Source organism: Companilactobacillus mishanensis, from assembly GCF_003946505.1.
In the GTDB taxonomy this organism is placed as follows: domain Bacteria; phylum Bacillota; class Bacilli; order Lactobacillales; family Lactobacillaceae; genus Companilactobacillus; species Companilactobacillus mishanensis.
In genome coordinates, this window is sequence record NZ_RHON01000006.1 from 1 (window position 1) to 57,671 (window position 57,671).

At 37.3% G+C, this 57,671-nt stretch carries 52 protein-coding genes and 1 pseudogene; 28 read left to right on the forward strand and 25 right to left on the reverse strand.

Annotated features, from left to right (window positions below; all coding sequences use genetic code 11):
• Positions 1–202 precede the first annotated feature (202 nt).
• The gene (locus EKM63_RS07800; protein ID WP_125705390.1) at positions 203–1,633 is read left to right on the forward strand and encodes a DHA2 family efflux MFS transporter permease subunit; all 1,431 of its coding nucleotides are present in this window, start codon (positions 203–205) and stop codon (positions 1,631–1,633) included.
• 42 nt (positions 1,634–1,675) lie between these two features.
• Here the strand turns inward: EKM63_RS07800 and EKM63_RS07805 are convergent, their stop codons facing one another.
• The gene (locus tag EKM63_RS07805) at positions 1,676–2,851 is read right to left on the reverse strand and encodes an MFS transporter (RefSeq protein ID WP_225418278.1); all 1,176 of its coding nucleotides are present in this window, start codon (positions 2,849–2,851) and stop codon (positions 1,676–1,678) included.
• A gap of 227 nt (positions 2,852–3,078) precedes the next feature.
• Between EKM63_RS07805 and EKM63_RS07810 the strand changes: the two genes are divergently transcribed.
• From EKM63_RS07810 to EKM63_RS11550, 5 genes are all read left to right on the forward strand, one after another.
• The gene (locus EKM63_RS07810) at positions 3,079–4,605 is read left to right on the forward strand and encodes a Y-family DNA polymerase (protein ID WP_125705392.1); all 1,527 of its coding nucleotides are present in this window, start codon (positions 3,079–3,081) and stop codon (positions 4,603–4,605) included.
• On the forward strand, positions 4,605–5,036 hold the full coding sequence (locus EKM63_RS07815) for a hypothetical protein (protein ID WP_125705394.1): 432 nt from the start codon (positions 4,605–4,607) through the stop codon (positions 5,034–5,036). Before EKM63_RS07810 ends, EKM63_RS07815 begins: the two co-directional genes overlap by 1 nt.
• Positions 5,037–5,388: 352 nt before the next feature.
• Positions 5,389–5,826 carry a MaoC family dehydratase gene (locus tag EKM63_RS07820; RefSeq protein ID WP_125705396.1) on the forward strand — a complete coding sequence of 146 codons (438 nt, stop codon included), beginning with the start codon at positions 5,389–5,391 and terminating at the stop codon, positions 5,824–5,826.
• A 149-nt stretch (positions 5,827–5,975) separates the two neighbouring features.
• Positions 5,976–7,208 carry an MFS transporter gene (locus EKM63_RS07825; protein WP_125705398.1) on the forward strand — a complete coding sequence of 411 codons (1,233 nt, stop codon included), beginning with the start codon at positions 5,976–5,978 and terminating at the stop codon, positions 7,206–7,208.
• A 127-nt stretch (positions 7,209–7,335) separates the two neighbouring features.
• The gene (locus tag EKM63_RS11550; RefSeq protein ID WP_263852860.1) at positions 7,336–7,470 is read left to right on the forward strand and encodes a hypothetical protein; all 135 of its coding nucleotides are present in this window, start codon (positions 7,336–7,338) and stop codon (positions 7,468–7,470) included.
• Positions 7,471–7,539: 69 nt separating this feature from the next.
• On the opposite strand, the gene EKM63_RS07830 is transcribed toward EKM63_RS11550, so the two are convergent.
• The 5 genes from EKM63_RS07830 to EKM63_RS07850 all read right to left on the reverse strand — a co-directional run bounded on the left by EKM63_RS07830 (position 7,540) and on the right by EKM63_RS07850 (position 13,004).
• Complete coding sequence (locus EKM63_RS07830; protein ID WP_125705400.1) at positions 7,540–8,079, reverse strand: GNAT family N-acetyltransferase; 540 nt, start codon at positions 8,077–8,079, stop codon at positions 7,540–7,542.
• Positions 8,080–8,672: 593 nt separating this feature from the next.
• A complete protein-coding gene (locus tag EKM63_RS07835; RefSeq protein ID WP_125705402.1) occupies positions 8,673–9,059 on the reverse strand; it encodes a YxeA family protein in 387 nt (128 codons plus the stop codon).
• Positions 9,060–9,321: 262 nt separating this feature from the next.
• The gene (locus tag EKM63_RS07840) at positions 9,322–10,446 is read right to left on the reverse strand and encodes a 5-methyltetrahydropteroyltriglutamate--homocysteine S-methyltransferase (RefSeq protein ID WP_125705404.1); all 1,125 of its coding nucleotides are present in this window, start codon (positions 10,444–10,446) and stop codon (positions 9,322–9,324) included.
• Positions 10,447–10,854: 408 nt separating this feature from the next.
• Positions 10,855–11,862 (reverse strand): D-2-hydroxyacid dehydrogenase, encoded by a 1,008-nt coding sequence (locus EKM63_RS07845; protein WP_125705406.1) that lies wholly within the window; start codon positions 11,860–11,862, stop codon positions 10,855–10,857.
• A 164-nt stretch (positions 11,863–12,026) separates the two neighbouring features.
• Entirely contained in the window at positions 12,027–13,004 is a 978-nt protein-coding gene (locus EKM63_RS07850; RefSeq protein ID WP_125705407.1) for a ketopantoate reductase family protein, read from the reverse strand.
• Between the two features lie 520 nt (positions 13,005–13,524).
• On the opposite strand from EKM63_RS07850, the gene EKM63_RS07855 reads away from it, so the two are divergent.
• Positions 13,525–14,556 carry a branched-chain amino acid aminotransferase gene (locus EKM63_RS07855; RefSeq protein ID WP_125705409.1) on the forward strand — a complete coding sequence of 344 codons (1,032 nt, stop codon included), beginning with the start codon at positions 13,525–13,527 and terminating at the stop codon, positions 14,554–14,556.
• A gap of 19 nt (positions 14,557–14,575) precedes the next feature.
• Positions 14,576–15,496 (forward strand): L-lactate dehydrogenase, encoded by a 921-nt coding sequence (locus tag EKM63_RS07860; RefSeq protein ID WP_125705411.1) that lies wholly within the window; start codon positions 14,576–14,578, stop codon positions 15,494–15,496.
• 348 nt (positions 15,497–15,844) lie between these two features.
• Here the strand turns inward: EKM63_RS07860 and EKM63_RS07865 are convergent.
• From EKM63_RS07865 to EKM63_RS07875, 3 genes and pseudogenes are all read right to left on the reverse strand, one after another.
• Positions 15,845–16,402: pseudogene (locus EKM63_RS07865) on the reverse strand (hypothetical protein).
• A gap of 405 nt (positions 16,403–16,807) precedes the next feature.
• On the reverse strand, positions 16,808–17,812 hold the full coding sequence (locus EKM63_RS07870; protein ID WP_125705413.1) for a D-2-hydroxyacid dehydrogenase: 1,005 nt from the start codon (positions 17,810–17,812) through the stop codon (positions 16,808–16,810).
• A gap of 21 nt (positions 17,813–17,833) precedes the next feature.
• Positions 17,834–18,757, reverse strand: a complete 924-nt coding sequence (locus EKM63_RS07875) for a DMT family transporter (RefSeq protein WP_125705416.1) — start codon at positions 18,755–18,757, stop codon at positions 17,834–17,836.
• 314 nt (positions 18,758–19,071) lie between these two features.
• Between EKM63_RS07875 and ald the strand changes: the two genes are divergently transcribed.
• The 6 genes from ald (at position 19,072) to EKM63_RS07905 (ending at position 26,495) form a co-directional block, all read left to right on the forward strand.
• Positions 19,072–20,193: an alanine dehydrogenase gene (ald, locus tag EKM63_RS07880; RefSeq protein WP_125705418.1), complete on the forward strand. Its 1,122-nt coding sequence runs from the start codon at positions 19,072–19,074 to the stop codon at positions 20,191–20,193.
• Entirely contained in the window at positions 20,190–21,569 is a 1,380-nt protein-coding gene (locus tag EKM63_RS07885) for an APC family permease (protein ID WP_125705420.1), read from the forward strand. The genes ald and EKM63_RS07885 overlap by 4 nt, the downstream gene beginning before the upstream one ends.
• Positions 21,570–21,671: 102 nt before the next feature.
• Positions 21,672–21,944 (forward strand): hypothetical protein, encoded by a 273-nt coding sequence (locus EKM63_RS07890; RefSeq protein ID WP_125705422.1) that lies wholly within the window; start codon positions 21,672–21,674, stop codon positions 21,942–21,944.
• A 699-nt stretch (positions 21,945–22,643) separates the two neighbouring features.
• The gene (locus EKM63_RS07895; RefSeq protein ID WP_125705424.1) at positions 22,644–23,579 is read left to right on the forward strand and encodes a nitronate monooxygenase; all 936 of its coding nucleotides are present in this window, start codon (positions 22,644–22,646) and stop codon (positions 23,577–23,579) included.
• A gap of 107 nt (positions 23,580–23,686) precedes the next feature.
• The gene (locus EKM63_RS07900) at positions 23,687–25,462 is read left to right on the forward strand and encodes an FAD-dependent oxidoreductase (protein ID WP_125705426.1); all 1,776 of its coding nucleotides are present in this window, start codon (positions 23,687–23,689) and stop codon (positions 25,460–25,462) included.
• Positions 25,463–25,541: 79 nt separating this feature from the next.
• On the forward strand, positions 25,542–26,495 hold the full coding sequence (locus tag EKM63_RS07905; protein ID WP_125705428.1) for an FAD:protein FMN transferase: 954 nt from the start codon (positions 25,542–25,544) through the stop codon (positions 26,493–26,495).
• A gap of 40 nt (positions 26,496–26,535) precedes the next feature.
• On the opposite strand, the gene EKM63_RS07910 is transcribed toward EKM63_RS07905, so the two are convergent.
• Positions 26,536–27,972, reverse strand: a complete 1,437-nt coding sequence (locus EKM63_RS07910; protein WP_125705430.1) for a C69 family dipeptidase — start codon at positions 27,970–27,972, stop codon at positions 26,536–26,538.
• A gap of 126 nt (positions 27,973–28,098) precedes the next feature.
• Here EKM63_RS07910 and EKM63_RS07915 point away from each other — a divergent pair, with 126 nt between their 5' ends.
• Positions 28,099–29,397 (forward strand): nucleobase:cation symporter-2 family protein, encoded by a 1,299-nt coding sequence (locus EKM63_RS07915; RefSeq protein WP_125705432.1) that lies wholly within the window; start codon positions 28,099–28,101, stop codon positions 29,395–29,397.
• A gap of 715 nt (positions 29,398–30,112) precedes the next feature.
• On the opposite strand, the gene EKM63_RS07920 is transcribed toward EKM63_RS07915, so the two are convergent.
• Positions 30,113–30,997 carry an aldo/keto reductase gene (locus EKM63_RS07920; protein ID WP_125705433.1) on the reverse strand — a complete coding sequence of 295 codons (885 nt, stop codon included), beginning with the start codon at positions 30,995–30,997 and terminating at the stop codon, positions 30,113–30,115.
• A gap of 138 nt (positions 30,998–31,135) precedes the next feature.
• On the opposite strand from EKM63_RS07920, the gene EKM63_RS07925 reads away from it, so the two are divergent.
• Positions 31,136–33,028 carry a fructose-1,6-bisphosphatase gene (locus tag EKM63_RS07925; RefSeq protein WP_125705435.1) on the forward strand — a complete coding sequence of 631 codons (1,893 nt, stop codon included), beginning with the start codon at positions 31,136–31,138 and terminating at the stop codon, positions 33,026–33,028.
• 27 nt (positions 33,029–33,055) lie between these two features.
• Here the strand turns inward: EKM63_RS07925 and EKM63_RS07930 are convergent, their stop codons facing one another.
• Positions 33,056–33,424 (reverse strand): hypothetical protein, encoded by a 369-nt coding sequence (locus tag EKM63_RS07930; RefSeq protein WP_125705437.1) that lies wholly within the window; start codon positions 33,422–33,424, stop codon positions 33,056–33,058.
• Between the two features lie 216 nt (positions 33,425–33,640).
• On the opposite strand from EKM63_RS07930, the gene EKM63_RS07935 reads away from it, so the two are divergent.
• Together EKM63_RS07935 and EKM63_RS07940 are read left to right on the forward strand one after the other, a co-directional pair.
• Entirely contained in the window at positions 33,641–34,141 is a 501-nt protein-coding gene (locus EKM63_RS07935) for a GtrA family protein (protein WP_125705439.1), read from the forward strand.
• A gap of 130 nt (positions 34,142–34,271) precedes the next feature.
• Positions 34,272–34,781: a GtrA family protein gene (locus EKM63_RS07940; RefSeq protein ID WP_125705441.1), complete on the forward strand. Its 510-nt coding sequence runs from the start codon at positions 34,272–34,274 to the stop codon at positions 34,779–34,781.
• Positions 34,782–35,315: 534 nt separating this feature from the next.
• Here EKM63_RS07940 and EKM63_RS07945 read toward each other — a convergent pair.
• Positions 35,316–36,602, reverse strand: coding sequence for a uracil-xanthine permease family protein (locus tag EKM63_RS07945; RefSeq protein ID WP_125705443.1), 1,287 nt, complete (start codon positions 36,600–36,602; stop codon positions 35,316–35,318).
• 206 nt (positions 36,603–36,808) lie between these two features.
• Between EKM63_RS07945 and EKM63_RS07950 the strand changes: the two genes are divergently transcribed.
• From EKM63_RS07950 to EKM63_RS07960, 3 genes are all read left to right on the forward strand, one after another.
• A complete protein-coding gene (locus EKM63_RS07950) occupies positions 36,809–37,417 on the forward strand; it encodes a histidine phosphatase family protein (protein WP_125705445.1) in 609 nt (202 codons plus the stop codon).
• A gap of 71 nt (positions 37,418–37,488) precedes the next feature.
• Positions 37,489–38,205 carry a demethylmenaquinone methyltransferase gene (locus EKM63_RS07955; protein ID WP_125705447.1) on the forward strand — a complete coding sequence of 239 codons (717 nt, stop codon included), beginning with the start codon at positions 37,489–37,491 and terminating at the stop codon, positions 38,203–38,205.
• A gap of 472 nt (positions 38,206–38,677) precedes the next feature.
• Positions 38,678–39,079 carry a hypothetical protein gene (locus tag EKM63_RS07960; RefSeq protein ID WP_125705449.1) on the forward strand — a complete coding sequence of 134 codons (402 nt, stop codon included), beginning with the start codon at positions 38,678–38,680 and terminating at the stop codon, positions 39,077–39,079.
• Between the two features lie 730 nt (positions 39,080–39,809).
• Here EKM63_RS07960 and EKM63_RS07965 read toward each other — a convergent pair.
• The 5 genes from EKM63_RS07965 to EKM63_RS07985 all read right to left on the reverse strand — a co-directional run bounded on the left by EKM63_RS07965 (position 39,810) and on the right by EKM63_RS07985 (position 43,780).
• Positions 39,810–40,247 carry an Hsp20/alpha crystallin family protein gene (locus tag EKM63_RS07965; RefSeq protein ID WP_125705451.1) on the reverse strand — a complete coding sequence of 146 codons (438 nt, stop codon included), beginning with the start codon at positions 40,245–40,247 and terminating at the stop codon, positions 39,810–39,812.
• A gap of 101 nt (positions 40,248–40,348) precedes the next feature.
• A complete protein-coding gene (locus tag EKM63_RS07970; RefSeq protein ID WP_225418280.1) occupies positions 40,349–40,966 on the reverse strand; it encodes an ABC transporter permease in 618 nt (205 codons plus the stop codon).
• 53 nt (positions 40,967–41,019) lie between these two features.
• Positions 41,020–41,943: an osmoprotectant ABC transporter substrate-binding protein gene (locus EKM63_RS07975; protein WP_125705455.1), complete on the reverse strand. Its 924-nt coding sequence runs from the start codon at positions 41,941–41,943 to the stop codon at positions 41,020–41,022.
• 2 nt (positions 41,944–41,945) lie between these two features.
• Positions 41,946–42,581, reverse strand: coding sequence for an ABC transporter permease (locus tag EKM63_RS07980; RefSeq protein WP_125705457.1), 636 nt, complete (start codon positions 42,579–42,581; stop codon positions 41,946–41,948).
• Positions 42,578–43,780, reverse strand: coding sequence for a betaine/proline/choline family ABC transporter ATP-binding protein (locus EKM63_RS07985; RefSeq protein ID WP_125705458.1), 1,203 nt, complete (start codon positions 43,778–43,780; stop codon positions 42,578–42,580). The genes EKM63_RS07980 and EKM63_RS07985 overlap by 4 nt, the downstream gene beginning before the upstream one ends.
• Positions 43,781–43,859: 79 nt before the next feature.
• Here EKM63_RS07985 and EKM63_RS07990 point away from each other — a divergent pair, with 79 nt between their 5' ends.
• From EKM63_RS07990 to EKM63_RS08000, 3 genes are all read left to right on the forward strand, one after another.
• Positions 43,860–44,225, forward strand: coding sequence for a DUF488 domain-containing protein (locus EKM63_RS07990; RefSeq protein WP_125705460.1), 366 nt, complete (start codon positions 43,860–43,862; stop codon positions 44,223–44,225).
• 106 nt (positions 44,226–44,331) lie between these two features.
• Entirely contained in the window at positions 44,332–45,183 is an 852-nt protein-coding gene (locus EKM63_RS07995) for a helix-turn-helix transcriptional regulator (RefSeq protein ID WP_125705462.1), read from the forward strand.
• A 43-nt stretch (positions 45,184–45,226) separates the two neighbouring features.
• Positions 45,227–46,441 (forward strand): DUF2075 domain-containing protein, encoded by a 1,215-nt coding sequence (locus EKM63_RS08000; protein WP_125705464.1) that lies wholly within the window; start codon positions 45,227–45,229, stop codon positions 46,439–46,441.
• A gap of 43 nt (positions 46,442–46,484) precedes the next feature.
• Here the strand turns inward: EKM63_RS08000 and EKM63_RS08005 are convergent, their stop codons facing one another.
• The 5 genes from EKM63_RS08005 to EKM63_RS08020 all read right to left on the reverse strand — a co-directional run bounded on the left by EKM63_RS08005 (position 46,485) and on the right by EKM63_RS08020 (position 51,350).
• Positions 46,485–47,069 carry an Ltp family lipoprotein gene (locus tag EKM63_RS08005; protein WP_125705466.1) on the reverse strand — a complete coding sequence of 195 codons (585 nt, stop codon included), beginning with the start codon at positions 47,067–47,069 and terminating at the stop codon, positions 46,485–46,487.
• A gap of 159 nt (positions 47,070–47,228) precedes the next feature.
• The gene (locus EKM63_RS11325) at positions 47,229–47,387 is read right to left on the reverse strand and encodes a hypothetical protein (protein WP_153494340.1); all 159 of its coding nucleotides are present in this window, start codon (positions 47,385–47,387) and stop codon (positions 47,229–47,231) included.
• A gap of 100 nt (positions 47,388–47,487) precedes the next feature.
• Positions 47,488–48,261, reverse strand: a complete 774-nt coding sequence (locus EKM63_RS08010) for a TerC family protein (protein ID WP_125705468.1) — start codon at positions 48,259–48,261, stop codon at positions 47,488–47,490.
• 336 nt (positions 48,262–48,597) lie between these two features.
• Entirely contained in the window at positions 48,598–49,767 is a 1,170-nt protein-coding gene (locus tag EKM63_RS08015; protein ID WP_125705470.1) for an iron-containing alcohol dehydrogenase, read from the reverse strand.
• 218 nt (positions 49,768–49,985) lie between these two features.
• Positions 49,986–51,350, reverse strand: coding sequence for an Nramp family divalent metal transporter (locus EKM63_RS08020; RefSeq protein WP_125705472.1), 1,365 nt, complete (start codon positions 51,348–51,350; stop codon positions 49,986–49,988).
• 232 nt (positions 51,351–51,582) lie between these two features.
• On the opposite strand from EKM63_RS08020, the gene EKM63_RS08025 reads away from it, so the two are divergent.
• Positions 51,583–52,050, forward strand: coding sequence for a hypothetical protein (locus EKM63_RS08025; RefSeq protein ID WP_125705475.1), 468 nt, complete (start codon positions 51,583–51,585; stop codon positions 52,048–52,050).
• A 156-nt stretch (positions 52,051–52,206) separates the two neighbouring features.
• Positions 52,207–52,806: a hypothetical protein gene (locus EKM63_RS08030; RefSeq protein ID WP_125705477.1), complete on the forward strand. Its 600-nt coding sequence runs from the start codon at positions 52,207–52,209 to the stop codon at positions 52,804–52,806.
• A gap of 58 nt (positions 52,807–52,864) precedes the next feature.
• Here the strand turns inward: EKM63_RS08030 and EKM63_RS08035 are convergent, their stop codons facing one another.
• On the reverse strand, positions 52,865–54,484 hold the full coding sequence (locus EKM63_RS08035) for an ABC transporter permease (protein WP_125705480.1): 1,620 nt from the start codon (positions 54,482–54,484) through the stop codon (positions 52,865–52,867).
• Positions 54,477–55,406, reverse strand: a complete 930-nt coding sequence (locus EKM63_RS08040) for an ABC transporter ATP-binding protein (RefSeq protein WP_125705482.1) — start codon at positions 55,404–55,406, stop codon at positions 54,477–54,479. The genes EKM63_RS08035 and EKM63_RS08040 overlap by 8 nt, the downstream gene beginning before the upstream one ends.
• A gap of 196 nt (positions 55,407–55,602) precedes the next feature.
• Between EKM63_RS08040 and EKM63_RS08045 the strand changes: the two genes are divergently transcribed.
• Together EKM63_RS08045 and EKM63_RS08050 are read left to right on the forward strand one after the other, a co-directional pair.
• Complete coding sequence (locus EKM63_RS08045) at positions 55,603–56,205, forward strand: TetR/AcrR family transcriptional regulator (protein ID WP_125705484.1); 603 nt, start codon at positions 55,603–55,605, stop codon at positions 56,203–56,205.
• A gap of 84 nt (positions 56,206–56,289) precedes the next feature.
• Positions 56,290–57,477, forward strand: a complete 1,188-nt coding sequence (locus EKM63_RS08050; RefSeq protein WP_125705486.1) for an NADH-dependent flavin oxidoreductase — start codon at positions 56,290–56,292, stop codon at positions 57,475–57,477.
• Positions 57,478–57,671: the final 194 nt, after the last annotated feature.

The following is a 57,671-nucleotide window of genomic DNA, read 5'->3' on the forward strand; positions in this document are numbered from 1 at the left end:
TTATTTAAGTGTGCCCAAAATCGTTCATATTTTGAATAGAAAAAAAGACATGGGCCTTGACCTAAGACCACATGTCTAAAAAATCTGTTTCCTTCCGGAACCGGAATCTATCTCTGAAAACGTTTAAATAAAAATAATCCTTACGAGAAAACCAAAACTCTGGTATATTAATCTACCGTTGCCACAAAAACGGAGGTATTTTATGAGCACTACCACAAAAAATGAAATAAATACAAAATTAGAACACCCATTTCTAGCTATGATGGGTGTTTTGATTGGTGGATTTGTCGGAATGTTAAGTGAAACATCACTGAACATTGCATTGCCATCAATCATGAAGGCTTTTTCAATTGAAACTGGTACAGTTCAATGGTTAGTTACTGGATATATGTTAGTTATCGCCATCGTCTTGCCACTTTCGAGTTTATTAACGAAACACTTTTCAACTAGGGGATTGGTTAGATCTGCGTTAATAATTTTCATCATTGGATCAATTGTAGCTGCATTAGCACCTGATTTTCCTGTCCTACTTGCTGGTCGTATGATTCAAGGTATCGGAACCGGAATCGTCCTGCCACTAATGTTCTCAATTGCTATGAGAATTTTCCCACCTAACAAACTTGGTGCAGCACTTGGTGTTGCAGCATTGGTAATCATGTTTGCACCTGCCATTGGACCTACACTTGCTGGAATTATTCTAGGCGTACTTTCATGGAGATGGATTTTCTGGTCATTCATTATTTTCCTATTGATTGCTTTGGCTTTTATGGAAAAGAATCTTACAAACGTATTCGAAGTTACTAAACCAAAAGTTGACTGGTTGGCAATCTGTTTATCAACTGTCAGCTTCGGATTGATTGTTTTCGGAATTAGTTTCTTAAGCAAAAATATGACTTTAGCACTAATTGCTTTAGTTGTTGGACTGGTTGTCCTTGTAATTTATATCAGACAACAATTGCACGCTGAGACTCCAACACTTGATTTCAAAGTTTTGAAGACATCAAGATTCGTTACAGGTTCACTACTTGTTATGATCGACTTTGGTATCACACTTTCAGCAATGTACTTGTTACCTATGTACATTCAAAATGGTTTAGGCGTTGCAGTTGCCTTAACTGGTGTAGTTCTACTACCTGGTGGTTTGGTTAACGCCTTGGTATCATTCTTAGCCGGACGTGCCTACGATAAAATGGGTGCAAAAATCTTAACTAGATTAGGATTTATATTTTCTGCCGTGGGTGCATTAATGTTTATTTTCAGTGGCGTACATAGCTCACTTGGATACATTATTGCTGCCCATATCATTATCATGATTGGTGTTCCAATGGCTATGGCTCCATCACAAACTTATGGATTGAACTCACTTGATGCGTTCCAATCTGCTGATGGTTCAGCTATCATCAATACTTTCCAACAAGTTATCGGTGCTGTTGCAACTGGTATCGCTACAATGTTGTTGAGTACTGGTCAAAGCAATTACTTTGCAGATGGTGGTCATTCAGCTGCCCAAGCCTTTACACAAGGTGCACATTACGGTTTCATCTTCACGTTTGTTCTTGCAATTCTTGGCTTTATCTTGGCCTTCAGAGTTAAAGATGTTAAAGAAACAAGTACAGAGGTTCCAGAAAAGTAAAAAAATAACGCATTGTAGAAAGATAATTCTACAGTGCGTTTTTTATTTGAAATCATTTCTGGTTGCTTTACGAAGTTTAAGAGAAATTAACAGTGCAATCACAGCGTAAATAGCTGATACGTAACCAACATAATTAAGGTTGAAAAATCTGACGGTAGTTGATGCTGAAAATGATCCTAGTGAAATACCAACGTTAGAGAAAATTGAAATCAACGAGGTGGCGAGTGCCAATGACTGCGGATAATTTTTGGCTGCTTCATCCATAAATCCCAGTTGTATCGTAGTCCCGTAGATAATCGTCAGGGTACACAAGATGGCCAAAACTAGAATTCCGGTATATTTGTTTTGCAACGCGACACCGAGTGACAGACATGCGATTATCAGTAAGGAAAATACGATTGGCAGTTTCTTGAACCCATTATTTTTTGCAATCATACCGGCAATTTGGTTACCGATAATACTCATCACACCTAACATGAAAAGTAGCCAATTTAGGGTACTGATGTTATAACCGAGTACTGATGTAATGATAGTTCTGATATAGGTGTAAAAGGTGTATTGAACGCCCATGACAGCAATGGTAATGCCAATACCCATAAGTACTTTATGATCTTTTAACAGTTGCAACTGCTCGATAACACTACCGGTTGCTTCTGGTTTTTCACTTGGGATCAACCAGACTAGTAAACCAAATACTATAACTGTAAGTCCAGATACCATCCAAAAACTGGCGTGCCAACTTAGCCAAGCAGCGATTGCTGAACCGATTGGGACACCAACGACAGAAGCAATGCTGAATCCCGCTCCGACCCAAGCCATGACCATTGGCCGCTTATCGAAAGGAGTTACGATACTGGCGAACAAATTTATCATGGTAATAATTGTTCCGGCGACCAATGCTGTCATGATTCGAGCAGCAAACAGCCAGCCAAGTGATGGTGCCAAAGCTGTCAGTGTATTGCTGGCAAAAAATATTCCCATCAATAAAAGTAAGAGGGTCCTTCGATTCCAATGGCTTGTTAAGGTGGTCAGAATCGGCGTGCTTATTGCATATACCAAAGCAAAAGCGGTGACTAGAATTCCAATTGAAGAAAGTGATGCATGATAACTTTTTGCGATATCTGACAAGATACCGACAACCATGAATTCGTTGCATCCAAGCATGAAAGCCACCAGTATAAATGTTAAAGTTCGCAGACGTGAATGTTTTGCATTCAAAAATAATCCCTCTAATTTTCAAAAATTTGTGTGATTGCTATATTTAAAATATAGCAGAGTGTTGAGTAAATTAGTGTAAAAATATCGTTAAGTTTAGGACAAATTGGGACTCAATATATAGAGTAAAATGATATACTAGTTTTAACGAACATAAGTTCTGAGTATTCTATAAAAGGTGCAATCTGGCACCTTTTTTGATGTCATATAAAAAAGGAGGTCTGTTCGAAATGGATGATACGCAACGTACATATATGGCGATAGATTTGAAGTCTTTTTATGCTTCAGTCGAATGTATTGCTCACGATTTGGATCCGTTGAATGCTAATCTTGTCGTTGCTGATAATTCTCGGACAGACAAGACTATTTGCCTGGCAGTTTCTCCAGCCTTGAAACAATTTGGTGTACCCGGGCGTCCAAGACTTTTTCAAGTTGAACAAATTGTTGGAAAACTGAATCGTGCACGTGCAAATCAAGTTGCAGGGCGCCGTTTAACAAAATATTCATCGATAAATCGACAGCATTTACTGAATTCCCCATCATTAAAAATTGGCTACAAAGTGGTTAAACCTAGAATGAATTTTTACATGCACAAGAGTGCTGAAATTTATGGGATCTATTTGAGATTTATCGAAGCAAAGAATATCCACGTATATTCAATTGATGAAGTCTTGATGGACGTGACTGACTATTTGAATAGTCATGACGAATCTCCGCATACTTTGGCAAAAACTATTATTCAGCAGATCCAGTCAGAAACTGGCATTACTGACACAGCCGGAATCGGTACTAATTTATATTTGGCAAAAGTTGCGATGGATATTGTTGCCAAACACATTCCGGCCGACTCCGATGGTGTTCGTATTGCTCAAATGGATGAACATCAATACCGCAAATTATTATGGGCACATCAACCTTTGACGGATTTTTGGCGAGTTGGACGCGGCTATGCGAAACGATTAGAACGACTTAACTTGAATACTATGGGTGATATTGCCCGATGTTCATTAGGTAGCTTATCCGATGAAAACAACGAAGAAATTTTATACAAAGAATTTGGGAAGAATGCTGAATTATTGATCGATCATGCTTGGGGACACGAATCTGCTACCCTCGAGGATATAAAGAAATATCGTTCCGATGACCATGGATTGTATTCCAGTCAGGTATTGATGAAGCCTACTTCCTATGATGATGGTTTAAAAATTGTTCGAGGGATGAGTGATAATCTAGCGCTTGAATTAGTTCAGAAAAAAGTTACAACTGACCGTGTCGGACTAATTATTGACTATGATATTAAAAGTTTGGATGTAAACAGCAATTATTCTGGAACGATAATTACCGATTATTACGGACGTCAGGCTCCAAAGCCTGCCCATACAGCAACTAGTTTAAGTGGATCAAGCTCATCATCGCGAGAATTAAAAGAAGCATTCATTGAGATGTTTCACCAAATAGTAGATAAAAAAATGTTGATCAGGAGAGTAACCGTTACTGCCAATCATTTGATTGATGAAGTTGAGGCTGAACAGAAAACTAATTTTAAGCAGATCAGTTTATTTAGTGATCCGGAAAAAGAAATAGTTCAAGATAAGAAAACAAAGATTAAACGGAAACAAGATAGAAAAATCCAGGAAACAATTTTGGACTTACAAAAGAGATTTGGAAATCGAAATGTTATTTTGAAGGCTTCAGATTTAGAAGAAGGGTCAACTACCAGGGAACGTAATAATCAGATTGGAGGACATCACGCATAATGGATGAGAAGAAGCTGATCGAGAAGAAGATATTCAATGATACAACATCTTACGACGACATTATGGATTTGCCATATAGGCAATCAAAACGACATTTGCCAATGAATCAACGTGATCGAGCCTTTCAGTTTGCTCCTTTTGGTGCGTTAGAGGGTTTCAATGATTTGATCAAAGAAAAAACTGAAATGTATAAACGACGCAAGTATGCTGATGGGGAATTGGAAGCTAAGGTTGCCACTCAGATCAAGTATTTGCAGACACATCTGGATTTGAAAGTTGATGTTACTTTTTTTAATGATGAATCAGGATTCTATGAGCACGTTAAAGATACATTGACACGTGTCGAATATGAAAAGGGAAGAGCAATATTTGGCGAAACTTCAGTCGTTATTGCTGGTATTAGAGAAATCAGATTGATAAAAAGTAATTAAACTACTAGATAAATATTAACCATTTGAAAGTTTTGACTCATAAAAGTCGAAACTTTTTTGGGTATTAATGATCAGATGATTGTTAACTTTGTCACACAGCTATTACGGATTTGCCAAGTCTATAACTAAAATTCATAGGTTTAATTAAAAACTAGTATTGGTAAACGCTTTCTTACATGACTATATTAAAGGAGAAGGTAGCCGCGGATACAACGATATACAGAAATATAAATACATGTGATTATATTAATTTGCAAAAATATAATTATGAAAGCCTTTGCAAAATTTATAATTCATAATATACTATGTATATCAATTTTTATAAAAAAATTGAAATTTGGGGTGTAAGGAAATGGCTGTAGAATACGCAAATGTTAAAGAATCTGAAATTAAAGTAGGAATGACTGACAGTATCAGCAAAAAAGTTACTGAAGCAGACGTTAACGGCTTTGCCGAAACAACTGGCGATCATAATCCAGCTCATACAGATGAGGAATATGCTAGTCATACTCAATTTAAGACTAGAATTGCTCATGGAATGTTAGGTGCTAGCTTGATTTCAGCTGTATTAGGTATGAAATTACCTGGACCTGGAACAATTTATTTAGGACAAGATCTTAAATTCACTCATCCAATTCATTTTAACGATGTTATAACAGCAAAAGTTACAGTTAAGGAGATAATTCCCAAGAAGAAATTCAACTTGGTGATCCTTGACACTACCGTTACTAACCAAGCAGGGGACGTTGCTATCGAGGGGACAGCAACAGTTATCCCACCAAAGGACTAAGTTTTAAACAGTTAAATATTTAAAAGTACGAATGCAACAAATGAGTCCGTATTCAAAATTACTAAAGAAGAGGTCTACTAATCTAAATTTCTCCCGGGGTATTTTTGGGTGCGGATTTTTTTTGAATTATAGATAGGGAGGCAACAACAATGGAAGAAAGAACCGACGCACTAGAATTAAAAGTAAGTAATAACAGTAAAGTTAAAGGTTTATTGATGCTCGCTGTCATGTGGTGTGCATATGTTACGTTTGCCATGAACTGGGTCGGAGGCTCCGACCTGGGTGCTCAAATTGTCCAAACATTCTTTGGTGGTCCCGTCGCTCCAGTTATACAACAGGTAGTTAACTATACAATCACTGCAGCTAGAGTGGTAGCTAACTTATTTGCGGCTTATATTCTGATCAAGTCAGGACCAAAACGTGCGATTACAATTGCAATGGTGTTATTGATGTTTTCTGTAGTCGCTGTTTGGATGCCTAATTATTGGGCATTCACAATTTCTAGAATGGTTATGGCGCTTGGGGGCTCAATGGTTATCGTTTATATGAACCCAGTCGTAGCAAACTATGTAGCACCTGACAAAAAAATGATTGCGAATGCTCTTAATACTGTTTCGTATAACGTCGGTGCCTTTGTTGTCTCAATACTATTCGTATTCTTTGCTCAACAATTAGCAGCTAATTGGAAAATCACATTAACAATTATGGCTTCATTGACAGTTGTATTCTTTATTTTGTGGTTAATAGTTTCAGAAGATTTTGATACAACCAAGAATCTCGAATCCTCAGAAGAACAAGTTAAGTATGGTTATAAAGAAGCTTTGAGAGATTCATTCGTTTGGAAATATTCCATCGCTTTTGGTGGATTCTTATTCTTATACGTGCTTGCAGTTACAAGCTTTCCATCAGTGATTTCGACATATGCACCTAAGATCGACGGTAGTTTATTAAATCTATTAGTTACTGGATTTGCAATCGTAGGTACAGGTGTAGGTATGAAATTAGGACTTACTGATATGAAACGGAAGAAAATTTTACTTTCAACAGGAACATTGATGATTGCTATGTTTGCATTAGCATTGATCTTTGCAAATATCAGCACATTTGCCACATATGCATTCGCAGCAATTTCAGGATTCTTCATGTTCATTCAATATCCAGTTTATATGAACTTACCACATGAAATGCCAAATATGTCTGCACAAAAATTGACAGTTATCTTTGGATTATTCTGGGCAATCGCTTATACTGTAAATACACTATTCACCTTTATTTGGAGTATGTTGTTAGGAAGCAGCGGTTGGTTAGCAGCATCGATTTTCTACATCGTAGGATCATGCTTATACCTTGTAATGGCCGCAATGCTACCAGAAACAAAATAAATTATATTGATTATTTTCGTCTTTCTTTAGACATACTAAAAAACTAGTTGAATAATTTGGCTAATCCATTTATAATGGTATGGTTGATATTAAGAATATGAAAATAGAAAGGGAGGAGGGATTTTAGATGTCACAAAACACACATAAAGGTTACACAGGTCACCGCCGTCCCGTTAACAATAAAAATACAGAATCACGTCTTAAAGACACACAAAAAGTTGTTGAATTCTTAAAGAGTCGCGACGAAAAAGCTGCTAAATAATAGCAGACAATAAAAAACGATTGATCCTTCCGTAGTGGAAGATCAATCGTTTTTTTATTGGATTTGAAATTAGTCTTTCAAATCACTTTTTAAGACTGAGTAAATAGCTTCATCGCAGATACCTTGGTTATTACGGCCACGTTGTCTCAAAGTGCCTTCATAGACCATACCGCTATGTTTCATGACAGCACCAGAAGCCTCGTTTCTAGTGTCGTGATGACATTCAACACGGTTATATCTTTTTTCTGTCAAAAGAAAATGAATGACAGCCTGAAGAGCTTCAGACATATAACCTTCGCCCCACCAGTCATGACCAAGAACATAGCCAAGCTCGATAGTTTTAATTTCAGGATAAATATTTACAGCAGAAATTTCACCGATCAATTCATCGTCATCAGACTTAAAGATACCCCAATTGTTGATACCGCATTTACCGTTGGACTTAACAATATCAGCAACCCGTTTAAGAGTAGCATCTTCAGAAGGGTGAGTCTTCCAAGATAAATATTTAGTGGCACGATCGTCACCAGCCCAGTTCTTGTACATCATCTTGTAGTCGCTAAGAACGAAGTTTCTCAGATAAAGCCGATCTGTTTTAATTTCAGTCATTGTAAGCGCCTCCAAATCTCTATAATATACTACAGCAAATATGAACAGTTTTATAGTCTTTTTAGAAAATAAATTATTTAATTATTTGAAAGTTTACTAAACACCATTCATGCATAAATAAAATTTAAACCACAATTGGTCTAGAACATGAAAATACGGTCGAAGACACGTATTTTTTAGGATCTAAATCGAATTTGAATAATAAAGAATACAAAAAAAACCATCCCAGAAAAAGGTACCGGAATAGATTCATAAATTACAACTTATTAATAAACATATGCACCCAGTAAAAAAGCGAGCCATACGAAACACCATAAAATCACAGATAATACCAGCATTAACGCAAAGGCTAACACTAACACCAACAAAACTAGATACATCATAAATAAGAGTGGATAAGACATACCATAAATTTGAAGTAAGATGAAAACTAGCCCGAAGGGAAGGAACTGCAGGGCCGAGCTGCGGAATTAATCTTGAGACGGCAAAGGCCGTCACTAGATTAAAGCTGTATCCAAAGACCGCACTTTGGCTTTGGATCAGCTCGCAGCGACCACGTCCAGCAGTTCCTGACCGAAGGGCGGCATACACCACTACTCAGCAATCAATTTATTGTAAGCCGCAGAAGGGATGTTTCGTTTGAACGCCTCGTCGTATGTATACACATAAGCCCCTTTAGTATCCAATTTCAAAAAATGACCTTGTTTAAGCTTGCCCATACCAGTGAATTTTACCTGATGAGGATTGCCATCCTTGTCGTAGCTAGTCAAATCGTAATCATAATTGCCGTAACCATCTTCATCATGACCCTTACTGTTGTCAATTTTGACATAACGAGATTCACGTTTCACCAAGATGTTATATGCACCAAGTGCTTGAGAGAATTGATCCGTCCTATCTTTAGTATAGGCACAGGCACCCAAGTATGCACCCCCGACGATCAATACTGATAATAATAAAAACTTTAGTAGACTTTTCATTTGTTTGTTACCTCCTGAAAAATATACTAAAGTTTTTTTATAAATTTATACATTTGTTGTGCTTACATTTGTCTTACGGAATTGTAAGTTGTTATTTTTCGTTGTCGTCGTGGATACCCCAGTCGAACTTCAAAGTATAATCAACAATTCCATTAAAAATATTTGCAATTAGGTTCCACATAATAACGCCTCCGAACATAGATTTTATATATTTACCCTCATCTATATTGTAAGCCTTTTCACATGTGAAGTTAATCACTTTTTACCAAATTTCGTCGATAATTGATTTAACTAATTTTAGCTTTGCCCATTGTTGTTCATCAGTTAATTCATTTCCTTCTTCAGTAGAAGCAAATCCGCATTGTGTTGATAGCCAGAGTCTATCTAAAGGTAAGTATTGACTGGCTTCTTTGATACGATCGATGATAACTTGTCTATCTTCTAGTTCAGGAGATTTTGTAGTTACCAATCCCAGAACAACGCGCTTGTCGCCAGATACTTTGGCAAGTGGTTCGAATCCACCAGCACGATCAGAATCATATTCTAGGAAGTAAGTGTCAACATTTTCTTGTGCGAATAGGTAGTCAGCTACAGTGTCATAGCCACCTGAGAAAATGTAATCGGAACGGAAGTTACCACGACAGACATGAGTATTGATGGTCAAATCGTCTGGTAAGTCTTCAATTGCACCGTTATTCAAGTCCAACAATACTTGAGGTGTATCGAGTGAGTCGTATTTATTTTGATCAGTTGATCTTGCAACATAATCTTTATCTAAGAAGAATCCCCATGAACAGTCGTCAAGTTGAATAGTTCTGGCACCTTCGTTATATAAAGCAATAATTGCGTCATGATAAGCTTTTTGAATATCAGCAATCAAGTCAGCTTCGTTTGGATAAAATTCTTTAGTTTTAGCCTCGTTTTCGCCACGGACTAATTCAGCATAAAGTTGACCGGGTGCTGGGATTGTTTGCTTTGGAAGTACTCCACCAATTTCATCAGTTAGTGATTTAAGAAAAGCAAAATGTTTCAAGAATGGGTGGTTAGGATTGAAACTGATTTTTCCAGATACGATTGCTGAATCATCACGACTTTCAGTTTTGTGGAAGTTATAGCCTCCACCTAGATGGTTATGTTCGATACCATTGAATCCCCAGAAGAAATCAAGATGCCAGTAAGCACGGCGGAATTCACCGTCAGTTACATAATCGAGACCAGCTGCTTTTTCTTTAGAAACTAATTCACGAATATCTTTATCTTCTACTGCTGTTAGTGCAGCTTGATCGATTTTTCCTGCTTCAAAATCTACACGAGCTTGTTTGAGATCAGTTGGTCTTAAGAAACTTCCTACATGTTGAAATCCAATTTTTTGTTTTGTAATAGTCATATTAAAATTCCTCCTGAGATTTATAAAACTTATTTAACTCAATTATTCGTAAAAAAAAAATCGTCCCTACAATGCAGAACTAGTCTGCTTGTAGGGACGATTTGACGTGTTACCACCCTAATTCGTATCTTGCTTGTACAAAATACCTCAACGACACAAAATTATGTCCGGGATGATATCGCATCCTTGCGTGCTTTCGGCTTTCACCTAGGCAAGACTCAGAGCTCATGTTCGAATCATTTTTCGTTCCGTCCTCTCACTGTCTGACGGTCGCTTATAACTACTGACTGATTCTACTCTTCTCTTCAACGTCTAATTAAGTTAAATAAGTTTTAATTGATTGTTGAATAACATAAGACTTTCAAAAATACTTGTCAACTCTGAATTGAAAAATATTTTCAATAATTATTATTCTACAGAAATATCAACAGGATATTTTGGTGCTTTTCCTTCGAGCATTCTTTGGTTGTCATTTAGAGAATCGAAAATCATATTGTGAACGGCAGTCGTGGTATAGAAGGCTGTATGAGGTGTGATTATGACGTTGTCACGGTTGATCAATGCTTGGAATTGAGGATCTTTTACATCTTCAATTTTATCAAATTTCTTTTGGAAAACATCATTTTCACTTTCCAAAACATCAAGAGCAGCACCGCCAACTTTGCCAGAATCCAGAGCTTTGATCAAGGCATCGGTGTCGACTAAGCCACCACGTGCACAGTTAATGAAAATAACTCCATCTTTCATTTTAGCGAAGGCGTCGGCATCAATCATATGTATATCTTTTTTTGCCAAAGGAGTATGAATTGTAATGATATCTGATTGTTCCAACAATTCATCCAGAGTATCAACGTAGATTCCAAGATTTTCGAGTGCTGGATTTGGTGCAATATCATAAGCAATAACTTTCGCACCGAAAGCTGCCATAATGCGTGCTACGACTGATCCAATGTGGCCGGTACCAATGATTCCGACAGTCTTACCGTGGATTTCTTCTCCAATTGTAGGGAACCATCTGAAGTCAGCGTTGGCGAATTTCTTATCAAATTCAGGTACACGACGAAGTAAACGCAAAATCAAGCTTGTTGTGTGTTCGGCAATAGCATTTGGAGAATAAACGGGGACATATGTTAATGAGAAGTCAAAGTCACGTAGATCTTGGAAATCAAAACCGTCAAGTCCAACATTTCGAACAGAAATTTTACTGATGCCAAAATCGTGAAGTTTTTCTAGAGCTGCACGAGAATAAGGTTGTGTTTGGACCATTACGACACCATCTGAACCTTCAGCTAATTCAGCTGTTTCTTCGGTAAAAATCTCATGTGTATAATCGATTTCTACGTCTGGATGGGCAGCATCCCATTGTCGTAAGTATTCCTTTTCGTCTTCACGAATTCCGTATAAATAAATTTTCATATCGATTCCTCTTTCAATTGTTATTAAAATACCATTAGATATATTAGCTTTTTTTAATAATTTACTTGGTATAAGTTTAACGCATTTTTGACAATTTGTAAGGAAAAATTCGGTACGCAAAAAGAGCATACTGCAGAATTACAGCATGCTCTAAATTTGCAAGTTTATTCATTAACAGTTTCCAAAAGAGTCTTTGGATCAAAGTCACGTGAGAATTCTGCTAGATGAACTAGGTTTCTCAAGAAATCATGTGTTGTTGCTTCATAGTGATATTTCAATCCGAGATCGTAGATGTAGCCGTTGATGTAGTCGACTTCAGTATTACGGCCCTTGGACATATCTTGATACATCGATGGGTAGTGTAGTGGATTTGAAACTGCACTAACTGTTTTTACGGTCTGCCACTCTTCTTCACGAGTGTTGAGCAAGGTAATATTGGCACGTTCGCAGACGTCAAATGCTTCGTTGATCAACTGTCGACCTAATTTCTCAGCTACTGGTGATTGGATAAATTCACCCATTTGGATTTCGAACATTGTACATAGCGTGTTAACAACGGAGTTGAAGATAACTTTTGCCATCAATGTTCCCAAGAAATTAGTTGTCAAACTTGGGTTAAGATTAGCTTTCTGAAAGTCTTTGACAATTTGATTGGTCGTATCATCAGGCTTTTCTGTCTGATTAGCCATGTGCATACTTCCAGCACCTGGGGCACCGATAAAATCTACATCTCCAGGACCGTTCAAAACTGTACCGATTAATGCTGTTGCACCAATAACCTTAGACTTATCAAAGTATTGATCAAGCTTTTCGATATGTCCCATACCATTCATTGGACTGAGTGCATATTGGTGATCTTTGAATGCATGTGAAGTGCGTTCCAGAGCTTTAGCCAGTTGCATTTGTTTAGTAAAGACAATCCAAACATCAGGATCGCCAGTATATTCTTCAGGGGTATAAATGTTGACGGGCACTAGATGTTTGTTCTGGTGATCGCGGGAAACATAAACACCGTTTTGCTCGCGGATCTTACTAATTTGTGGTTCCCAAATTTCGACGAAATCAACATCGAAACCTGCTTCTTGTAAAAGAATTCCATATCGCAGGCCCATAGCACCTGCACCTAGTACTGTATATTTCATAAATACCGCCTCCAAGATTTGTTGAAAGCATTATTGAGCATTAATTATTAAATGTCAACGGTAAATAATTAGAAAAATTAATGAATTTATGACGGAATATTTGGACTATATATAGAACGAAAGTTTTCGAATAAACAACAAAAAATATTTCGACAACACTGAATTATAGCGGTTTCCAGTTAGAAAATAATACTGGCTAATAATTAAATTTATTATTTTCTATAAAAAAACGTTGACAACTAATAGCCTGAGTTTTACGATAAATGCAACTTAGTTCTAATATTTCTCTAATTTAACTAAAATTTGACAGGAGGTAACGATCATGCTCAACATTCAAATTATTATTATTGTCGTCATTATTTTGTTGATCAACTTGGGCTTTTCAATTACCTCTCCAGAACGATGTTATTTGACACGAGAAGGTGACTAGTAAAGTGGCCAAGTTGATTTATTTCAACATGGCCGCTTTTTTTGTTTTTTAGAATGAGTGAAATTATATAGTGTAAGAGGAGATAATCACATGGCAAAAGCAGATGCATCAAAATTAGATTGGAATAATCTTGGATTTGAATATATGGACTTACCTTATCGTTTCACAGCCCATTGGAAGGATGGTAAATGGCAAGACGCTGGACTAACAGAAGACGCAACACTTCATATTAGTGAAGCTTCTCCAGTATTGCATTACGGCCAAGCAGCTTTCGAAGGTATGAAAGCTTACCGTACACCAGACAATCACATTCAATTGTTCAGACCTGACAGAAACGCTGCCAGACTCAGAAATTCTTGTGAAAGACTATTGATGCCAGTATTCCCAGAAGACAAATTTGTGGATGCTGTCAAACAAGTAGTTAAAGCAAACTCAGACTTTGTTCCACCATATGGAAACGGAGCAACAATGTATCTCAGACCATTGATTATCGGTACTGGTGGCGTAATCGGCGTTCACGCAGCACCTGAATATATTTTCACTATTTTCGCAATGCCAGTTGGCAATTACTTCAAGGGTGGTCTAACACCAGTCAACTTTACAACATCACAATATGACCGTGCTGCTCATAAAGGTACTGGCCAAGCTAAAGTTGGTGGTAACTATGCTGCCAGTTTACTTCCTGGAGAAAATGCTCACGAAAACGGATATGCTGACTGTGTTTACCTCGACCCAGTTGAACACCGTTATATAGAAGAAGTTGGTTCAGCTAACTTCTTTGGTATCACAAAAGACAACGTCTTCAAGACACCAAAATCACCTTCAATTTTACCAAGTATCACAAAATACTCTCTATTATATTTGGCTGAACATAACCTTGACCTTGGAGTATCTGAAGAAAAAATCGATGTTCACGATCTTGACCAATTTTCTGAAGCAGGTGCCTGTGGTACAGCTGCTGTAATTTCACCAATTGGTGGTTTGGAACATGATGGGGACCTTCATGTATTCTACAGTGAAAAAGAAGTTGGACCTGTAACTAAGAAATTGTATGACACATTAACTGGCATCCAATTCGGTACAGTCGAAGCTCCTGAAGGTTGGGTACAACAAGTAGAATAATTTAAATGGGGTAATAATAATGAGAAAATTTGGAATCATCGGAGTAGGTCACGTTGGTGTAACAGTTGCATATACATTAGTAACAAAGGGAATCGCGGATGAATTAGTTTTGATCGATTCAAACGAGAAAAAAGCAGTCGCTGAACAACTGGATTTGGAAGATTGCCAAGCTAGACTTGATACAACGACCAAAATCAAAGTTCAGGATTACTCGGAATTAGCAAATGCAGATGTTTTATTCGTAACGGCTGGAAATATTGGATCTTTGCAACACAATGATGGAAATCGTTGGGCAGAATTCGAATATACCAGAGATATCGTTAAAGATATTGCACCAAAGATTGCTGCTTCTGGATTCAAGGGAGTTTTGGTCGATACAATGAATCCTTGCGATGCAATTGCACATTACCTACAAAGAGAGGCCGGTTTTACAACTGCTCAATGTATGGCTACAGGAACATTTTTGGATACAGCACGTATGCAAAGGGTTGTTGCTGAGCAATTCGATACTAACTATAAAAATGTCACGGGTTACGTAATGGGTGAGCATGGATCATCACAATTCGTAGCCTGGTCAACAGTTAAAGTAAATGGTCATCCACTAATGGAATATGCCAAAGCTAACGGAAAGAAATTTGATTACGATGCTTTGGAAGAAGAAATTAGAATGGGGGGCTGGGCAGTATTTTCTGGTAAAGGTTATACTAGTTTTGGTATTGCAACCTGCGCCATTAAGTTAGCCCAAGCTGTTATCTCGGATGCACAGCTTGAATGTCCTGTTTCTTCATACAATGAGAAGTACGATACTTATTTGGGCCAACCTTCAGTTGTTGGGAAAAACGGTATCGAGTATGTTAACGAGATTGAATTGACAGATGAAGAAGAAGCTAAGCTGAAGAATTCAGCCGATACTATTAAAGAGAAGTTTGCTACTATGTAAGCTGTTTGGTTCACTGCCGATTTCGGAAGAAAAACGATCCGCTTTAAGGAACATATGTCGCCTTTGGCGCATGCGCAACCATTTCAAGTGTTGGCTACGCCAACGAACAATCAAGGAAGCGGGGTGGGCATCGCTTTGAGCTCATTGCCGAAACCGCAATAATCTCAAAGTCGGGCCTTAGCCTAAGTGTACTTCGTACACTAACGCTAATTTCACCACTTGGCCCAAATCGTTTTTCTTCCTACATCTAGATTAGCTAAATGAATTTTTAATACTATAATAGCCTTCAAAATTGGTTTTCAATGACAATTTTGAAGGCTATTTTTTTGATTTAAAATGGATTGTTTTTTAAGCTTTAACGATTTTACCTACTGCAATTGGCAGGGTTACGTGGGCATCGTATTCTCCGACTGCACCACCGACTGTTGAAGGTAATTCTAGTGAATCTGGAACTCCGTGGATATAAATTACTCGTTTGTCCAAATTCAAATTTGTATCTCCAAAGGCTTCTTTGAATTTAGCTTGTAATGCATCTAGTGGAACTACTTTTTTATATTCAAAATGTCCATTTGCATCTGATACCGGATACTCATCATTGGGGATGTTCATTTCTTCAGGTGAATCGTTGAAAGGAACCATTGTTGTTCCGGATACTGGTTCAGTTTCAGGAAGATCAACGTATCAATCACCGTTAGCATCTTGTGCAGATGTCGAAATTTGAGCCTCTTTACCATCGGTAAAACCGTGGAAATGTTCCCAATGCTGTGTGTTTTCAGGAGTGTCATTCATTTCGATGTTGATGATCAAATCATTACCACTTACTTCAAAAGAAGCAGTACCGTGCGGTTTCTTACCAATCTTGTCTTCATTTAGTGGAACAATATCAGCTTTGTACTTTTCAACCATAAAATCCGTCCTCCATTAACTAAATTTGTGAAGCAATCTCAGCATAAGCGGATTTATGATAATAATCAATAAATTGAAATATGAAATAAAATTTCGAAAATAAAAAAAGTCCAAAACCAACAAATCTTGGCTTTGAACTTTTGAATTATATAAGTGAACAGCGTACATATACTCCCCAATTACGGATACTTTCAATATCTCCGATGTATTTACGCTGCTATCTAGATGTAGGAATAAAAACGATTTGGGCTAAGTAGTGAGATTCTTCTTGGCGTGCGAAGCACGGTTAGAAGAAGACTCAGCTTTGAAATGATTGCGTATTTTGCAATTAGTTCAAAGTGACGTCCACTACGTCACAGCCCGCAAAATCGTTTTAATTCCGGAATCGACAAGGAATCGGAACCCCTACTTCTTGCTATAAACCAAAGTATCCGGAATCTTTCCTTCAATCAAATCCTTGTTGGAATTAAATGAAATCTCAATCATATTACGAATGGCCGTCTCAGTATAAAATGCATTGTGAGGAGTCATGATAACGTTAATACGTTCAGCTAAATTCTTAATTTTAGGATCTGGCAAGTTATCAATGCTTCCCCATTTTTGTCCGAAAACATTGTTTTCGTGATCTAAAACATCAAGCCCAGCCCCAGCAATTTTGCCACTGTCTAAACCGGCTATCAATGCATCAGTGCTGATCAATTCACCACGCGCACAATTGATGATATAGACTCCATCTTTCATTTGAGAAATAGCTTTTTCATCTATCATATAAGCGTTATCTGAAGTTAACGGCACATGCAATGTGATCACGTCGGCTTCTTTGTATAGTTCTTCAAGTGAATCTACGTATAACCCTTGTTTCTCGATATCTTCATTATGGAAAACATCATAGGCTATGACTTTTGAACCCATACCTTGCAACATTTGAATTGCAACTCGGCCAATGTGTCCTGTTCCAATGACACCAACAGTTTGTTCACGATATTCTTTTCCTACTGTTGGGGCCCAGGTAAAGTCTCCATTATCGAATTTGACGTCGACTTCGGGAATGCGTCTCAACAGTCTGCCGATCATCAGTACAACATGTTCTGCAATTGCGTTTGGTGAATATACAGGAACATTTGTCAATTTCATGTCAAAATCTGCTAGATCGTCAAAGTTAAAATTATCATAACCGACATTTCTAATCGAGATATTCTTGATGCCTTCGTCATTTAATATTTGTAATGATTCACGATCGTATGGAGTTGTTTGTAAAGTAACAATTCCGTCTGAACCAGCAGCCAATTTGGCTGTAGCAGGAGTCAAAGTTTGATCAGTATGGTCAACTTCGACATCAGGATTTGCTTTCTTCCAGTTTCTCAATGATGGCTCTTCGTCGTCACGAATTCCGTAAGCAAATATTTTCATATAAAAGTATTAGCTCCTTTATCATTTAGTATTCGCATCATACCTATTTAATAGGTAAACAGCTACCACGACAATAATACCACCAATTATTTCAACTAGGTTTACCGCATATGCTAAGAATAATACGCTCAAAATGAGTGTGGTGAATGGTTGCACAGCATCCGTGATACTGATAGTAGCAGCAGTTGTATATTTTGTACTCAAAACCATAAGTAAGAAGGCGATAACGTTACTTAATAGAATAACTGCAGCGATTCCCATAAGTCCTTTTCCAGAAACATGGGGTGGATTTACCCAAAATGGTCTGAAGAAAGTTGAGAATATACCAGCAAACAACATTCCCCAACCGGTAACGAGAATACCACTGTGTTTAGAAATAAGTTGTTGTGGAATAACAATATAAAGTGCAGCCGTGATACCTGTTCCAATACCCCAAATGACAGCTGACATTGGGATAGCTAAGTGACCGAAGTCACCTCTTGTAATTAGTAAAACAACACCGATCAATGCTAATGAGAAAGAAATAACATCAATTCTCAAAACCTTTTTATGGAAGAAAAGAACTGAGGCTAGCATGATGAATAGTGGCGACAAGTATTGCAGAATGGTTGCTGTAGAAGAGTTCCCCAGCTTTATTGCATAAAAGAAAGTGTACATATTAGCCCACAATCCAAAAATAGAAAATGCCAATAAGATAAGTGTGTCTTTCCAAGATTTAAAAATTGAAAAGAACTCTTTCTTAGGTACTACGAATAAGGCGACGGCTAGTAGAATGATACCAGCAATCAAAGTTCTAATACCAACAAACCACATTGCAGGGATGGCAGCATCCTTGGCAACAATTTGTTGAACTGCTCCAGAAACACCCCAAGTAATAGAGGCAGTTAGTGCCAAGAAGAAACCTTTGTTCAAAGTCTTCTTGGTCATTTTTTTACTTTCGTCCATGAGAACCCTCCGATTAACAAAAAATCATTATTCCTATTATACAGTTTTGTTACTTTAAAGGGTGGAATTTTGTAAAAAAATGAATTGGTATACTTTAATTTAAAATTTTATAAAATAATATTTATACTTTGTGAAACTTATAAAATATTGTCATTGTTAGTGTACCAACAGTTATTTATAAAAATATTGATATAAAAGGAATAATAGTGAAAAATATAATAATAGAATTATTTTTCTTATTGTGAAACATACAAAATCTTGCTATACTGAACCTGCAACAAAGAAAGCGATTACAATCTTAAGGAGGCTCCATCATGAAAATCGGTATACCTAAGGAAATCAAGAACCACGAAGAACGTGTCGGGATTACACCAGCTGGCGTTGCTAATTTGGTTGGTGCAGGACATCGTGTGATTGTTGAGACCAATGCAGGTGTTGGCTCAGGTTATAGTGATTCACAATATCAAGACATGGGCGCAGTTCTAGGCACAGCTGAAGATGCTTGGGCATGTGACATGGTCATAAAAGTTAAAGAACCCCTTGAACTGGAATATAAATATTTCCGTGAAGATTTAATCATTTACACATATCTACATTTAGCTGCTGACAAGAAATTGACGGATGCATTGCTAAAAGCCAAGACAACATCAATTGGTTATGAAACAATGGTAGGACCTCGTGGTGGGTTGCCTCTATTAGTTCCAATGAGTGAAATCGCAGGCCGTATGTCAGTACAAGTTGGTGCACATTTCTTGGAAGAGATTAATGGCGGAAAAGGGCTATTACTTGCAGGTGTGCCAGGCGTTAAACGAGGTGAAGTTACAGTTATTGGTGCCGGAACTGTAGGATTCAATGCAGCGAAAATTGCTATTGGATTAGGTGCTAACGTAACTATTCTTGATATTAATGCACAAAGATTAGCAGAAGTAGAAAACTTGTTTGATGGTAAGATCAATACTTTGATCTCAAATCCACATAACATTGCTACTTGCGTTAAGAAATCAGACTTGGTTATCGGTGCCGTGTTGATCCCAGGTGCTGCTGCTCCAAAACTTGTTACTGAAGAAATGATTGCAAGTATGGAACCAGGATCAGTTGTAGTTGATATTCCGATCGATCAAGGTGGAATTTTCGAAACTAGTGTTAAAGCAACAACTCATGATGATCCAGTTTACTTGTCACATGATGTTATTCATTACACAGTTGCAAATATCCCTGGTGCTGTTCCAAAGACAGCTACAGAAGCACTTTCAAGTGCAACAATTCCTTATGCAACACAAATTGCTAATAAGGGATTAACTGAAGCTGCAAAAAATAATACCATTCTAACAGGTATCAATACTCATGCTGGCGAATTAACAGAAAAAGCTGTTGCCGAAAGCCTTAATATGAAATATTCACCATTTGCTGTAGGTAACGACCCAGTTTACTCATGAACAACCGGATAGATATTGATTTACTTTTAGCTAATGCAAATAAAGAAAACCGTAAAAAAACCTTAGGGTTATTCGACCTTTCCATATTAGGAATAGGGGCTATCATTGGTACCGGAATTCTAGTTTTAACAGGTATCGTTGCTGCTACTGATGCTGGTCCCGGCGTTATCCATTCATTCTTGATCGCTGCCGTCGCCAGTGGCTTGATTGGATTGTGTTATGCCGAATTGACCACAAGTATTCCTAATTCTGGAAGTGCCTATGTCTACGCGTGGGCATCGGTCGGACAGACGGTTGGATTCTTTGCTGGCTGGACCCTTCTGGGTGTGTATATTACAACGACCGCTACCGTCGCCAATGGTTGGTCGGGGTACGTCAGATCGTTTATGCATGAGTTTGGGGTGGATATTCCGACAGCTTGGCTAACTTCGCCATTTAATGGAGGAATAATCAATTTACCCGCAGTTATCATGATTCTTTTAGTTACATTTATTTTGACAAGAGGTACGAGTGAAAGTAAGAAGCTCAACAACTTCTTAGTACTAGTCAAAATAGCCATTATTGTATTATTCGTGGTAGTTGGGTTCGCTGATATTGACAAAACAAACTACTCACCATTTCTGCCATATGGTGTCAAAGGAGTATTTGCCGGAGCATCAACAGTGTTCTTTGCCTTTCTGGGATTTGATGCTTTAGCGACCTCAGCTGAAGAAGTAAAAGATGTTCAAAAAACATTACCACGTGCGATCATAATTTCGTTACTGGTTGCGACTGCACTTTATATTGTCGTTAGTTTAGTCATGACAGGTGTTATGAAATATGATCAACTAAATGTTCCCGAAGCAATGTCGTTCGTATTACTTTCGAAAGGTCATAATGTTGTAGCTCAAATTATTTCCGCCGGAGCCATATTGGGTATCATCGCCGTTGTATTAGCGTTCATTTACGCTTCTGCCAATATTACGATGTCGATGAGTCGTGGTGGATTTCTCCCTAAAAAATTAGCTACAATAAATGACAAAACTGGTAGCCCCAACAAGGCACTTTGGCTTATTGGAATTATCGCAGCAGTCTGTGCCGGACTTCTGGATATAAAAAATCTAGCTATTTTCGCAAATGTTGGGTCACTGTTGGTCTTCTTCTTAATTTCGTTGATGGTTATCTTACTCAGAAGACAACGTCCGGATTTAAATCGACCATTTAAAGTTCCATTTGGATATGTGATTCCAATTCTTTCAATGATAGTTTGTGCGTTCCTCCTATTTAACCTCCCATTAAATGCTTGGCTGAATTATGCAGGCTGGTTAGTTATCGGTCTCGTAATGTACCTTGCATATTCTGTTCGCCATATTGATAGTGAGCAGAAAGAATCGTAGTTTAATATGATTTATGAGTCGAGAGCGAATCTCGACTCTTTTTTTTTTCGACCAAATTTCAGATAGAATTGAAACATCGTTAATAGGAAGCGGGATTTCTAAATGCTAGTTTTGTGGTTGATAATTATTGGCTTTATTCTATATATGCTCGAGTTGTTCGTTTTTTCGAATACTAAAAATTTTTGGATCGGTGGCATATTCCCACTGATTGTCACAATATCGATTGTTGGTCTACTTTTAACTAATCCGGTTGGTTGGAAAGATGTCATAATGGCAATCGTTGCGGTTGCAGTCACTTTAGCCTTTTGGGCTGAAGGACATGAACGTTATAAGAGACGAGTCTATAGAGAATCACATAATCTGAACACTAAATAGGAAAGGGGAGTAGCTGAGGCTGTTCCTTTTTTATTTGTATAAACAAGTGAATAATTTATCATGTGATAACTGATTTCAATAATTATTGATCTAAAAATTGTCATGAGGATAACTACAAGTTATCAAGAATAGACTTAAACAATATTTTGTAAAAAGCTAATTTATGGGTATCACTGTAACTGGTGGCTTACATAGAGCTATATGACGTTTACCATTTGTCATATCGGGTATGAAAATATGTTATACACTATGTAACCGCCTACATTATCGCATTTCAACAAAAAAGTAATAACTTTTTTTCACAAAGTATGACAAGAAAATGCAAATAGCTAATTTTTGAAAACGCTATCACACCAGTGCTTTCAGGAGTCATTAAATTGGACAATATTGGACGGAAATTTGATAAATGGGCATTAGCTTGTATTATAAGTCTTAGGAGCGCTCGAGAAATACGAATTGACTGAAGCAAGATATATTAGTATGTTAAGCGATTACAAAAATATGCTGATAACAAAATTTTGACTCAGGAATTCATTTTATTGCCTAGGCGGGTTGAAGAATTCTTACGATTCTTAAAGATGTATTCTTTAATGCTCCAACCAAGATAGTTAAGTTTTTCTACTATAAGTATTATTTATACGACGAGCAGGAAAACGAGTTTTATCAAATTGTTATTAAAATTTTAGGAGGATTTATATAATGAACGAATTATGTGAAGTTTTAGGAACAAAATATCCAGTTATCCAAGGAGCCATGCAAGAATTAGCTATTGCTGAACTCGCAGCTTCAGTATCAAATGGTGGTGGTCTTGGAATCATTGCAGCTGGTGGTAAAACAGCAGATCAAGTTAGAGCAGAAATCAAGAAAGCTAAGACACTTACAGACAAGAACTTTGGTGTTAACTTAATGCTTATGGCAAAGAATACACCTGACATTGTTAAAGTAATTATTGAAGAACATGTTCCTATCGTTACAACAGGTGCAGGTACACCTAAACCATATATGAAAGATTTGAAAGACGCTGGTATTAAAGTTATTCCAGTTATTCCTAACGTTAAAATTGCTAAGAAGATGGAAGCACTTGGTGCTGATGCTGTTATTGCTGAAGGTATGGAAGGTGGAGGACACATCGGTGTCTTGACATCACAAGTACTATGGCCACAAGTTGCCGATGCAGTTTCAATTCCAGTTGTTGCTTCAGGTGGTATTGCTGACGGTAGAGGTGTTGTAAATGCCTTTGTTGCCGGATGTAAAGGTGTTCAATGTGGTACTATCTTCTCAATTTCTAAAGAGAGTCCTGTTGGAGACAACTGGAGAAACTTAGTTATTGGTGCTACAGATACATCAACAATCGTTGCTGGTTCAACAATCAAAGATGCTAGTCGTATTATCAAGAATGACATGGCTACACACTTGGTTGACCTTGAAATGGACCAAGTTTCACGTGACGAATTCAACTCAGTTATGGATGAAGGTTTGAAGAACGCTGTTCACAACGATGATGTTGAAAAAGGACTTGTCTTCAGTGGACAAGTTGCAGGTATGATCAATGAATCATTACATGCTTCAGAAATCGTTGAAAAACTAATGACAGAAGCACAACAAGTACTCGACAAGAAAATCGTTTTGGTTTAATTCGAGCTACTTTAGTAATTAAATAAACAAGATATTTAAATCTTAAGGTACATGTGTTTCGCCACATGTGAGTAAAGATTTAATTAGGTTAGAACGAGGGTTAAATAATGACATTTTCAATAAAAGACAGAAAAGACGAAATAGAAAAACTAAAAACTAAGAGATTAGACTTATTGATCGTCGGTGGTGGTATTACTGGTGCTGGTGTTGCTTTACAAGCTAGTGCAGTCGGTATGAAAACTGCTTTGATCGATATGCAAGACTTCGGTGGAGGCACTTCTTCACGTTCAACACGTTTGGTTCATGGTGGAATCAGATATCTCAAGAACTTTGACGTTGAAGTTGTCTCTGATACAGTCCAAGAACGTGCCGTTATTCAACACGTTGCACCACATGTAACACGTCCAGATCCAATGTTACTTCCTATCTATGATGAACCAGGCACAACTTTCTCAATGTTTTCAGTTAAAGTTGCTATGGATCTATATGATCATCTAGCAGGTATTAAAGAAAACGAACATTTGAAGAAATATGCTAACTACATGCTTGATAAGGACGAAGTCCTTAAACGTGAACCACAACTTAATCCCGATAAATTAGCTGGTGGTGGTGTCTATCTTGATTACTTAAACAATGACTCCCGTTTGGTTATTGAAAACATCAAGAAAGCCCACGACGAGGGCGGAATTATGGTTAGTCGTATCAAAGCCATTGAAATGCTCCATAACGATTTTGGTCACGTAAGTGGTGTAAAAGTTGAAGATATGGAAACTGGTGAACAATTCGACATCAAAGCTAAGCTTGTTATCAACACTTCAGGCCCATGGTCAGATCTAGTTCGTGATACTGACGATGATGGTGCAAAGCATTCACAAATGCGTCCTACAAAGGGTGTTCATTTGGTTGTTGATAAATCAAGACTTAACGTGCCACAACCAACTTACTTTGGTTCAGGTACAAATGATGGTCGTATGATCTTTACAATTCCTAGAGATGGTAAAACATACTTTGGTACAACTGACACCGACTTTAAAGGGGACTTGTCACATCCAAAAGTTGACCAAGGCGATGTAGATTACCTACTAAAGATCATCAACAAGAAATACCCAAGTGCTAACCTAACAATCGATGATATTGAATCAAGTTGGGCAGGTATCCGTCCACTTGTTGCCGAAGAAGTACCAGAAGGCGCAGAAGAAAAGCCCGAGGAAGAGGCAGATGCAGTTTCAGGAGCAAGTGATTCAGGTAGCAATGCTTCTGCTCCATCAGCCGTATCAAGAGGTAGCTCATTAAAGAGAGCTGAAGATGGATTGATCACATTAGCCGGTGGTAAACTAACTGACTATCGTAAGATGGCCGATGGCGCCATGAAGATGATCATTGATATCATGAACCAGCAATATGCAAGAGACTACAAACCTGTTGATTCATCATCAATTAAGGTTTCTGGTGGTGACTTTGACTCTGATCACGCAGAAGAGTACATCGAAAACACTGAAAAGAAAGCTGTAGCCGATGGCCTAGATGAAAAAGGTGCTAAATTGATCGCCGATATCTATGGTTCAAATGCTGAGCAAATTCTTGATAAAGCTAAGACAGAAAAAGCAGCACCTGGTTTGAGCCTTGCAGAAACATTGAGCTTACGTTATTCAATGGAAAACGAAATGACAATGACACCAGAAGACTACTTGTTCCGTCGTACTAACCACTTACTATTCGGACATGATGATATTAAAGGGATGCAAGAGGGTATCATTAACGAAATGGCAAGATACTATGGTTGGACAGATGACCAAAAGGCTAAGTACAATAAAGAAACAACTGATCTAGTTAACGAAGCAGGTCTTGATTATTTAAAAGATAACCAAGCTGTTAAAGCTTAATTCTATTGATATTTTAGCCGAGACAGTGGGTCTCACTAGCTGAATATCGAAACTATGTTTTATCTTGGAGAGATGTACCATGCCGAAATTCACCAATACGTATCACGCTTTAGGAACAAAAATAAATTTAACTGTTTATTCAGAAATCGATTGGCCCTACCTTGATGAAGCTTATCATTTGATACAACATTATGAAGATGTATTGACTGTTAACCGTTCTAAATCCGAACTCATGTCAATCAACCATGCCTCGGGAAAACATGCAGTGAAGGTATCCTCCATAAGTTATCAAATCGTAAAAAAGGCAGTCGAAGTCAGTCTTGAGAATGATGGGTTCAATGCCGCTATTGGACCATTGGTCAAGCTATGGCATATTGGATTTTCAAATGCACATGTACCAACTGATGAGCAAATTCAAGAACGTATGAAGTTGATCGATCCTAAACAAATAGTTTTGAATGACGATGAGAAGTCAGTTTATTTATTAAAAGAAGGTATGGAATTGGATTTAGGTGGCATCGCAAAAGGTTATATTGCTGATGCTATCAAGGATTTATGGCATTCAAATCATGTTGAACGCGGAATCATAGATCTCGGAGGAAATATATTGTTAGTCGGAGATAGTAAACATTCTGATAAGTTGTGGAATGTTGGAGTACAGTCGCCGTTTGATCATCGAAGTGAATCACTAGGGATGTTGCATATTCCCGATTTTTCAATCGTGACCTCTGGAATTTACGAGAGATTTCTCAAGAGTGGTGGACACAATTATCATCACATTCTTGATCCAAAAACAGGCTATCCGGTTCAGAATGATCTTGTCGGTGTGACCGTTGTTAGTCCCATGTCGATAACTGGAGAAATCTGGTCTAGCTTAGGATTTTACAACGATTACGATAAAACCGAAGACCTATTGGCAGATGAACAGGATGTCGGATTGATATTCGTATATAAGGATCGTGAAGTTCGCGTTACCAAGATTTTGAAAGGTAAATTCAAGATAACCGATGATAGTTTTAAGTTAATAAACTAAAAAAATAGCCGAGATTAAATTCTCGACTATTTTTTGTGTTCTATAGGTTTTTATCCATGTTGAATGTAAGTCTTGATAAATCAATACCCTTTGTATAAAGTTTGGCAAACATTTTGTGTGCCTTATCATTCATTTGGGCAACGACTTTTTGATTACGTTCTGTTAGGAATTTAGTTAAATCTTCTCCAGAATAATCCTTAGCGAGTTTGTCTGTTTCGGCAACAGCCTCGCGCAATTCTTGACGACATTCAGTTAAGTAATCGATGTCATCTTGAATGAATTCTGAATAGTTTGATTCTACTAAGACAGACAATGATTTATACATCCAGTAAGCGTCTTTGAAGTCCCAAGTTAATGATACATCGTTGTAGCTTGGATCTGTGTCAGTCATGTTTGTATAGAAGGGAACGTATGGTGTGAATGTTGGATAACCGATACATAACCACATAACTGCAGAAAATTCTTCAGGAACATCATTTCTGATTTGCAGAACATGTGAGTTTTGTGTTCTATTCAAACCGATTGGACGATAACGATATTTGTCAGCATCTGATGCATCAGGACTGAATGGATCGTAAGGAGTTTCATTGTAATGTGATCCTAAAACATATTCGATGTCATCTGGAGTGATCTTGTGATCAGTTTTCATGATAAATGGTAATTCACCATCTTCAGGATCTTGAATAATTTCAGGATTGAAGTATTTTTGACCGAACCAGACACGAGGTGTGTTGTAATGACGGTCTTTTAAGTTATCAGTTCCGAAAATATGACGGAAGTTCCAACCTGTTTTATCAGTGTTCAAATGATTTGTTTCAACGAATTCTTGAATACCTTCTGACCACATGAATTGTGATGGATCATCGAAGTCAACTTGTTGGATCGAAACACGATTGGCGGCAACAGCATAGCTGTCATCAGGAATACGTTGAGCCACCCAATGATGTCCAGTAACGATTTCCATATACCAAACGTCATTCTTGTCACTGAACAAGACAGAGTTTCCGGCAGGTGAACCATATTGTTTGATCAAATCGCCAGTTCTTAAAACAGCAGCTTTGGCTGAATCAACATAAGGCAATACCATACGGACAATTGTATCTTCGTCCATACCATCTTTTTCTAGTGGATCGAATGCCAAGGCACGTTCATTACCATAAGTACTTTCAGTGGCTGACATAGCAACGTTTGCGCCGTTGATACCACTTTCGTCATAGTAACCACCAGTTTTGTAGTCAACATTTGGAACAGCTGGCCAAGAATAACCATCTTCAGGGACCTCTGCTTCAAATTTGTTGAGCCAAGACTTTACTTTGCGACCTTTTTCACCTTTAACAGCGGGGTGCATCAAGAAATGATGAGGTGAAACAGCGTGAAAAGTGTCATCGTTTCTGGCAATCATTGTTGAGCCATCAATACTGGCATTCTTACCAACAAGGATCGATGTACAAGCATCGTCTAAATGATTTTGTTTCATTATAATGAAGTCCTCCTAAATCAATAATACTTTCATTTTATCATAGCCAAAGGTATTTTTATTGGAGGGAACTTTCATCTTTCTTGAAAATGATGATATAATTTCATAAACCAATAGGGGGCAATTATGGATTTAAAAGTAGATAAAAGTGACAATTCTTTCTTTAAGAATCTATTGTTAGGCTTGCAACATTTGCTTGCCATGTATTCAGGGGATATTTTAGTTCCAATTTTAATTGGTGCTGCAATAGGCTTTACACCAAAACAAATGACTTATTTAATTTCTGTCGATATCTTTATGTGTGGTGTAGCTACATTACTACAAATTAAGAGAACACCGCTTACTGGTATCGGATTGCCAGTAGTTTTAGGCTCAGCTGTTGAGTATGTAACGCCGCTACAAAATATTGGCCATCATTTTGGAATTGCCTATATGTACGGTGCAATTATCGCAGCCGGTGTATTTATATTATTGATTTCGAAATTATTCGCTAATCTTCAAACATTCTTCCCACCAGTCGTAACAGGCTCATTGATAACATTGATCGGTTTCACACTGATTCCAGTTGCCTTTCAAAATATCGGTGGTGGGGATGCCACTGCTAAAAACTTTGGTAACGGTCCTGACTTGATTCTTGGATTCTTGACCGCACTTATCATCGTTGTCTTCACAATTTGGGGACGTGGATTTATTAAACAAATTGCTGTTCTTATTGGAATCGTCGCAGGTTATGTTATTGCTTTCTTTATGGGACAAATTGGATTTGCCAGTGTTAGTTCAGCACATTGGTTCCAAATTCCTATGCCATTTTACTTTGCTACTCCTAAGTTTGAATGGTCATCAATTGTAATTATGTTGTTAGCTGCTTTAACTTGTATGATTGAATCAACCGGAGTTTATTATGCTTTGGCTGAAGTCACAAAACGTGATCTTTCAAAAAATGATATGCAACGTGGATATGCATCAGAAGGATTTGCCGCTATCTTAGGTGGGATTTTCAATACCTTCCCATATTCAACATTCTCTCAAAATGTTGCTATCGTTCAAATGTCAGGAATTAAGAAAAACAGACCAGTTTATTTCTCAGCTTTCTTGCTTATTATTTTAGGATTGATTCCTAAGGTCGGAGCAATCGCTACATTGATTCCTAATTCCGTCTTGGGTGGAGCAATGTTGATCATGTTCGGAATGGTCGGTGCTCAAGGTGTTAAGATGCTTTCAAGTGTTGAAATGAACAACAACAATTTGTTGATCATGGCTGTTGCTATTGGATTGGGGTTGGGTGTTACTGTTCAACCTGGATTGCTACACTTCTTGCCTTCAACCTTACAAACTATTCTCAATAATGGATTGGTTGTTGGAAGTTTCTCAGCTATTATTTTAAATATTATTTTGAATCCTGGTAGTCTTAAAAAAGCTAAATAGTTTTGATTTGATACGCGATTGTTTTTTGATTGCGTATTTTTTTTGTTCCTGTGATGTCGCCGAAGGAGGCCAGGGACTCCACCTGCTGTGGGGACGTCTCCAGCCGAAGTGCGGGCTTCCGTCTCGCTTTGAAGCCACGCATGGATCGCGTGTCTTCGAAGTCGCCCATGGCCTAAGCTTCGTTTCACTCCGCTAATGCCATTTTCACAGCTGGTTACTTCCCTGGTCTCCTTCGGCTGGATTTGCGAATCATATCTAACTTTAATGGTGAGCTCTGGGACTCAATTTTTGTTTCGTATTGTAGACCGAAAATTGTTTGTCTTCCGTGTATATTTTGATATTCGTACTTACGATGGTACAAGTCGAAATACATAGTCGGGGTAGGTATCGTTCACTTTGGGACAATTCTTGTTCACACTCAAATATGGGTTTAAGTAGGTTTAAACGACCGGAGGAGGCCAGAGATGGAGGCAGCTGTGACAACGCTGTTAGCTGAGAAGCAGCTTACAGCGTAGGACGTGTTTTAAGACTGACAGATTTTGTCAGGCTTAAAACCGAGTCCACGGACCGAACTTTGGCCGAGGACGGTCCCACAGTCGCCGTAATCTCTGGCATCCGCAGGTAATCAATAATCCAATCAAAGCAAACAAAAAAACTTAAACACTATCTACATAGCATTTAAGTTATCTTTGTGATTGATGTTGTATTTTATAGATTAATCATCCCATTGCTGAACAGCACTTTTTGCTCCAGTAGGATTTCCATGCCAGTAAAAGCCACCATACCAGAGGCTTCTTTTAGCTTCGTCATAACTACTGATTTCTGTCATATCGTCTTCACTTAATTCGAAGTCGAATACTTCAGAATTCTGTTGGATTCTTGCTTCGTGTGCGGATTTTGGAATAGTGATAATTCCACGTTGTAAATCCCAACGGATGATGATTTGAGCGACGCTCTTATTGTATTTTGCAGCTATTTTCTTCAATCGCTCATCGCCTAAGACGGTTCCACCGCCCAGTGGAGACCATGCCTCAACATAAATATTATTTTCTTCACAGTAAGAAATTATGTCTTCGTCTTGGCAAAGTGGATTAAATTCTACTTGATCGATGACTGGCTTGATCGAAGCAATTTTCAGAATGTTTTGAAGTCTTGTCACACTGAAATTTGAAACTCCGATTGCACGAGCTTTTCCATCTCGATATATTTTTTCTAGTGCACGCCAAGTGTCCAAATATAGTCCATCAACTGGCCAATGAATCAACAATAAATCTACATAGTCAGTTTGGAGACGTTTCAATTGTCCTTCAAAATTCTCTAAGGTTGATTCGTATCCTTGGTCGCCGTTAAAGACCTTGGTTGTTAAAAAGATATCTTCACGTTTCATGCCATTATCAGCTAAGCCTTTAGTAAGACCATCACCGACTCCAGCTTCATTTCCGTATTGTTTTGCGGTATCGATTGCTTTGTATCCGTGTTTTAGTGCCCACTGAACAGACTGTGAAGCTCCAGAATTATTTATTTTCCAGACACCCATGCCTAGTTGTGGCATTTTGACACCATTGTTTAAAGTAACTGTCGAATCGATTGAAAAATTCATAGTAGCACCTCCATATATTAAGTTTAACTCAATTAATATTGTGATACTTGAAATAACTTCTACATTTGGTATAGTTCGAAGTGTTAAAATAAATAAAGCGTTTACATCATATATTTGAAGAGAGGTCCAGGTCGCACAATGAAGAAAATTTTCACAAATGATAACGAAATAAAATCTGAAATAATCAATCTTTCCGCAATTCTTAATTTGCCAAAGGGGACGGAAGCTTTCGTCAGTGACATCCATGGAGAGTATGACGAGTTTGCACACATTCTCCGGAATGGATCAGGTAATACTCGCCAAAAGATATCCGAGTTGTTCACTGGTAAATTAACGAATGATCGGCAAAAGAAGTTTGCCTTCTTGATTTACTATCCATCAGAAATTTTAAAGCAGAGCAAAGATTCATTTACAAACGAAGCTGACTTGGATCAATGGTACTTTGACGTTTTTAACCAACTAATCGACATGCTAAGGTATACGTCGATCAAGTACACCCGTTCAAAGGTTAGAAAAGCAATCAAGAGCGACTTTGTATACATCACTGAAGAATTACTCTACGCTGACCAAAATGACCTTACGAAGCGAAATTATTACCGTGAAGTGATGGATAATATCGTTAAATTAGGTATGGCAGACCAGTTTATTATTTCAACTTGTCACACCATTCAGCGACTTGTTGTCGACCATTTGCATATTATTGGAGATGTATTCGACCGTGGACCACATCCAGATTTGATCATGGATCATTTGATGAATCGTTGGGGAAGTCTTGATTTTCAATGGGGAAATCATGATATTTTGTGGATCGGTAGTTCAGCTGGTTCTAAGTTGTGCATGGCTAACCTAATACGAATCAGTGCTCGTTACAATAATTTGAAACTATTGACTAATTCTTATGACATTGATTTGCGTGCATTACAGGATTTCGCGGAGGCTAATTATCAACCGCTGCCTGTATTTAGTCCTAGATCTGACACCGGTGAAAAGATTCCAGATGATGATGCACTTTATGACAACACGGTTCAACAGGCAATTGCTATTATGCAATTCAAGCTTGAAGGTCAGGCTATCAAGCGTCACCCAGACTTTGAGATGGAAAACAGAATGCTATTGCATAAACTGAGTCCAGATCGAAAGAGCATTGAAATTGGCGGTGAAACATATCCAATCACAAACGGTTGCTTCCAGTTGGTAGATCCAGATGATCCTTATAAATTGACTGCCAAAGAGAGTGACTTGTTAGATGACTTGATTCGTCAATTCATCGACTCACCGAAACTCCGCTATCATATGTCATTTATGATGAACAACGGTTCAATGTACCTTAATTACAATGGTAATTTGTTGTTGCACGGCTGTGTTCCTGTAAATGAGGATGGAACGATGCAAAAATGGACTGTTGATGGCAATACATATTCTGGTAAGTCGCTGTTTGATTTCTTTGAAAGTACCTTGAAAGAAGGATTTCAAAACCCTAATACAGAAGAGAGTTTAGACTCAGATATAATTTGGTATCTCTGGACCGGTAAATTGTCGCCATTATTTGGAAAAGCTGCTATGACAACCTTCGAACGTTATTTTATTGAAAACAAAGATTTGCATAAAGAAGTTAAAAATCCATACTATTCTTTGCGAAAAGAAGAATGGTTCGCTGATGAATTGTTGAAGGAATTTGGTTTGAACCCTGAAGAAGGTCATATAATTAACGGACATACACCAGTTAAACTGGGACATTCGCCAATCATGGCCAACAGAAAGATCTTCGTGATTGATGGAGGGATGTCGAAACCATATCACAAGACAACTGGAATCGGTGGTTACACGTTGCTATCAAATTCATTTGGATTCCAATTAGTAACACATGAGCCATTTACGACCCGCGCCAAGGCAATTGCTGATATGACGGATGTTGTTTCTACAAAACGTGTTATTGAGCAGTCTGCTAAGCGTAAAACTGTTGGAGATACCGATAATGGTGTCTTTATCAAACGACATATTGCCGAATTACAGGCAAGATTAGGAAATTAGGTTAAAAAAATAAGACACATTAGTGTCTTATTTTTCTTGTCCAGGTTGTGGTCTGGAGTCATGTTTGATCGGGTTTATGCGATATGAATCTTTGATATATTTATTTTTAGCTAGTTTCCAGTAGCTCTTACCGTCAAATGTTACTTTGGTAGCTTTGTAGTATCTGAGCCATTTCTTTGAAGGTTCCACCATGCTAACTCTTTTCTTAGTGGCAACCATCTTGCCTTTTTTGATCTTGTAAGCTCTGACAGATTTGGAATCATCAGTATTTGATTGACCGATAAGAATAGTCTGCTCTGGTTCGGCGGATGTTTCAGCATTAACTATGTTAATTGAACCCAGTGAAACGATTGAAAATGCAAGAATCAACGCAAATAGAATTTGTAGTTTTTTCATGATTTATCCTCGAAAGTTTGTCGTGAGTTAAACATATCATGAGACTAAAATACCTGCCATTCTAGTTTGATATATTCAATATTTAGAAATTCATAATGTGTTTTTCCATAATATCGTTATATTAAAAATGTTTTATTTACGTCTAAATACTTTTAATATTATTAAAATGGGTTTAATATTCATATATACCTATTTTTCGGAAGGAGCGTATTTATTATGAATGAACAAATTCACGCCGAACAACGTCCATTAGCTGTCGACAATTCAAAAACGGGACTCGATGAAGTCGAACCAGAATTAACGAATGAAGAACCAGTAAAGACAGAGAGTAATGGAAAACAGGCTGTACGCTACGTCCTATGGGGATCAATTTCAGTTGTAGTAAACTTTATTACCTTCGTATCATTGAATCATGTTTTGCATGTAAATTATCAAGTTGCTAATTTGATAGCTTGTATAATCGGTGTGCAAGTCGGATTTTGGATCGACCGTGAAATAGTTTTCCGTCATAAATCAAATAGTGCATTGCGTGAAATGGCAATGTTTTATGCAACTAGAGTTGTGACTTATTTTGTTGAAGCAGGAACACTCTGGATTGGTGTTTCACTACTGAGTGGAGATGCCACCGTTACCAAAGTTTGCGGACAAGTTCTTGCATTGACAGGTAATTTTCTATTTTCCAAATTAGTAATATTTAAAAATAAAGTTAAAGCATAATTCAATTTCTTCTCATAACTAAATGTTCTGAGGAGATTTTTTTTACAATAAATCTAATAACAAATCATTTTAAAAAGATGGCAAAAGGATTAACATTTAAATTAGAACAGTTTGAGGGGAGTTCAAACTTATGGAAAATAATACACATAAGGAAAATAGCACATTAACACAAGTCGTTGACGATGTCGCTGCGGGCATCAATGACGCTGCACCAACATTTACAACTGAAGAAGAACTAGAACCAGAAGGTAACGGTAAACAAGCGGTACGTTATCTACTATGGGGAATTATTTCAGTAATAGTAAATTTTGGGACCTTTTTCCTATTGTTCAAAGCATTTCATTTAAATTATCAATTCGCAAATATTGTCGCATGGTTGCTCAGTGTCCAAACAGGATTTTGGATCGACAGAGTTATTGTATTCCACCACAAATCTAATACAGCTTTCCGTGAAATGATGGCATTTTACGCCACAAGAATTATCACTTATTTGATTGAAACAGCAGCTCTTTGGATCGGTATTTCATTGTTGAGTGCCGATGGCGGAGTTACCAAAGTGTTTGGTCAAATCCTAGCTATCATCGGAAACTACATCTTTTCGAAATTCTTTATTTTTAGAAGTAAATCAGTGGCTAAATAGATTGTTGGTTGTGGTTCACTGCCGTCCTTCGGTTAGGTTCGGCGGTGGTTGGAACGCCATGAGTTGAATTCAATCCAAAGTGCGGTATTGAATTACAACTTTTGTCTAACCTTGGCTGATGCCAAGCTAAGACAAACTCCACGGCTTAACCACCGGCGAACCTGCCCTACGGACTGAATCCAGTAAAATTATATTTTAGTTAAGTTAAATAAAGTGGTCTCATTCTTTCGTGGAATGGGACTATTTTATTGCAGATTTTGTTCTAAAATTATAAATTTTCTACAAAAAAATAGCTGAAAACAGAAGTTTTCAACTAATCTCGAATTGTGCATATATTCTATGAATTATGAAGCCTGACTTTATTTAGATGTAGGAATCAAATCGATTTCGGCTCAGCCCAGAGATTGTTGTTAGTGTGCGTAGCACAGTTACAACAAGGCTAAGTTTCAAGACTTACGAAGTAAGGCTCGAAATTATGCCCTGGGCGTTCCAGCCGGAAAAATCGATTTGATTCCGGAATCGGCAGTGAAAAGCCTATTCTTCAGACAGCGCCTCTCTAGGTAAAATCAAGTTTAGCAATATTCCCATAACGGTTGCTACACCGATACCTGTAAACTGGAAAGTTCCAATTTCAAGATAGGCGTTACCAATTCCGATAACCAGGATAACTGATGCTATCATCAAATTACGTTTTCTGTTGAAATCAACTTTATTGTCAACAAGGATCCGTAGTCCACTTGAAGCGATAACTCCGAATAAGACGAAACTTATTCCACCGATTACTGGTCCGGGGATTGTTTGGATCAAGGCACTTAATTTTCCGACGAATCCGAATAGGGCAGCGAATACTGCTGCACCAACGATTACGTATACTGAGAAAATTTTGTTGACGGCCATGACCCCGATATTTTCTCCATATGATGTGATTGGTGGTCCACCAACTAGTCCGGCGAAGATTGAGGCTGTACCATCTCCGGCTAATGTTCTGTGCAAACCTGGGTTTTTGAAGAAATTACGGTGTGTCAATTCATCTAAGACCATGATGTGTCCCAAATGTTCCGCCATGGTAACGAAGGCGATTGGTGCGAAACTCAGAATGGCATCCCAATAAATTTTCTTGGGTTGATAGCTGATAAATGGGAACTCAAAGGCTGGCAACTTTAACCAAGGTGTCGTTGCAACTTTTGAAAAATCGACTATTCCTAAAGCTACTGATAGCAAGTAACCACAGACGATTCCTAATAGAATGGCAATGTTGCTCCAGAATCCTTTGAGGTACATATTGAATAGGACGGTAACTAATAATGTAAATATGGCAATTCCAAAATACTTCAAATCGTAGGTTTTACCATTCATCATGGCGTTGTTAGCAGCACTTCCAGCTACTGAAAGTCCAATTACGATAACGATTGGTCCAACAACGATTGGTGGTAATGCTCGGTCGATCCAGTCTGAACCGGCGATTCCGACAATTGTTGCTATGATCAAGTAGACTAAACCAACAGCAATTGTACCTTGTGCAACTCCAGCGTAACCAGCAGCTTTCATTAGAGCGACACTAGGTACGATGAATGAAAAACTAGAACTCATATAAGCAGGGATTCGGCCTTTGGTGATCAGAATGTGAAGAATTGTTCCGACACCAGAACTGAATAGGGCGATACTTGGGTCTAACCCAACTAGCAATGGAACTAATACGGTTGCTCCAAACATTGAGAAAAGATGTTGCAATGATAATAGGATCCAGCTTCCTAGCGGTGGTCGTTCATAAAGATCTAAGACAGCCTCAGGATTTCTATACGATTTGTCATTTGCGTCCACAAAAATTACCCCCTGATTTTTGCAAAAAAATAGTCCTTTATTCCCGTGTTTTTCTAGAAATAAAAGACTTAAGTGTTCCTTATTAGCCTCGCGGGACTAAGATTAAAGGTCTATGCAATTTTCTTAACTATAATAAAGTTGAAAAGCGTTGTCAATAATGGAATACTTGATATTACTGAAACAAATAGGATGGAGGAGTTGGCACGATGGTTGAGTTATATGTGGTTAGACATGGTGAGACCGACACAAATTCAGAGGGTAGAATTAATGGAATGTTGACAAATAAACCCTTAAATGAGACTGGAAAAAAACAAGTTGAAGAATTAGCAAAAGAAATGAATGTTGATCAATTTGACGAAATTTATACCAGTCCACTTTCTCGTGCTGTTCAGACTGCCAGAATTTTGGATAAAGGAATGCATCCAATAATTATTGAAGAACCCAGACTGTATGAAACTGATTACGGTACGTGGGACGGTATGAGTGAAGCTAAAATCACTAAGGAACATCCTGAAGCCATGGATGAGAATGGTTTCTTGTATCCTAATTTTGTTAATTATGCTGAGAATGCTGAAGATTACGATAGTGTTTATAAACGTGTCGAAGATTTTGTTGCTGAAATGCAAACAAAAGGTGATGCTAAAATTTTGGCAGTCTGTCATGGATTTATCAGCCGAGCAATCTTCAAAGTGGTGACAGGAATACCTGATATTTCCACAGTTGTACAACCAGATAATGCTGGAGTTTCAAAATATCGTCTGACAAAAGAACACCGTTATGTACTTTATTACGCTCGAACAAAAGATATTATGTAAATCATTAACACTAAATTCATTTTTCATTTATACTTGAATATAACTATTTTATTCATTAAAAGGGTGAGGACATGGCAAATTTAACAAATAACGTTCCAGAAAAAGATGTTCAACAAGTATTTGACTCTATCGCTGGTAATTACGATAAGTTGAATTCCATTATGAGTTTGGGTACGCATAATAAATGGCGTATTGCTGCGACAGATATGATTCAAGGAAATCCTAAAGATATTTTGGATCTCTGTTGTGGAACTGCTGACTGGAGTATTTTGTTGGCAAATAAATTTCAACGAGCACATGTGATCGGACTGGACTTTAGTAAAGAAATGCTGAAGTTGGGTCAAGAAAAAGTTGATAAGACTGAGCTTGATAATATCCAACTCAAACAAGGTGATGCCATGAATCTTGATTATCCTGACAACACCTTTGATGTAATTACGATTGGATTTGGATTAAGAAATGTTCCCGATGCAAACCAGGTTTTGCGCGAAATATTTAGAATCTTAAAGCCAGGTGGTCAACTACTTTGTTTGGAAGCATTCAAAGTGGAAACACCAGTCGTAAAATGGGGTTGGAAACTGTATTTCAATCAAATAATGCCTGTTATGGGGAAAGTTTTTGCCTCACATAAAAACGAGTATCAATACTTGGATGATTCAGTGAATAAGTTTGTAAGTATAAAGAAGTTATTGAGAATGTATCGAGATGCTGGATTTATCAATATTAGAATTAAAAACTTGATGATGAAATCCGCTGCGATCCATTACGGAATGAAGCCAAAAAAATAACACCCTGGGGATGGGTGTTATTTTTTTGATTTATATTTAGGGGATTAAATATATATGTTATAGGGGGGAGAGGTGAGGGATTCATTCCCTCATCTACAAGTACTATAGTAACTTTCAAAGATGAACAAATTATTTTGGAAATATGAAGAGTTTATGAATTCTCCATTTTACTTATTATCAAGTTTTAAACTCTAAAAGCTCAAAAAAAATAATACTCCGGGGAAGAGTATTATTTTTAAGTTTTTATATTTAGGGGATTAAATATATATATGTTATAGGGGGGAGAGATAAGAAGATTTCTTTTCTTCTCATCTACAAGTTATATATTAACCTGTAAAGATGAATTATTTATTTTGTAATTATGAATTATTTATGAACTTTATGGAATGTTCTTTAATTTCACTTATTAGACCAAATATTTATTTCATTTTGTTAAATACACGATATAATGAGTTGAAAAGGGGATGTATTTATGAAAAATCTAATCAAAGTATTTGTTGCAGTGTTACTTGTAGGAATTTCAGCACCAGTAGGATTAGCACAAGCTGCTGACAACGTTGGATTGCACGAAACAATTCAGTCAATTAACAGTGGTTCAGTTGCGAATTACGATAATGCTGGAAATCTCGTAAAAGGCTCAATTGTTTCTTCAAGAAATCAGGCACCAATATATGAACTCAAGGATGGTACGTTCGTCCCAACTGGTCAATCAGTCGAAGCTGGTTCCAATTGGATCGGTGGAGTAACTGTTTATACTAAAAATGGCGATGATTTAAATCAGTACCAACAAATTTCCAATAACCAATATTTGAAATTTGGCGATGGTGTAGATGTCGGTGTAATCGGTACAGGAGTTTTATATACAAATAATTAGTCAAAAAAAATAACACTCTGGGGATGAGTGTTATTTTTTTAATTTATATTTAGGGGATTAAATATATATGTTATAGGGGGGAGAGGTGAGGGATTTCGTTTCCCTCATCTACAACTACTATAATAACGACTAAAGATGAATTAATTATTTTATAAATATGAAAAAATTATGAATTTTCAATCAAATAGATCTAAGCAAAAAAAATAATACTCCGGGGAAGAGTATTATTTTTAAGTTTTTATATTTAGGGGATTAAATATATATGTGTTATAGGGGGGAAGAGATAAGAGGATTTCTATTCCTCTCATCTACAAGTTCTATAGTACCCAATAAAAGTGAAGTAAATATTTTGTAAATGTGAAATAACTGTGAAACGTTTTTTGCTTCATAATTTAATGCAAAAAAATAACACTCCGGGGAAGAGTGTTATTTTAGGTTCTTATGTTTATAGGGGATTAAATATATATGTTATAGGGGGTGAGAGGAGGAATACCTTTGCCTCATCTACAATTAATATAATACAGAGATATTATGAATGAATTATTTTGAAAATGTGAAGATTCTGTGAAGATTACGCACACCGTTATAACGGTGTGCAAACATTAAAAAAGCAAAACGAAACAAAACAAAAAGGATATGAAAGTCGAAAAACTTTCATATCCCAAAAACATAACCTATTTGATTAATAGTGATGCACATTATATTTAAAAATACTTCCGAAATCGGTAGTCTAGCCAATTTCAATATGATGTGCTGAATCTTCACTATTTACCATTTTAGGTAATGTGACACTCAAAACACCATTAGCATAACTAGCCTTGATACTTTCTGTATCAACTGCAGGTAAATGATATTGACGTGCAAAGCGGCCACTAGAACGCTCGCTCATAATAACGTCACCATTCTTATCATTGTGATCCGCAAAGTCATCACGATGTGCACTTACAGTCAATGTGTTGTCGTTATAACTTATGTCGATATTCTTCTTATCAAAGTCTGGCATATCTACGCGTACTTGATAATCCTTATCTGATTCTTTGATATCAGTTTTCAGACTATTACTTGTTGAGAAATTATCTCCGAATAGTGCTGGGAAACTATTCATCCAAGGATCATTGTTGAACCAATCTCTAATGTCATTGTTGCGATTCATAATTTCGTTTGCCATATTCATACTTCCTTTCCTCATTACAAATACAGTGTAGTTCCTTCACTTGATAAATGCAAACAAATAGCACTCAAATATGCTGAGTGCTAAAACGTGTATTATTATTCTTCTTGTTCTTTAAAATAACCGGTTGGTTCAAAGTATTTTTGCAGTAATCCAATTAATAGATCAACGATTATTGCCATCAATGCAGTAGGTAAAGCACCTGCTAAAATCAATGGTGCACCATCTGTCGCATTGGTACCACGGATGATCAAATCACCCAATCCACCAGCACCAACGAAGGCTCCGATGGCGGTATTACCGATAGCAACGACCATGGCTGTTCTAATACCAGACATAATAACTGACATTGCTAAAGGTAGTTTTACCATATAGAGCAGTTGGAAAGTTGTCATCCCCATACCACGAGCTGAATCGATGGTATTTGGATCAACGTTTTTCATTCCGGTATAGGTATTTTTCAAAATAGGTAGGAGTGAGTATAAGAATATCGTCACGATGACGGTGTTCACTCCCAAGCCTAGCCACAACATGATGATAGATAGCATGGCCAACGAAGGAATCGTCTGAATAACGTTGGCAATACTGATAATGAAATCTCCTAAGTGGAAATGATTAGCCATGTATATTCCAAGTGGAATTCCGACAGCTGCAGCTAGGAGCACACCATAAAATGAAATCAAAAAATGTCGCCCAAATTGTTGTAACAGGTACATTCCGTTATGAGAAAAATAAAAAATCAGTTGGTTCCACAACGGCTGATTAGCCATTATTTATCACCTCGAAAATAGTTGTGTTTTTGAAGAAAGTCGTGAGCCACATCTGCTGGTTCACGTAAATTATTGTCGACTTCGTAATTCATTGTTTGCATTTGTGATAATGAAATATTACCGTCTAATCGATGTAATAGAGGTTTTAGATCAGGATGCTCTTTTAACAATGAATTATTTACTACCATACTTGTGTCATATGGAGGGAAGAAATGTTTGTCGTCAGGTAAGACTTTCAAGTTATAACTCTTGATACGTCCGTCTGTTGAATATCCTAAAACGGCTTGCATTTTTCCTGCCGCAACAGCCGAGTAAACTAACCCGATCTGCATTGGATATACTCGCTTGAATTTGAATCCGTAGGCTTCTGAGAAAGCAGGGTAACCGTCATCAGGACGATTGATCCAAATGTTATCGGCACCGATATCAGTCTTAGGACCTATTTTTTTCATATCACTAATGTTGTGTAAGTCATATTTTTTAGCAGTTTCTTGAGTGACCAACATATTGTAGGTATTTGAGAAACCGTACGTAGGGAACCATGTTTCATCGAATCGAGACTTATAGAGCTTTTTAACGACTCTATTAGCTTTAGCTCTATTTTTGATTGGAGCATGGTTAAGCGTTGTGATCAGTTCATTACCGGTAAAGTTTTCTGCCGCTATATCGGCGTCATGATTTACCAAAGCTTGATGAACAAGTTGTCCAGAACCTAGGTTATTAACAATTTCAGTATGGTAATCAGTTTCGTGAGAAATCAATTCCATGATGATTTCAGACACAATCATGGATTCTGTTGTCGTCAAACTGGCAACTTTGATAGTTTCTTTTGATGAGCCACCAAGTCCTGGCCAGCCACATCCTGAAACAAATAATAATAGCGTAAGACTTATGAGGGTAAATAATTTTTTGAATGTCTTCATATCTACACCTCACTACTTTTTGTCACTGGTGTGATTTTCTTCTCAAATTTTCCAAGAAGATAATCAGCCAAGATGGCAAGGATAGTAACGGGAATCGTACCACCGATGATGAGGCTAGGGTCATACAAATTCAAACCATTGAATATGAAGTCACCTAAGCCACCTGCTCCAATATATGAAGCTAATGTTGACCAAGAAATAACATAAACGGTCGAGAGTCTCACACCAGACATGATTATCGGCATCGCCATCGGAATTTCAACGTGCAAGATAGATTGCATCGTTGTCATACCCATTCCTTTTGCGGCATCGATCAAGTTGTGATTAACTTTCGACATTCCAATATATGTGTTTCTTAGTATAGGTAATAATGAGTAAATAAATAATGCCACGATAGATGGTAATTTACCAATTCCAAAAATTGGAATCATAAGTGCCAGTAAGGCAAGTGAAGGTATTGTCTGCAACATACTGGTGAATGACATTACGTACTTGGCAGTTTTGGGAAAACGCGTTAGGAGTATTCCTAGCGGCACGGCAAAAATAACACCAAGTATGATTGAAAAACCGGAAATGTAGATTTGTTCCCAGGTTTTGATGATCAGTTCTGAACCGTGCTGATTGAGAAAGTCAATCATGCATTTTCACTTCCTTTGGTGATAGAAGCGGGTAAATTAGCATCTTCTGGGTTTTCTAGCTCTTCTTTACCCCATATAGCGTCGTAGACGACGTTAACTAGTGAGGCACGTGTAACTATACCGATGAGCGTATTATCATTGTCAACAACTGGTACGTACTTATAACCTTGTTTCAAAATACGCTCAGATGTATCACGTAAAAATGAAGTTTTCTTAACTTTAATTAAATTATTAGCGTAAATATCACTAACACTGGAATCTTTTGAGTAGTGTTCATTGATAGTTTCCAAATCGATATAACCTTTTAACTTGTTATTGTCATCAGTAACCAACAGTGAATCAACGTGTTTCGTACTCATTTCCCAGATAGCTTCGGAAAGTGACTTTCCAAGTGTAATACGAGCTGGGTTTTTAGACATGATATCGCCAACAGACAAAGTATTCTGTTGTGCTTGGAGCAATCTTTCTTCACCAAGTAGGTTCTTAACGAAATCATTTGCAGGATGTTGCAAAATGTTGTCCGGAGTATCATCCTGAATAACTTTTCCGCTATCCATAATTACAATATGTGTAGCTAATTTCAAAGCTTCATCCATATCGTGAGTAACGAAGACGATAGTTTTACCAAGCGTCTCTTGAAGATGCTTAACTAAGTCTTGTAAGTTGTCACGAGTAATTGGGTCTAAGGCTCCAAAAGGTTCGTCCATCAAAATAATATCTTGATCGGCTGCCAAGGCTCTGACAACACCGATTCTTTGTTGCTGACCACCAGATAATTCAGCTGGATAACGATCCAGGTAACTTTCTGGTAATTCAGCTAGTTTGATAAGCTCGGTGGCCTTCTTGTCCATTTTTTCCTGAGGCCATTTCAATAATTTTGGTACTAAGGTGATATTATCTTTGATCGTCATATGTGGCATGAGACCATTATTTTGAATGACGTAACCGATCGTCCGACGTAATTTTACGGGGTCATATTTTCTAATATTCTTACCTTTGAAAATAATACTTCCTTTACTTGGTTCGATCATGCGGTTGATCATTCGCATAGTCGTCGTCTTTCCAGAACCCGATGTTCCAATGAAACAAACAAATTCTCCCTCTTTGACTGTAATGTTGACATCAGAGACGGCAACAGCACGACCATGGTATATCTTTGCTACATCCCTAAACGAGACTATTTCTTTAGCAGTAGCCATAAATCCTCCTATTAAAAGTAATAACGTTTGCTATGATACAATGATAATGTCATTAATTCAAAAGAGGTTTTAGTATATTATGAGTGAAATTATCGTTAAACGTATATATGACAAGGATTTACCGGATGGATATAGAATTTTAATTGATCGAGTTTGGCCACGTGGAATGTCTAAAGTTCGAGCACAATTGGATTTATGGGCAAAAAATATTGCTCCAACACCTGAATTGAGAAAATGGTTTTCACATGATCCAGAAAAATTTCCGGAATTTAAAGAAAAGTATATAAATGAACTAAATGAGAATCCAGACACTGCCGAATTTTTGAAAACGATTGAAGATGCTTTGAAGTCACAAGATGTATTGTTGCTCTATGGTTCAAAGGAACAGAAATATAATAATGCAGCAGTAATGATTGATTATCTTAATAAAAAAATAGCTAAATAACAGTTCATTTGTGAATAAAAACTGATTTATCGAATCTTTGTGATTGAATTAGAAATTTTTGGCAATTATAATAGTTATTACAAGTCACGGAAGATGGGATGACAACATGGAAGAATTCGATATCGAGGCCTTATTGTCTAGCAACGAGAAAACTATTATTCGGCTGTTAGAAGATTATGCAAATGTTAATAATATTATTGCCTATGTGATCGATAATAATGGCGATTTGAAGTCTAGTTTTTTTGGCAACCTTCCAACTGACGGAATTTTTGAACAAATTTCTGAAATGAAAAATTTAAATAAAATTACTGAGAAACATCAAGAGTACAATTTGTCATACGCTGATGCGGCGTTACGAGTTTCTGTGCTCGGTCAGATTGTCGGAAAAGTTTGCTGTATTGAACCTGCCAACCGTGTGAATGGTCAGAATTTTGGAATGATCTCGTATGAGTTGGGTCAACATAGCCGCTTCTTGAAACGCCTGATTGAAAGTGTTGGTCATCTTTTGATCAACGAACACGGAATCGGAAACTTTATGATCAAATATCCGTTAGAAGTCGATGATATTATCGATGAATTGAATGATGACGATAGTGTTGCACTACAACAGTTGCGTCACTTGTCGACATCAAACGATTCAATAATCTCGGCAATTGAATATATTGATGATAATTTGGACAAACATTTAACACTGGATCAGGTTTCCAATCACGTCTTTTTATCTGATTATTATTTTAGTAAGTTGTTTAAACGTGAGACTAAGCTAAGTTTTTCTGTGTATCTGAATGCCCGTAAAATACAAAAGGCAATGATGATCTTAAAACAGACTTCGCATAGCATCAGCGAGGTTTCTGAAGAACTTGGATTTACCAGAATGAGTTATTTCAGTCAAACTTTCAAAAAGTACACTGGGTATACACCATCGGATTTCCGAAACGAAGAATATTTAGAAATATAATTGTGGCCACCTTTACGGAGGCCTTTTTTATTTGGAGGAGAAAATGTTAGATTCAGTTTTACCAGATAAAGATCTCACCAGTCAACAGCAAATTGTTTTTGAAAAAATTCTCAATTTTTGTCAGGATAATTTGGCCAAAAACCAAAAGGGAGTCTTTCAATTGAATGGCGATGCTGGGACTGGGAAAAGTGTCATTTTGACCAAACTATTCTTGACCTTGGAGCAAGATGCCAAGAGGGATGATTCAGACTTAGAGGGAACTAACAATTACTTTCTAGTCAACCATCCTGAACTATTAAAGGTCTATCAGGACAATGCTGGCTATTATCCAGAGCTTCGGAAAAACCGTTTCTTACGTCCAACCACATTTATTAATCAAATGCATAAAAAGAATAAATCAGCTGATATAGTGGTGATTGATGAAGCTCATTTATTGTTGAGCGAGAGTGATAATTACAACAACTTCACGCAGAAAAATCAGTTAGAGGAAATCATAAAGCTCAGTAAGGTAGTTATATTTGTCTACGATGAACGACAAGTTTTGAAGCTAAAGAGCTATTGGAAACAAAATGTGATCGACGAATTAGTTTCTAAAACTGGTGTTAAGTACGGAAAAGATACACTGAAAGTCCAAATGAGAATGAGAGCTCCGGAAGATGTCATCAACTGGATCGACGATTTGACCAATGATTTTAAATTGGATTCTATTAAAATTACGCAAAGTAATCATGATTATCTCGGAGGAATTGAAGGAAATTATGATTTTCGAGTTTATCAGGATGCGGAGAAGATGTATAAAACTCTCAGAGAAATGAATTCAAAATATGGCCAGTCTCGAATTGTTTCAACGGCTGATTATCCATCAACTTTAGATGGGAAAAAACATTACGTTAATGAAGGAAATTTTCATTTGCCGTGGGACCAGTACAATTATGACAGTGTCACCTGGGCTCAAAAAGAATCCACCATTGATGAAATTGGTTCAATTTATACAGTCCAAGGATTTGATTTGAACTATGTGGCAGTGATCATGGGACCTTCAGTGAAGTATGCGGGCGATGGGAAAATTAAGATAGATGTTTCAGAGTATGAGGATCAAGAATCATTTAAGAAAAGGCACGATAATGATGTTCAAGATTTAGATACGGTTAAGCAACAGATAATTTTGAATTCAATGAATGTCTTGTTGAAACGTGGAATAAAAGGACTATTTGTTTATTTTCATGATGGAAACATTTTTGACTATTTAAAAAACTAAAAAAGATTCGAAAACACTATGTCTTCGAATCTTTTTGCGCTATCTAGCTGTTTAAATATTGAATTGCATAATTTGCTTCCTCAGGTGTAAAACCTTCACCGTATTCAGATGTAAGTTGATCTCGGATTTCTTCGGGACTCATATCCATTTCTTGATAGTTTTTGGCGGTCGCCAGTGCATTGGCATTGTAGTTCACATTCAAATTATCAACAGCATATTGGGCAGCCTCTGGAGAAAGATTTTCGCCATAAGCTGAAACCAGTTGATCGTAGAGTCCTTTTTTGGACATATGTAACAATTCTGAATATGATCTAGCTTCTTCTAGCGCTCTTGTATATTCTGCTGGAACAGAATTTGTGGGTTGAGTAGCAGTTGTATCAGTTTGAACGTTATTATCTGATGTTACTGAAGTACTTTCATCAGGTTCGCTAACAGGTTTGGTTTCGATTTTGTCTTCGGACTTTCTGTCTTCTTTAGTAGGTTTCTTCTTATCAGATACTCTGGAAATTTTTTCAGCATGGTTCTTTTTGCTAGTATTCTCATTTTGACTTTCACTACCACATGCTGTTAGTGATAATAGGGCAATTAAGGAAATTGCAGCAATTCCAATTAACTTTGATTTCTTCATTTAAGTAGGTTCTCCTGTATCTTGTTTTCTTAAAATTATTGTCAAAGTATATCATTAGGTTGCTAACAAGAACTGAATTATATTCAGTTATACAAACATTGGTAGGTATAGTTATGAATGATTTGTTCAAAAAAAAGACCCCAATCAGATGGGTGTCATTTATTGTTCATGTAAGTTGTATTTTTGTTCTTTCAATTGTTTACGTATCTTTCGTTTTATTTGTTCCGAATTGCTTCCTTTAATTATATTACGCACAATTGCTTCTCGTTTTTCTTGAGAATTTACAATAATTGTGTCGCTTATTTTATGTGTTGTCATTATCGTCAATCCTCTCATTTCTCTTATTATCGCAACAGTAACAAATTGCAGACAACTTAGCAAACTAAAAATCCCAACGAATTAATCGTTGGGATTATTTTTATTCTTCAGCTTTTTGTTTCTTTTTAACGTTAATGTGGTGAATAACCAATGTAACAATAATTGCTCCGACTAATACGAATACGAACAATATATTAGGGATGTGAATATTGATCATTGGAATTGATAGGAAAAGCTTGATTGCAATGAACAGGATCAAGAAATATGCCATTCCTTGTAATTCGGGAATTTTATTCATAAAGCTCATGATTACTTCGGCGATACCTCTCATTGCCAAAATTCCGATCATACCACCGATCAATACGATTACTGGGTTTTCGGAAATTGCCAATGAAGCCAAAACTGAGTCGATTGAAAAAACTATATCCATTAATTCGATTGAAATAACAACTTGCCAGAATTGTGAAATATGAATATGCTTTCTCCAACCTGTAGGTTCTGGTCTAGTTTTTGGTGCTTCAACTTTTTTATCTTTTTTACGGTCAAAAAAGAAGTATTTAACTGCCAAATACAATAGATACAAGGCACCGATTGCCTTTATCCACCAGAAATCAATTAGGTAGACTCCAAGTCCAATTACGATGAATCGGAAGATATAGGCACCGATCAATCCATAAAACAATGATTTTTCTTGTTGAACTTTGTCGGGCAATGATTGAGTTTGAGCAGCCAAAACTACGGCATTATCGACGGATAGAATACATTCCATAACTACCAACGATAAAATTATTAGCCAGTCACTACCGGATTCTATAACAGTTTTCCAGTTGTTCAAATCAAAGAATGGACCGTACATATTAACTAGTGCATTCAATCAGAATATTTCCTCACTTTGTTTTTTTATTTTGTTGTTAGAGATGAATTATACATGATTCACTAATTTATATCTAACATTTGTTTATAGGAACATGATACTAGATTTTTGGATTTATTGGGGGAGTTTATGGTAGATTTTATAAAATTTTATTGGTGTTGTTATGGATTTATTCCTTTGAACTTATATGTGGCTGACTGTTCACTTGGTTATAGTCGAAACGAGCAAAAGCACACTGACTTCGCAATATAACTACAAAAATAGGCACATCCACTTCGTGGCTGCACCTATTTTCTACGTTATATGAGAAGTCAAATGCGTGTGCTTTTGCTCTCTCTATTTTTCATCATATGATTTCTGGAACAAATCGATAATATCTTGTTTTGTTCCTTTACGTGGGTTAGAGAATGCATTTCCGTCTTTCAATGCGTTTTCTGCCATTAATTCGAAGTCTTCTGATTTTGCTCCGATTTCTTTGATTGAACGTGGGATACCTACATCATCGGCCATTTGTCTCATGGCTTTGATTGATAATTGTGCGGCATCTCTTACTGATAATCCTTCAGTATTTTCACCCATGATATCTGCTAATTCTGCGAATCTTTCTGGGCAAGCTACGATGTTATATTCCTCAACGATTGGTAGTAAGATTGCACAACATACACCGTGTGGTGCATCATATTGTCCACCTAGTTGGTGAGCCATTGCGTGTACATAACCTAAGTCGGCATTGTTGAAGGCCATTCCACCAAGCATTTCGGCTTGGACCATGTTTGAACGTGCTTCGACGTTGTGGCCATTTGCTACGGCTTCTCTCAAGTTTGATTCTACTAATTGAATTGCTCCAACACATTGTGCATCTGTGATTGCATTACGGTTAGTTGAAACATAAGGTTCGATTGCTTGAACGAATGTGTCCATACCTGTTGCGGCTGTGAGTTTTGCAGGCACATCTAACATCAACATTGGATCGTTGAATGATACTAGTGGAATATTTCTCCATGAAACCACAACGAACTTCAAATGTGTTTCTTGGTTTGTGATAACACAGTGTCTTGTAAGTTCTGAACCTGTTCCGGCAGTTGTATTTACGGCCATCAATGGTGGCAAAGCGTTTTCCAAAGTTTCGATTCCGGCAAGTTTTGTGATGTCGTCGCCGTTTGTCAAGATAATACCAGTACCTTTACCAGTATCATGAGCAGAACCACCACCAACAGTGATAATTCCGTTACAGCCATTTTCCAAGTATACTTTTTTAGCTTCTTGGATATTTCTGATTTTTGGATTTGGTTCAACACCATTGTAAACTGCGTAGTCTACGCCAGCTTCGTCAAGTGATGCTAATGTTTGTTTAACTGGTCCGTTATCAACACTTTCCAAAAATTTATCTGTTACGATCATAACCTTTGTCATATTTAACATTTTGGCACGTTGGCCAATTTTTTTAATAACACCTGCGCCGAAAAAGTTAACACTAGGCATTAGGAAATCGAAGTTTTCCTTCATAAAAAATCACTCCTCGTTTTTGAATAGTTCAAGTTTAATCATTCATGAAAGCAATTACAATTAGATTATTATTTTTGTGACAAAGTGAGCAATATTTTGTAATTTTGAAAAGAATAATCCAAATTAGCCAACTTTTACTTGTAAAAATGGCAAAAAAATAAGACATATTTTTATATGCCTTATTAATTAATTATTAAATTGAATTATTTATGTTTACTTTATGCACCTGGAACAAGTGTTGTGTAAATCAACCAAATGTTCAAGATGGTTAGTATAACAGCAATTACATAACCAAGCCATTTCCAGAAAGTTCCATTTTTAAATTCACCCATCAGTTTTTTATCACTAGAGTACTTAATTAATGGGAATATTGAGAATGGTAAAGCCACACTCAAGAATACCTGTGAAAGTGTTAGTAATTGTTCGATTTTTGCTTCATTACCATTGTAGATCAAGGCAAATGCGATAACTGGAATAATTGAAAGCAAACGAGTAATTACACGTCTTGCCCATAGCTTCATCTTCATGTGGATGAAACCTTCCATAACAATTTGTCCTGAAAGTGTACCAGTAATTGTTGAGTTTTGACCTGATGCCAATAAGGCAACGGCGAACAATGTACTCAATAATGGGCTGGCAACAGAACCGGCAACTTTAGGATTTTGTAGGGCATTGTATAAGTCAACGAAACGTCCCAAGTCACTCTTTGTACCGTAGAACAAAGCTGCACCAAGTAGTAATAGCAATGTATTAACGATGAAAGCTAATGTTAATTGAATATTTGAATCCCAAGTTGAAAATCTGACTGCTTGATGGATACTTTTTGGATCATTGTGGTCATATTTTCTAGCCTGTGAAATTGAAGAGTGAAGATACAAGTTATGAGGCATAACTGTCGCACCAACGATACCTAATGAAAGGTAAAGCATACTTTGGTTTTGCAAGATAACTGGATCAGGAATGAATCCAACGACCATTTCACCCATGTTTGGTTGTGCAAGGATAACTTCATATAAGAAGACGACCAAGATAACCATGATCAATGCTGCAACGATAGCTTCGATTTTTCTAAATCCAAGCTTCATCAATACCAATAATAGTAGAACATCAAATGCGGTGATTATAATACCAAGTAGAATAGGTATGTGGAACAGCAATTTTAGAGCAATCGCAGAACCAATTATTTCGGCAATATCTGTCGCCATAATTGCTAATTCAGTAATTATCCAGAGAACAAATCCTCCGGCTTTACTAGTGTTTTCTCTAGTAAGCTGAGCCAAATCTTTCCCCGTTACAATTCCAAGTTTTGCGGCCATGTATTGTAGCAACATCGCAATCAAACTTGAAATCAAGATAACTGTAAGTAGCTTATATTTAAACTGAGCACCACCGGCGATAGATGTGACCCAGTTACCAGGATCCATGTAACCAACAGCAACTAGTGCTCCTGGTCCACTATATGCAAGTAGGGTTTTGAAAAATCCTGCATTAGTTGGTACGTCAACAGTGTTATTTATCTCTTCCAATGAAGGACCGTTAGCGTAATGGATTAGGCCTTCGTGTTTTTCTTTTTTATCACTCAAGCTTATTTCCCCCTTTTATTTTCTCTGCATATAATACCACTAAGTGAGAGGTTATTAAACCGGGGAAACAATAAAATTAGGCACACTTAACAAAATGTCCATATAGTATATATATCCTGTTATATTTTTAAAAATATTTATGAATATATTGCTTCAATAATTGACCATTATCAATTGAATTAGAGTGGATAGTAACTTACAATACAGGTACAAGAAAGGAACGGTGGAGATTATGGATGGAATTATAATTTTTATCGATGTCGTGTTCCTAGTTGGTGCCATTTTTAGCATTTATTGGCAATCTCAAATTGAAATCCGGGCCACATACAGGATTTCAGCTTTGATTTTTGCCGGAATTGTTGGCGCTTGGTTAATGATTACCCCAGTTGACCGACTACCTTATATATTCATGGTGGCAGAGTTTGTAACTTTGACGATCATGAACGGTGTAGGTGGTATCGGAAATAAGAAAATTATTTTGAGCGGATTTTATTCAGGAGTTTTAGACTACTCACAAATCGTTCATGTCACACTGATACCAATACAACTACCAGGAAGAAACGAGCGTGTTGCGGTTATTTTCAATACCAACCGACCACAACAAATCGAGTTAAATTTTAAGAGATCATATAAGGAAATTGAAAAATTCCTTGAAGATAAGCTTTCAAAAGATGTTCAAGTTGAGATTGGACAAGTTTAGAGAAAAGAATGAGACGAAGACGGTGATACGATCACCGTCTTTTTTGTTATAAAATTTTCCATAATTTCCATAAATAATTAAAAAGTGCTTTTTCTATCTATTAATCCTATTCTGTTTATAATCAGTGTCAATAACCAATAGGGGGTTATTTTAAATATGAAAACAGTAAAGAAATTCGGAGTAGTGTCATTAACTGTTTTGGCACTATTATCCTTATCCGCATGTGGAAATCACAGTGCTAAGAGTTCATCCGGCGATTCCACAAAGACAGAAAAAGTAAGTAAGAAATCTGACAAAAAGAAGTCAGATAAGAAGAAAACTGACAAGAAGAAAGCCTCAGGGGAAAGCACAGCTAGTGCTGAAAAAGCAGGGGCTCCAACACAATTAGCAAAATCAAATATCACGACTGCATCAACGGGCTCAGCCTCAACTAGAGCTGCTGCAACAAGAGTAGCAAGCCCAGTGGCTAGAAGCTCGTCATCGGCTAGAGAAAGTGATCCAATCACATCTGTAGGTTTGGCAAAGAGTTTAATGGAACACGCCATGGCATCAAATCCTGGTACATTTACAGGCTATGCTGTACCTGGCGGATATGAAGTTGAATCAACTGGCGATTATATGCATGATGGACCAACTTTCGTGAAGTATAACGGAGACGTCGTATATTCTGATGGTACTGGACAATCATACAGTAGCTTGTCTGCACCAGATGGTGCTCAACAGTTACCATGGGATCACGTTGCTGATAATAAATAGATAAATAGAAAACAAAATACCTTCCACGTTTAAATATGGAAGGTATTTTTTATGTATGCTAATTGGCTCCATTGATATCACGATTGACATATCCGATGTATCCAATAATGATAAGTACAAGTCCTATCAACATTTGCCACCAGAATGTTCCTGGATCCAATGTATGAAGAGGTACTTTAGGGATGAACCCAAATGGGGTTATTTTGTCGACCCATTTTGGTAAGTCGATAAGTTTTCCAAAATATCCAACAAACAATGCTACTAAGACATATGCGTAACTTAAGTTTGCCAATTTTGGAGCGAGACCGATCAAGGCAACGGCGATTCCCAACATGATAAATATTGGTGAGATATATCCGTAAAATCCCCGCATGAATATATCTAATCCAATTGGATGTTTCATTGAGTAGACGCCACCTAGTTGTAATCCCCAAATACTAGTAAATAATGCTAGGTATGTTGTGAATAAGGCAAGGATAAAATTATTGGTGAATAGTCTGATTCTGCCAACTGGTTTTGCGTGGATCATCTCAAGATATCCTTTGCTTTCACCAGTTTTAAGGTAGTTGATGATTTGAATTCCAGGTATCATTGCTAAAACTCCAAAGACTATCATTAAGGCAGCAGCGAATTCTTTGATGATACGAACGTTAGCTGAACGTAAGGCATCAGGACCTAAAATAGTAGCGATGGTAGGATTAGTTTTTAGCAAGTCGCCAATTGTATTGAATATTGATCCGTAAGTGAATCCGAGGACCATTAATCCAATGACCCAGACGATGATACTAGTTCTGTGCAATCTCCAGAATAAGCCTAGAGTTCCGTTTAAAAAGACCGAAGCGTGGGCACGTCCAGGACGAGTGGCGATTATCCCAGCACCCATATCACGTTTGGAGTTGATCCACATTGCTAGTGCAGACAAGATGATCGATAGTCCAAGCATCAAGAAAACTGGTGTCCAGTTGTTATCCTTATAGATAGAAAACAGTTCGACCCAGCCGAATGGTACCCACCAAGTAAGTTTTGGACGGGAAACATCAGTCGACATTCTGGCGATGTACATTATTCCTAAAACTAGATAGGACAACATTGAAGCAGCACGAGCGTTATCGACTAATTGTGCTAAGAATGCTGCAATTGAAGCAAACATCAATCCAGAAACTCCCAAACCGATTCCCAGCAGGAAGTCGCCATTAATGTCGGTTCCATGCAAGTTGGCCGTTATTAATCCAATTGAATAAAGCAGACCTATTGATATGTTTACGATAAATACCTCAATCAGTGTAGCGGTGAGATTTGAAATCTTTCCAACTGAATGTGCACGGATTATCTCGAGGATTCCAGTATCTTCATCTGATCTGGTATTTTTAATAACTATCGAAAAATTCATGATTGCTGCCATGATTGCCATAAAGACGGTCATTTCGGATGCAAAAACATCTGCGGTCGTGTAGGGACCACTAGGCATTTTTCCAAAAAGGGCAGTCATTGCTGGTGATTTTAGTGTTGAAACAATTGTGTCAATTGAAGATTTTGTTCCATATAAGCTAGTGAACTTGGCAGCGACTGAAGTGAATAATCCTGCTAAAGCTACCGTCCAGATTACTAGTTTTAGCCAGTCCTTTTTAAAACTGAATCTGGTCAGGAATCCAGTTTTTGCAAAAACACGGTTACTCATTTTTTACACCACCTTTTGTATTCTCATCTGTGTTGTAATATCTCATAAACAAGTCTTCAAGTGTTGGTGGAGTTGATTGTAAGCTGACTATTTGTTTGCCTGCAAGATAGTCCATGACTTCCGTCATATGATCAGAGTCGACTGAGAAAGTTTGTAAACCATTTGCTTGTGTAACGACGTTATGGACTCCGGGCATGCTGCCCAATTCAGGAGCAGGATCAATGGTCTTGAATTCAATCACAGTACGAGTCAAGTGTCTCATTTCAGCTAAAGTACCCGTCTCAACGATTTCACCTTTTCTGATGATTCCAATGCGGTCACACATTTTCTCAACTTCAGATAAAATGTGACTGGAAAGTAAGACTGCTTTACCTTGTTTTTTGAGCTCCAATACAGATTTTTGGAAATACTCTTCATTTAGAGGATCCAGTCCTGAAGTCGGCTCATCAAAAATGTAAAAGTCAGCATCAGTCGAGAATGCGGCAATCAAAGCAACCTTTTGGCGATTACCTTTTGAATAAGTCCTGGCTTTTTTAGTAGGATCAAGTTGGAATCGTTTGATCATATCGTCGGTTTTCTGCGAATGCATACTACCGCCTAGTTTCAGGAATAGGTCGATAATTTCGCCACCTGTTAGATTAGGCCAGAGATAAACGTCACCGGGAACGTACGCTAGACGCTTGTGGATCGAGACAGAGTCTTTGAAAACATCTTGACCAAAGATAGTAGCTGTACCACCATTTGCACGCAGAATCCCTAATAAAGTTCTGATGGTAGTTGATTTACCAGCACCGTTTGGCCCAATAAATCCAAATACTTCCCCAGGATAGACATCAAAACTAACATTTTTTAAAGCTTCAAATTTTCCAAATTTCTTTTGTAAGTGATCAATATGTAGGACAGGTTCATTTGTTTTCGTCATTGTTAAAATACCCCCAAAAACTGAAATATTCTTCTTGAATAGTTCATTATTTACTCGTATATTATAGCCATAGATAAGCGCTGTCAACGCCGAAATCTTGGGAAAGTGAACTAATTTATCGCGTAATTTATGGAATGCCTATATCACACAATAATAACTGAAATATTTTTGGAAAATTATTTTGGAGGTGGTCATTTTGAATGGAAATGACAAACGAAAAAAGCTAAAGAAACAGGATATTTTAGATGCTGCTACAGCCTGCTTTATGGAAAATGGATACAAAAAAACATCAGTCGCTGATATTGCCAAAGCTGCGAAATCATCTCAAGTTACTTTGTATAAGTATTATGAAAGTAAAGTAGACCTCGCAAGAGCCGTTGTTATGGAAATGGTGGTCGGAGGTTACGCTCAATATGACAAGCAGCTTGACGATAGTTCCAAGTCTTTCATGGATAAAATGCAAGATATGATGGTCGACAGTGTAGATATTTCAGATAATATCAGCAATGATTTTTTCAAGTTCATGGTCGATGAGTTTCAAGGGCGCAACGGCGATACGAAAGTAATGCATAAATATAATAATTTGAAATTTGGATTTTGGAAGAAACTATTAGATCAAGGACGTGCCGAAAATGTCGTCAGCAAAGATATTTCTGATAGTGGGGCAATGATCTATCTCGATATGTATGTTGATTATGTTATGAGACCTGATGGCGTTGCTTTTGAAAAAGCTGTTGAAATGAAGAAACACGAGAAGGAACTGGTCCATCTGTTCTTCTACGGAATTATTGGAAAGTAATCAGTTGATAAGTCAAACCAAATATTTCACAAACGAATTTGTTAGCGGTATCATAATTCTTGTAAATAGATGGAGGGAATATTTATGGCTGATTATAAATTTTTGGAACCATATACTTTTGCAAAGAAAGGAATCACTGTAAAGAATAGAATCGTGATTCCACCAATGACAGAAATGATGAGTTTTTCAAATGGTGAAGTTACACGAGATGAATTAAGATACTATCGTATTCATACTGGTGGTGCAGGGATGTTTATTACTGCTGTTGCTAACGTTAACGATGAGGGTAAAGGATTCGAAGGCGAATTAAGTGCTGCAGATGATAAATTTATTCCTAGCCTAGCTAGTTTGGCTGATGCAATTCATAAAGATGGAACAAAAGCCATTTTACAAATTTTCAGTGCTGGACGTATGACATTCAAATCAGTTTTACGTGGCAAACAACCTGTAAGTGCCAGTGCAGTTACAGCTGTTCGTAGCAATTCTGAGGAACCAAGAGCTTTGAGTGAAGACGAAGTTGAACAAACAATCAAAGACTTCGGTGCAGCTACTAGACGTGCCATTCAAGCTGGATTCGATGGTGTCGAGATCCACGGTGCCAATACATATTTGATCCAACAATTCTTCTCACCACATTCAAACCGTCGTGATGACAAGTGGGGTGGCAGTCTCGAAAAGAGAATGAACTTCCCATTCGCAGTTATTGATGAAGTTCAAAAGACAATTGACGAGTATGCTAAGACTCCATTCATCATGGGATACCGTTTATCACCTGAAGAAGTTGAGAAGCCAGGTATTACTATTGAAGATACATTGGCATTTGTTGATGCAATCAAGAACAAACCTATCGACTACTTACACGTTTCAATGGGTGATGTATGGCGTAAGTCATTGAATGACAAATCAATTACAAAACCACTAAATATTTCAATCAAAGAACACTTAGGAAATGACATTCCATTGATTGGTGTTGGTGATATCCAAACACCTGCTGATGCTGAAAAGGTTCTTGATAATGGAATTGAATTCGCAGCTATTGGTCGTGAAAGCCTTCGTGAACCAAACTGGGTCCAAAAAGTCGAAGCAGGAGACGAAGATGCAATTCGTTACACACTTTCAATTGAAGATCATGATTCACTTGGATTGTCAGGAACATTCTGGGAATTTCTATTGCAAGCATTCAGACCTGGATTACAAATCAGTGTCGACAAGACAACAGACAGATCATTATTCAACAATGCTTTGGACAATATTTTTGCCGGAGCTAAATAGATTATTGAAACACTCAATATTTGTTGGGTGTTTTTTTATATTGGATTATATGTTCGCTTGTAAAGAAATATCTATTAGATTAAAGTTAAATCGAGGTGAGGGATATGTCAACTACCTCACTAAAGTAGGAGGCTTGTAAGAACTAATGTAACTTATTACGTTAGCATCACAATTTACCTAGATACACCGTTGCC

Bases quoted from the DNA above. Each gene is read 5' to 3' on its own strand.
- EKM63_RS07800 (WP_125705390.1), top strand. From the start codon at position 203: ATGAGCACTACCACAAAAAATGAAATAAATACAAAATTAGAACACCCA.
- EKM63_RS07810 (WP_125705392.1), top strand. From the start codon at position 3,079: ATGGATGATACGCAACGTACATATATGGCGATAGATTTGAAGTCTTTT.
- EKM63_RS07815 (WP_125705394.1), top strand. From the start codon at position 4,605: ATGGATGAGAAGAAGCTGATCGAGAAGAAGATATTCAATGATACAACA.
- EKM63_RS07820 (WP_125705396.1), top strand. From the start codon at position 5,389: ATGGCTGTAGAATACGCAAATGTTAAAGAATCTGAAATTAAAGTAGGA.
- EKM63_RS07825 (WP_125705398.1), top strand. From the start codon at position 5,976: ATGGAAGAAAGAACCGACGCACTAGAATTAAAAGTAAGTAATAACAGT.
- EKM63_RS11550 (WP_263852860.1), top strand. From the start codon at position 7,336: ATGTCACAAAACACACATAAAGGTTACACAGGTCACCGCCGTCCCGTT.
- EKM63_RS07830 (WP_125705400.1), bottom strand. From the start codon at position 8,079: ATGACTGAAATTAAAACAGATCGGCTTTATCTGAGAAACTTCGTTCTT.
- EKM63_RS07835 (WP_125705402.1), bottom strand. From the start codon at position 9,059: ATGAAAAGTCTACTAAAGTTTTTATTATTATCAGTATTGATCGTCGGG.
- EKM63_RS07840 (WP_125705404.1), bottom strand. From the start codon at position 10,446: ATGACTATTACAAAACAAAAAATTGGATTTCAACATGTAGGAAGTTTC.
- EKM63_RS07845 (WP_125705406.1), bottom strand. From the start codon at position 11,862: ATGAAAATTTATTTATACGGAATTCGTGAAGACGAAAAGGAATACTTA.
- EKM63_RS07850 (WP_125705407.1), bottom strand. From the start codon at position 13,004: ATGAAATATACAGTACTAGGTGCAGGTGCTATGGGCCTGCGATATGGA.
- EKM63_RS07855 (WP_125705409.1), top strand. From the start codon at position 13,525: ATGGCAAAAGCAGATGCATCAAAATTAGATTGGAATAATCTTGGATTT.
- EKM63_RS07860 (WP_125705411.1), top strand. From the start codon at position 14,576: ATGAGAAAATTTGGAATCATCGGAGTAGGTCACGTTGGTGTAACAGTT.
- EKM63_RS07870 (WP_125705413.1), bottom strand. From the start codon at position 17,812: ATGAAAATATTTGCTTACGGAATTCGTGACGACGAAGAGCCATCATTG.
- EKM63_RS07875 (WP_125705416.1), bottom strand. From the start codon at position 18,757: ATGGACGAAAGTAAAAAAATGACCAAGAAGACTTTGAACAAAGGTTTC.
- ald (WP_125705418.1), top strand. From the start codon at position 19,072: ATGAAAATCGGTATACCTAAGGAAATCAAGAACCACGAAGAACGTGTC.
- EKM63_RS07885 (WP_125705420.1), top strand. From the start codon at position 20,190: ATGAACAACCGGATAGATATTGATTTACTTTTAGCTAATGCAAATAAA.
- EKM63_RS07890 (WP_125705422.1), top strand. From the start codon at position 21,672: ATGCTAGTTTTGTGGTTGATAATTATTGGCTTTATTCTATATATGCTC.
- EKM63_RS07895 (WP_125705424.1), top strand. From the start codon at position 22,644: ATGAACGAATTATGTGAAGTTTTAGGAACAAAATATCCAGTTATCCAA.
- EKM63_RS07900 (WP_125705426.1), top strand. From the start codon at position 23,687: ATGACATTTTCAATAAAAGACAGAAAAGACGAAATAGAAAAACTAAAA.
- EKM63_RS07905 (WP_125705428.1), top strand. From the start codon at position 25,542: ATGCCGAAATTCACCAATACGTATCACGCTTTAGGAACAAAAATAAAT.
- EKM63_RS07910 (WP_125705430.1), bottom strand. From the start codon at position 27,972: ATGAAACAAAATCATTTAGACGATGCTTGTACATCGATCCTTGTTGGT.
- EKM63_RS07915 (WP_125705432.1), top strand. From the start codon at position 28,099: ATGGATTTAAAAGTAGATAAAAGTGACAATTCTTTCTTTAAGAATCTA.
- EKM63_RS07920 (WP_125705433.1), bottom strand. From the start codon at position 30,997: ATGAATTTTTCAATCGATTCGACAGTTACTTTAAACAATGGTGTCAAA.
- EKM63_RS07925 (WP_125705435.1), top strand. From the start codon at position 31,136: ATGAAGAAAATTTTCACAAATGATAACGAAATAAAATCTGAAATAATC.
- EKM63_RS07930 (WP_125705437.1), bottom strand. From the start codon at position 33,424: ATGAAAAAACTACAAATTCTATTTGCGTTGATTCTTGCATTTTCAATC.
- EKM63_RS07935 (WP_125705439.1), top strand. From the start codon at position 33,641: ATGAATGAACAAATTCACGCCGAACAACGTCCATTAGCTGTCGACAAT.
- EKM63_RS07940 (WP_125705441.1), top strand. From the start codon at position 34,272: ATGGAAAATAATACACATAAGGAAAATAGCACATTAACACAAGTCGTT.
- EKM63_RS07950 (WP_125705445.1), top strand. From the start codon at position 36,809: ATGGTTGAGTTATATGTGGTTAGACATGGTGAGACCGACACAAATTCA.
- EKM63_RS07955 (WP_125705447.1), top strand. From the start codon at position 37,489: ATGGCAAATTTAACAAATAACGTTCCAGAAAAAGATGTTCAACAAGTA.
- EKM63_RS07960 (WP_125705449.1), top strand. From the start codon at position 38,678: ATGAAAAATCTAATCAAAGTATTTGTTGCAGTGTTACTTGTAGGAATT.
- EKM63_RS07965 (WP_125705451.1), bottom strand. From the start codon at position 40,247: ATGGCAAACGAAATTATGAATCGCAACAATGACATTAGAGATTGGTTC.
- EKM63_RS07970 (WP_225418280.1), bottom strand. From the start codon at position 40,966: ATGTACCTGTTACAACAATTTGGGCGACATTTTTTGATTTCATTTTAT.
- EKM63_RS07975 (WP_125705455.1), bottom strand. From the start codon at position 41,943: ATGAAGACATTCAAAAAATTATTTACCCTCATAAGTCTTACGCTATTA.
- EKM63_RS07980 (WP_125705457.1), bottom strand. From the start codon at position 42,581: ATGATTGACTTTCTCAATCAGCACGGTTCAGAACTGATCATCAAAACC.
- EKM63_RS07985 (WP_125705458.1), bottom strand. From the start codon at position 43,780: ATGGCTACTGCTAAAGAAATAGTCTCGTTTAGGGATGTAGCAAAGATA.
- EKM63_RS07990 (WP_125705460.1), top strand. From the start codon at position 43,860: ATGAGTGAAATTATCGTTAAACGTATATATGACAAGGATTTACCGGAT.
- EKM63_RS07995 (WP_125705462.1), top strand. From the start codon at position 44,332: ATGGAAGAATTCGATATCGAGGCCTTATTGTCTAGCAACGAGAAAACT.
- EKM63_RS08000 (WP_125705464.1), top strand. From the start codon at position 45,227: ATGTTAGATTCAGTTTTACCAGATAAAGATCTCACCAGTCAACAGCAA.
- EKM63_RS08005 (WP_125705466.1), bottom strand. From the start codon at position 47,069: ATGAAGAAATCAAAGTTAATTGGAATTGCTGCAATTTCCTTAATTGCC.
- EKM63_RS11325 (WP_153494340.1), bottom strand. From the start codon at position 47,387: ATGACAACACATAAAATAAGCGACACAATTATTGTAAATTCTCAAGAA.
- EKM63_RS08015 (WP_125705470.1), bottom strand. From the start codon at position 49,767: ATGAAGGAAAACTTCGATTTCCTAATGCCTAGTGTTAACTTTTTCGGC.
- EKM63_RS08025 (WP_125705475.1), top strand. From the start codon at position 51,583: ATGGATGGAATTATAATTTTTATCGATGTCGTGTTCCTAGTTGGTGCC.
- EKM63_RS08030 (WP_125705477.1), top strand. From the start codon at position 52,207: ATGAAAACAGTAAAGAAATTCGGAGTAGTGTCATTAACTGTTTTGGCA.
- EKM63_RS08035 (WP_125705480.1), bottom strand. From the start codon at position 54,484: ATGAGTAACCGTGTTTTTGCAAAAACTGGATTCCTGACCAGATTCAGT.
- EKM63_RS08040 (WP_125705482.1), bottom strand. From the start codon at position 55,406: ATGACGAAAACAAATGAACCTGTCCTACATATTGATCACTTACAAAAG.
- EKM63_RS08050 (WP_125705486.1), top strand. From the start codon at position 56,290: ATGGCTGATTATAAATTTTTGGAACCATATACTTTTGCAAAGAAAGGA.